At 61.9% G+C, this 56,014-nt stretch carries 62 protein-coding genes, 1 tRNA gene and 1 pseudogene (2 of these 64 cut by a window edge); 17 read left to right on the plus strand and 47 right to left on the minus strand.

The genetic code is table 11. The features are described 5' to 3' along the window. The 20 genes from QDT69_RS21540 to dnaK form a co-directional block, all read right to left on the minus strand. Positions 1–250 carry the beginning of a family 1 encapsulin nanocompartment shell protein gene (locus QDT69_RS21540; RefSeq protein WP_279708472.1) on the minus strand. It extends 569 nt beyond the left edge of the window, so only the first 250 of its 819 coding nucleotides appear in the window; the start codon lies at positions 248–250; the stop codon falls past the left edge of the window. Continuing rightward, positions 243–1,322 carry a Dyp-type peroxidase gene (locus tag QDT69_RS21545; RefSeq protein WP_279708473.1) on the minus strand — a complete coding sequence of 360 codons (1,080 nt, stop codon included), beginning with the start codon at positions 1,320–1,322 and terminating at the stop codon, positions 243–245. Before QDT69_RS21545 ends, QDT69_RS21540 begins: the two co-directional genes overlap by 8 nt. Before the next feature lie 205 nt (positions 1,323–1,527). Next, positions 1,528–1,722: a hypothetical protein gene (locus tag QDT69_RS21550; protein WP_279708474.1), complete on the minus strand. Its 195-nt coding sequence runs from the start codon at positions 1,720–1,722 to the stop codon at positions 1,528–1,530. Positions 1,723–1,960: 238 nt separating this feature from the next. After that, on the minus strand, positions 1,961–2,215 hold the full coding sequence (locus QDT69_RS21555; protein ID WP_279708475.1) for a DUF2171 domain-containing protein: 255 nt from the start codon (positions 2,213–2,215) through the stop codon (positions 1,961–1,963). An 81-nt stretch (positions 2,216–2,296) separates the two neighbouring features. Next, positions 2,297–2,551 carry a DUF2171 domain-containing protein gene (locus QDT69_RS21560; protein ID WP_279708476.1) on the minus strand — a complete coding sequence of 85 codons (255 nt, stop codon included), beginning with the start codon at positions 2,549–2,551 and terminating at the stop codon, positions 2,297–2,299. Positions 2,552–2,592: 41 nt separating this feature from the next. Further along, positions 2,593–5,199: an ATP-dependent chaperone ClpB gene (clpB, locus tag QDT69_RS21565; protein WP_279708477.1), complete on the minus strand. Its 2,607-nt coding sequence runs from the start codon at positions 5,197–5,199 to the stop codon at positions 2,593–2,595. Between the two features lie 225 nt (positions 5,200–5,424). Then, positions 5,425–5,850 carry a hotdog domain-containing protein gene (locus QDT69_RS21570; RefSeq protein WP_279708478.1) on the minus strand — a complete coding sequence of 142 codons (426 nt, stop codon included), beginning with the start codon at positions 5,848–5,850 and terminating at the stop codon, positions 5,425–5,427. 3 nt (positions 5,851–5,853) lie between these two features. Continuing rightward, positions 5,854–6,450, minus strand: a complete 597-nt coding sequence (locus QDT69_RS21575) for a superoxide dismutase (protein ID WP_279708480.1) — start codon at positions 6,448–6,450, stop codon at positions 5,854–5,856. Positions 6,451–6,916: 466 nt separating this feature from the next. Then, on the minus strand, positions 6,917–7,108 hold the full coding sequence (locus tag QDT69_RS21580) for a hypothetical protein (protein WP_279708481.1): 192 nt from the start codon (positions 7,106–7,108) through the stop codon (positions 6,917–6,919). Between the two features lie 59 nt (positions 7,109–7,167). Further along, the gene (locus tag QDT69_RS21585) at positions 7,168–7,560 is read right to left on the minus strand and encodes a hypothetical protein (protein WP_279708482.1); all 393 of its coding nucleotides are present in this window, start codon (positions 7,558–7,560) and stop codon (positions 7,168–7,170) included. A 75-nt stretch (positions 7,561–7,635) separates the two neighbouring features. Further along, the gene (locus QDT69_RS21590) at positions 7,636–7,833 is read right to left on the minus strand and encodes a hypothetical protein (protein WP_279708483.1); all 198 of its coding nucleotides are present in this window, start codon (positions 7,831–7,833) and stop codon (positions 7,636–7,638) included. 194 nt (positions 7,834–8,027) lie between these two features. After that, positions 8,028–10,055, minus strand: coding sequence for a HAMP domain-containing sensor histidine kinase (locus tag QDT69_RS21595; protein WP_279708484.1), 2,028 nt, complete (start codon positions 10,053–10,055; stop codon positions 8,028–8,030). Next, on the minus strand, positions 10,034–11,422 hold the full coding sequence (locus QDT69_RS21600; RefSeq protein ID WP_279708485.1) for a sigma-54 dependent transcriptional regulator: 1,389 nt from the start codon (positions 11,420–11,422) through the stop codon (positions 10,034–10,036). The genes QDT69_RS21595 and QDT69_RS21600 overlap by 22 nt, the downstream gene beginning before the upstream one ends. A gap of 303 nt (positions 11,423–11,725) precedes the next feature. Next, positions 11,726–12,010, minus strand: coding sequence for a hypothetical protein (locus tag QDT69_RS21605; RefSeq protein ID WP_279708486.1), 285 nt, complete (start codon positions 12,008–12,010; stop codon positions 11,726–11,728). A gap of 52 nt (positions 12,011–12,062) precedes the next feature. Next, complete coding sequence (locus QDT69_RS21610) at positions 12,063–12,344, minus strand: chaperone modulator CbpM (protein WP_279708548.1); 282 nt, start codon at positions 12,342–12,344, stop codon at positions 12,063–12,065. A gap of 5 nt (positions 12,345–12,349) precedes the next feature. Continuing rightward, entirely contained in the window at positions 12,350–13,255 is a 906-nt protein-coding gene (locus QDT69_RS21615) for a J domain-containing protein (protein WP_279708487.1), read from the minus strand. A gap of 74 nt (positions 13,256–13,329) precedes the next feature. Next, on the minus strand, positions 13,330–13,512 hold the full coding sequence (locus tag QDT69_RS21620; protein WP_279708488.1) for a hypothetical protein: 183 nt from the start codon (positions 13,510–13,512) through the stop codon (positions 13,330–13,332). An 84-nt stretch (positions 13,513–13,596) separates the two neighbouring features. Then, the gene (locus QDT69_RS21625; RefSeq protein WP_279708489.1) at positions 13,597–14,871 is read right to left on the minus strand and encodes a hypothetical protein; all 1,275 of its coding nucleotides are present in this window, start codon (positions 14,869–14,871) and stop codon (positions 13,597–13,599) included. Between the two features lie 86 nt (positions 14,872–14,957). After that, positions 14,958–15,404 carry a DUF992 domain-containing protein gene (locus tag QDT69_RS21630; RefSeq protein ID WP_279708549.1) on the minus strand — a complete coding sequence of 149 codons (447 nt, stop codon included), beginning with the start codon at positions 15,402–15,404 and terminating at the stop codon, positions 14,958–14,960. Between the two features lie 215 nt (positions 15,405–15,619). Next, positions 15,620–17,518: a molecular chaperone DnaK gene (gene dnaK / locus QDT69_RS21635; RefSeq protein WP_279708490.1), complete on the minus strand. Its 1,899-nt coding sequence runs from the start codon at positions 17,516–17,518 to the stop codon at positions 15,620–15,622. Positions 17,519–17,900: 382 nt separating this feature from the next. Here dnaK and QDT69_RS21640 point away from each other — a divergent pair, with 382 nt between their 5' ends. Further along, on the plus strand, positions 17,901–18,167 hold the full coding sequence (locus QDT69_RS21640) for an Hsp20/alpha crystallin family protein (RefSeq protein ID WP_279708491.1): 267 nt from the start codon (positions 17,901–17,903) through the stop codon (positions 18,165–18,167). 64 nt (positions 18,168–18,231) lie between these two features. Here QDT69_RS21640 and grpE read toward each other — a convergent pair whose 3' ends face one another. From grpE to QDT69_RS21695, 11 genes are all read right to left on the minus strand, one after another. Next, on the minus strand, positions 18,232–18,882 hold the full coding sequence (gene grpE / locus QDT69_RS21645; protein ID WP_279708492.1) for a nucleotide exchange factor GrpE: 651 nt from the start codon (positions 18,880–18,882) through the stop codon (positions 18,232–18,234). Positions 18,883–18,965: 83 nt separating this feature from the next. Next, positions 18,966–19,664, minus strand: a complete 699-nt coding sequence (locus QDT69_RS21650) for an HdeD family acid-resistance protein (protein ID WP_279708493.1) — start codon at positions 19,662–19,664, stop codon at positions 18,966–18,968. Positions 19,665–19,908: 244 nt separating this feature from the next. Next, positions 19,909–21,102, minus strand: a complete 1,194-nt coding sequence (locus tag QDT69_RS21655) for a mechanosensitive ion channel family protein (protein ID WP_279708494.1) — start codon at positions 21,100–21,102, stop codon at positions 19,909–19,911. 94 nt (positions 21,103–21,196) lie between these two features. Then, the gene (locus QDT69_RS21660) at positions 21,197–21,310 is read right to left on the minus strand and encodes a DUF2474 family protein (protein WP_279708495.1); all 114 of its coding nucleotides are present in this window, start codon (positions 21,308–21,310) and stop codon (positions 21,197–21,199) included. Continuing rightward, on the minus strand, positions 21,310–22,314 hold the full coding sequence (gene cydB, locus QDT69_RS21665; protein WP_279708496.1) for a cytochrome d ubiquinol oxidase subunit II: 1,005 nt from the start codon (positions 22,312–22,314) through the stop codon (positions 21,310–21,312). The genes QDT69_RS21660 and cydB overlap by 1 nt, the downstream gene beginning before the upstream one ends. Positions 22,315–22,318: 4 nt before the next feature. After that, entirely contained in the window at positions 22,319–23,731 is a 1,413-nt protein-coding gene (locus QDT69_RS21670; protein ID WP_279708497.1) for a cytochrome ubiquinol oxidase subunit I, read from the minus strand. 58 nt (positions 23,732–23,789) lie between these two features. Next, positions 23,790–26,057 carry an FdhF/YdeP family oxidoreductase gene (locus QDT69_RS21675; RefSeq protein WP_279708498.1) on the minus strand — a complete coding sequence of 756 codons (2,268 nt, stop codon included), beginning with the start codon at positions 26,055–26,057 and terminating at the stop codon, positions 23,790–23,792. 97 nt (positions 26,058–26,154) lie between these two features. Continuing rightward, a complete protein-coding gene (locus tag QDT69_RS21680; RefSeq protein ID WP_279708499.1) occupies positions 26,155–26,364 on the minus strand; it encodes a hypothetical protein in 210 nt (69 codons plus the stop codon). 206 nt (positions 26,365–26,570) lie between these two features. Then, complete coding sequence (locus QDT69_RS21685) at positions 26,571–26,783, minus strand: CsbD family protein (protein ID WP_279708500.1); 213 nt, start codon at positions 26,781–26,783, stop codon at positions 26,571–26,573. A gap of 881 nt (positions 26,784–27,664) precedes the next feature. Then, positions 27,665–28,561 (minus strand): bestrophin family protein, encoded by an 897-nt coding sequence (locus QDT69_RS21690; protein WP_279708501.1) that lies wholly within the window; start codon positions 28,559–28,561, stop codon positions 27,665–27,667. Positions 28,562–28,822: 261 nt separating this feature from the next. Beyond that, positions 28,823–29,095, minus strand: coding sequence for a DUF1488 family protein (locus tag QDT69_RS21695; protein WP_279708502.1), 273 nt, complete (start codon positions 29,093–29,095; stop codon positions 28,823–28,825). A 395-nt stretch (positions 29,096–29,490) separates the two neighbouring features. Between QDT69_RS21695 and QDT69_RS21700 the strand changes: the two genes are divergently transcribed. Beyond that, a complete protein-coding gene (locus tag QDT69_RS21700) occupies positions 29,491–30,420 on the plus strand; it encodes a Dyp-type peroxidase (RefSeq protein ID WP_279708503.1) in 930 nt (309 codons plus the stop codon). Positions 30,421–30,767: 347 nt separating this feature from the next. Here QDT69_RS21700 and QDT69_RS21705 read toward each other — a convergent pair whose 3' ends face one another. The 3 genes from QDT69_RS21705 to QDT69_RS21715 form a co-directional block, all read right to left on the minus strand. Further along, positions 30,768–31,001, minus strand: a complete 234-nt coding sequence (locus QDT69_RS21705) for a hypothetical protein (protein ID WP_279708504.1) — start codon at positions 30,999–31,001, stop codon at positions 30,768–30,770. Between the two features lie 53 nt (positions 31,002–31,054). Beyond that, positions 31,055–31,219 carry a hypothetical protein gene (locus QDT69_RS21710; RefSeq protein WP_279708505.1) on the minus strand — a complete coding sequence of 55 codons (165 nt, stop codon included), beginning with the start codon at positions 31,217–31,219 and terminating at the stop codon, positions 31,055–31,057. An 898-nt stretch (positions 31,220–32,117) separates the two neighbouring features. Next, positions 32,118–33,023, minus strand: a complete 906-nt coding sequence (locus QDT69_RS21715; RefSeq protein WP_279708506.1) for a LysR family transcriptional regulator — start codon at positions 33,021–33,023, stop codon at positions 32,118–32,120. A 110-nt stretch (positions 33,024–33,133) separates the two neighbouring features. On the opposite strand from QDT69_RS21715, the gene QDT69_RS21720 reads away from it, so the two are divergent. The 3 genes from QDT69_RS21720 (at position 33,134) to QDT69_RS21730 (ending at position 35,120) form a co-directional block, all read left to right on the plus strand. Continuing rightward, complete coding sequence (locus tag QDT69_RS21720; protein ID WP_279708507.1) at positions 33,134–33,553, plus strand: DoxX family protein; 420 nt, start codon at positions 33,134–33,136, stop codon at positions 33,551–33,553. A gap of 78 nt (positions 33,554–33,631) precedes the next feature. Beyond that, positions 33,632–34,222 carry an NAD(P)H-dependent oxidoreductase gene (locus QDT69_RS21725; RefSeq protein ID WP_279708508.1) on the plus strand — a complete coding sequence of 197 codons (591 nt, stop codon included), beginning with the start codon at positions 33,632–33,634 and terminating at the stop codon, positions 34,220–34,222. Positions 34,223–34,301: 79 nt separating this feature from the next. Next, positions 34,302–35,120: a pirin family protein gene (locus tag QDT69_RS21730; protein ID WP_279708509.1), complete on the plus strand. Its 819-nt coding sequence runs from the start codon at positions 34,302–34,304 to the stop codon at positions 35,118–35,120. Positions 35,121–35,186: 66 nt separating this feature from the next. Here the strand turns inward: QDT69_RS21730 and QDT69_RS21735 are convergent. The 5 genes and pseudogenes from QDT69_RS21735 to mnmA form a co-directional block, all read right to left on the minus strand. After that, positions 35,187–35,569: pseudogene (locus QDT69_RS21735) on the minus strand (conjugal transfer protein TrbE); the annotation flags it as partial. A 384-nt stretch (positions 35,570–35,953) separates the two neighbouring features. After that, positions 35,954–36,030, minus strand: a tRNA-Met gene (locus QDT69_RS21740). Positions 36,031–36,146: 116 nt separating this feature from the next. Then, entirely contained in the window at positions 36,147–36,512 is a 366-nt protein-coding gene (locus tag QDT69_RS21745) for a hypothetical protein (protein WP_279708510.1), read from the minus strand. Between the two features lie 54 nt (positions 36,513–36,566). Further along, a complete protein-coding gene (locus tag QDT69_RS21750; RefSeq protein WP_279708511.1) occupies positions 36,567–37,205 on the minus strand; it encodes a methyltransferase domain-containing protein in 639 nt (212 codons plus the stop codon). A gap of 102 nt (positions 37,206–37,307) precedes the next feature. Then, positions 37,308–38,504, minus strand: a complete 1,197-nt coding sequence (gene mnmA, locus QDT69_RS21755; protein WP_279708512.1) for a tRNA 2-thiouridine(34) synthase MnmA — start codon at positions 38,502–38,504, stop codon at positions 37,308–37,310. A 361-nt stretch (positions 38,505–38,865) separates the two neighbouring features. Here mnmA and QDT69_RS21760 point away from each other — a divergent pair, with 361 nt between their 5' ends. From QDT69_RS21760 to QDT69_RS21780, 5 genes are all read left to right on the plus strand, one after another. Next, entirely contained in the window at positions 38,866–40,461 is a 1,596-nt protein-coding gene (locus QDT69_RS21760) for a flagellar hook-length control protein FliK (protein WP_279708513.1), read from the plus strand. A 10-nt stretch (positions 40,462–40,471) separates the two neighbouring features. Continuing rightward, positions 40,472–41,194 (plus strand): flagellar hook capping FlgD N-terminal domain-containing protein, encoded by a 723-nt coding sequence (locus tag QDT69_RS21765; protein ID WP_279708514.1) that lies wholly within the window; start codon positions 40,472–40,474, stop codon positions 41,192–41,194. A 357-nt stretch (positions 41,195–41,551) separates the two neighbouring features. Continuing rightward, entirely contained in the window at positions 41,552–41,734 is a 183-nt protein-coding gene (locus QDT69_RS21770; RefSeq protein WP_279708515.1) for a hypothetical protein, read from the plus strand. A gap of 182 nt (positions 41,735–41,916) precedes the next feature. Beyond that, positions 41,917–42,228 carry a hypothetical protein gene (locus QDT69_RS21775; RefSeq protein WP_279708516.1) on the plus strand — a complete coding sequence of 104 codons (312 nt, stop codon included), beginning with the start codon at positions 41,917–41,919 and terminating at the stop codon, positions 42,226–42,228. 725 nt (positions 42,229–42,953) lie between these two features. Next, positions 42,954–43,199 (plus strand): hypothetical protein, encoded by a 246-nt coding sequence (locus QDT69_RS21780; RefSeq protein WP_279708517.1) that lies wholly within the window; start codon positions 42,954–42,956, stop codon positions 43,197–43,199. Positions 43,200–43,278: 79 nt separating this feature from the next. Here the strand turns inward: QDT69_RS21780 and QDT69_RS21785 are convergent, their stop codons facing one another. Beyond that, positions 43,279–44,058, minus strand: coding sequence for an alpha/beta hydrolase (locus QDT69_RS21785; RefSeq protein ID WP_279708518.1), 780 nt, complete (start codon positions 44,056–44,058; stop codon positions 43,279–43,281). 543 nt (positions 44,059–44,601) lie between these two features. On the opposite strand from QDT69_RS21785, the gene QDT69_RS21790 reads away from it, so the two are divergent. The 6 genes from QDT69_RS21790 (at position 44,602) to QDT69_RS21815 (ending at position 50,202) form a co-directional block, all read left to right on the plus strand. Further along, complete coding sequence (locus tag QDT69_RS21790; RefSeq protein ID WP_002714638.1) at positions 44,602–44,877, plus strand: DUF1153 domain-containing protein; 276 nt, start codon at positions 44,602–44,604, stop codon at positions 44,875–44,877. Between the two features lie 174 nt (positions 44,878–45,051). Continuing rightward, positions 45,052–46,680, plus strand: coding sequence for a flagellar basal-body MS-ring/collar protein FliF (gene fliF, locus QDT69_RS21795; RefSeq protein WP_279708519.1), 1,629 nt, complete (start codon positions 45,052–45,054; stop codon positions 46,678–46,680). Position 46,681: 1 nt separating this feature from the next. Further along, on the plus strand, positions 46,682–47,767 hold the full coding sequence (gene fliG, locus QDT69_RS21800) for a flagellar motor switch protein FliG (RefSeq protein ID WP_021077001.1): 1,086 nt from the start codon (positions 46,682–46,684) through the stop codon (positions 47,765–47,767). Then, complete coding sequence (locus tag QDT69_RS21805) at positions 47,767–48,390, plus strand: FliH/SctL family protein (RefSeq protein WP_279708520.1); 624 nt, start codon at positions 47,767–47,769, stop codon at positions 48,388–48,390. The genes fliG and QDT69_RS21805 overlap by 1 nt, the downstream gene beginning before the upstream one ends. Positions 48,391–48,410: 20 nt before the next feature. Next, positions 48,411–48,761 carry a flagellar motor switch protein FliN gene (fliN, locus tag QDT69_RS21810; RefSeq protein ID WP_279708521.1) on the plus strand — a complete coding sequence of 117 codons (351 nt, stop codon included), beginning with the start codon at positions 48,411–48,413 and terminating at the stop codon, positions 48,759–48,761. A gap of 55 nt (positions 48,762–48,816) precedes the next feature. Further along, a complete protein-coding gene (locus tag QDT69_RS21815; RefSeq protein WP_279708522.1) occupies positions 48,817–50,202 on the plus strand; it encodes a sigma-54 dependent transcriptional regulator in 1,386 nt (461 codons plus the stop codon). A 42-nt stretch (positions 50,203–50,244) separates the two neighbouring features. On the opposite strand, the gene QDT69_RS21820 is transcribed toward QDT69_RS21815, so the two are convergent. Then, positions 50,245–50,400, minus strand: a complete 156-nt coding sequence (locus QDT69_RS21820; RefSeq protein ID WP_279708523.1) for a hypothetical protein — start codon at positions 50,398–50,400, stop codon at positions 50,245–50,247. A 169-nt stretch (positions 50,401–50,569) separates the two neighbouring features. Between QDT69_RS21820 and QDT69_RS21825 the strand changes: the two genes are divergently transcribed. Continuing rightward, positions 50,570–50,950 (plus strand): hypothetical protein, encoded by a 381-nt coding sequence (locus QDT69_RS21825; RefSeq protein ID WP_074132080.1) that lies wholly within the window; start codon positions 50,570–50,572, stop codon positions 50,948–50,950. Between the two features lie 109 nt (positions 50,951–51,059). On the opposite strand, the gene QDT69_RS21830 is transcribed toward QDT69_RS21825, so the two are convergent. The 6 genes in view from QDT69_RS21830 to QDT69_RS21855 are tightly spaced (at most 40 nt apart) and all read right to left on the minus strand, a layout consistent with a single transcriptional unit that may run on beyond the window. After that, the gene (locus tag QDT69_RS21830) at positions 51,060–51,659 is read right to left on the minus strand and encodes a flavin reductase family protein (RefSeq protein ID WP_279708524.1); all 600 of its coding nucleotides are present in this window, start codon (positions 51,657–51,659) and stop codon (positions 51,060–51,062) included. Between the two features lie 7 nt (positions 51,660–51,666). Then, complete coding sequence (locus QDT69_RS21835; RefSeq protein ID WP_279708525.1) at positions 51,667–52,506, minus strand: ATP-binding cassette domain-containing protein; 840 nt, start codon at positions 52,504–52,506, stop codon at positions 51,667–51,669. Positions 52,507–52,514: 8 nt separating this feature from the next. Then, positions 52,515–53,321 (minus strand): ABC transporter permease subunit, encoded by an 807-nt coding sequence (locus tag QDT69_RS21840; RefSeq protein ID WP_050402878.1) that lies wholly within the window; start codon positions 53,319–53,321, stop codon positions 52,515–52,517. Continuing rightward, positions 53,318–54,499: an FMNH2-dependent alkanesulfonate monooxygenase gene (gene ssuD / locus QDT69_RS21845; protein WP_279708526.1), complete on the minus strand. Its 1,182-nt coding sequence runs from the start codon at positions 54,497–54,499 to the stop codon at positions 53,318–53,320. The genes QDT69_RS21840 and ssuD overlap by 4 nt, the downstream gene beginning before the upstream one ends. After that, the gene (locus QDT69_RS21850; RefSeq protein WP_279708527.1) at positions 54,481–55,434 is read right to left on the minus strand and encodes a sulfonate ABC transporter substrate-binding protein; all 954 of its coding nucleotides are present in this window, start codon (positions 55,432–55,434) and stop codon (positions 54,481–54,483) included. Before QDT69_RS21850 ends, ssuD begins: the two co-directional genes overlap by 19 nt. 40 nt (positions 55,435–55,474) lie before the next feature. Beyond that, positions 55,475–56,014, minus strand: partial view of a sulfonate ABC transporter substrate-binding protein gene (locus QDT69_RS21855; protein ID WP_279708528.1) — the 3' portion only. The gene runs 411 nt beyond the window's last position; the window shows 540 of its 951 coding nt (coding positions 412–951); its start codon lies off the right edge, out of view; its stop codon occupies positions 55,475–55,477.

The following is a 56,014-nucleotide window of genomic DNA, read 5'->3' on the forward strand; positions in this document are numbered from 1 at the left end:
GCTGGAATGGGACGCGCAATTCGACGAGCGCCTTCATCTCGCGCTGCTGTGCCGTGATGCCCTCGCCTGGAGCCTGGAGTTGTTTGACATGGCCTGTGCATACCCCCGAAAAGCCACTCCCCCTAGCCTCGGGCACGTCGACCACACGCCGGCCGGCAAGGTGTCGCTTCAGGGTACGGGAAGCTTCCTGCTCGATTTGAGCCCATGCCGCATCGGATATTGGAGCGAGTTGCCGGTGGAGATTATTCATGGTTCGCCTTCTTGTTTAAGGAGCCAATTCCAAGCGACCCGTCGCTGACGGACAGATGTGTAGGAGCGGGATCTGACGAATCAGCCCAACGCCGCTCAACGTCGACCTGCGCCTCCGCGTCGGAAGCCGTGGCGCCGATGCCTTCAGGCGAGACCTCGTCGAGAAATGTTGCTGACGGCACGAAGAACAGCGCACCCGTAACGGCACGGCTGAAATCCAGCAACCGATCGTAGTTGCCAGCTGGTCGGCCGACAAACATGCTCTCGAGCATCTGCTCGATCCGGCGGGGCGAACGAGCGTAGCCTATGAAATAGGTGCCAAATTCACCCTTGCCAATTTCGCCGAAAGGCATGTTGTCGCGCACGATCTCGAGCTGCTCACCATCTTCGATGATCGTCGTCAGGACGTTATGTGCGTAGGGTGCCTTGGCCGAATCCTGCTGCTCGATGTCGGACAGCTTGTGGCGACCGATGATACTCTCCTGCTCCGGAATGGATATGGCGTTCCATCGCTTCAGGTCGTGCAAATACTTCTGGGTGATGACGTAGCTTCCGCCAGCGAATGCAGGATCCTCCTGTCCGACGGTCGTCGCGTTGACCGCGCCTTGATCGGACGGGTTCTCAGTTCCGTCGACGAATCCAAGCAAGTCGCGATCGTCAAAGTATTTGAACCCATGGACCTCGTCGATCGTCGTGACGGCCGTGCCTAGTTGGGACATGATCTGCGAGGCGAGCTCGAAGCACAGGTCCATGCGGACGGACCGAATATGAAAGAGGATGTCGCCCGGCGTGGAAACAGCGTGATGCACCCCGTGGATTTCCTTGAAGGGGTGGAGATCCCTGGGCCGCGGACGACCAAATAATCGATCCCAAGCATCGGAGCCCAACCCCATCACGCATGATAGCCGCGCTTCGAGATCCCGAAAGCCGACGGCTCGCAGCAGAGCCGACAGATCGGCACATAGACCGCGCACCGCAACTTCGCTGTCCTTTCCCGGATTGATCCTGACGACGAGAAATATCGCGGCTCGCGTCAGTTTCGCGATGACTGGTTGTGGTACGACGGGTGGCACGATCACTCCATGGCGGCCGGTCCGGAGCCCTCAAAGCGCTGCGTGCCCGTCCGCCTGAACATAGCGCGCGGCGTCGGTGCAGCGGCGGGTCTTCAGAACGAGGCGCGGAGCGGATACAACCGGTAACGCGATCGGGATAACGGAGACACCAGGCCGCGGTATCCCTTGAGGTGCATTCACTCCGATTGGTCAGGCCGAGATCTGGTCAATCCATATCCCGGAAGGCATGGCCATCTGCCTTGACGCCCGCGATCACGCTCGGCGGCAAAAGATCCTGAGCGGAGGTCCCGTCAAAAACCCAATCGCCCTTGTCCGCGAGGTCCGGGAGTTGCGCGCCCTTGCGGACGTAGATCCCAATCGTCGGCTTTTTCACATTGATGTAGAGATCGTATTCTTCCATTGCGTCGATGCTTCCCTATTGCTCTGTCGCGCCATTCATCCGCTACGGAGCAACCGCCATGCCAATCTGAGTGCATCGCGATATCAATGGCTTATGCCGATCTGACAAACCGGTTCTGACAAACTGTCCGAACCAGCAAGGACAAATTGTCCAAACTACGCACGCACGCCTTACGCGGCCCCGAGTCAGATGCCGTCGGCGTGAAATCTGCCGCGGCGATCCCGCTGCAATATCCCGGCTATCCGAGATTGACCGGACGACCCGACGGTTCTTCTTCCAGTGTCAGCGCGATGTCCGCGTTAGCGGATAGGCGTACCTTGTCGCCCTCGACGCCGGCGACGAATCCCAACTCGATATAGTGCTGATGACCTTTGTGATGCCCGAAGCTGTCGCTCTTCTTCAGCCTGATGCGATCGCCTTCGACCCGATCGACTGTGCCGACATGCACGCCGTCAGCGCCGATGACTTCCATTCCGCCGTTGATCTTGTTCATGACCGTACCTCTCCCTTCGAGTCCATTGCGATGGTTGTGTGAGCTATCATCCACGTACCCGCAGACTGTTCGTACCGATTGCTATTTGATGGGGCGTCCGGACTTTTCCTCCTCAAAGAGTTCAACGATGTTGGCATCGGAGCAGAGCCGTACCCTCTGATCCACGACGCTGTCCACGAAATCCATACCGATATAGTGGTGGTGTCGCTTGTGGTGTCCGCTGCTTTCGCTCTTCTTCAGCTTGATGCGATCGCCCTCGATGCCGTCGACGACACCGATCTGCACGCCGTCAAACCCGACGACAGCCATGCCTTCTTTGATCTGATGTTCCTTCATAAACTGCACCTGCTCGTTTCCATGTCATTCCAGGTTGACGCTCAGATCGCTTCGTCATCATCCGGCGGCTTCACGGCCTTCCCGTTGAAGGTCAAACCGTCCTTCCCGGAGGAAACCTGTACCGTGGAGCCGTCGCGGACGTCGCCGGCCAGCAACATCTCAGCCAACGGATCCTGCACATAGCGCTGGATCACTCTCTTTAGCGGCCGGGCGCCATAGGCCGGATCCCAGCCCTTCTCAGCTAGCCAGTTCTGGGCCTTGGCATCAAGCGACAACGCAATCTTGCGTTCGTCGAGGAGTTTCCGCAGTCGCGCAAATTGAATATCGACGATCCGCCCCATATCGTTCTTTTGCAACCGCTGGAACAGGATGATCGCGTCGACGCGGTTGAGGAATTCCGGTCGAAAATGCGCGCGGACCATCTCCATGACCTTGTCGCGAACGGCGCTCGTCTTTTCGCCTTCCCCCTGGCTGACGAGGTATTCCGCGCCCAGATTCGACGTCATGATGATGAGTGTGTTGCGGAAATCGACGGTACGACCCTGGCCGTCGGTCAGGCGACCGTCGTCCAGCACCTGCAACAACACATTGAAGACGTCCGGATGCGCCTTCTCGATCTCGTCGAACAGCACAACCTGATACGGCCGTCGCCGCACAGCTTCTGTGAGGACGCCACCCTCGTCGTAGCCGACATAGCCTGGAGGCGCGCCGATGAGCCGTGCGACCGAATGTTTCTCCATGAACTCCGACATGTCGATGCGAAGGATTGCGTGCTCATCATCGAACAGGAACTCCGCGAGCGCCTTCGCCAACTCTGTTTTGCCGACGCCGGTGGGACCAAGGAACATGAACGAGCCCATCGGCCGATTCGGATCTTGCAATCCCGCGCGAGCCCGTCGTACTGCGGTCGACACGGCGCGAACGGCCTGCGTCTGTCCGACGACGCGCTTGGCGATCATCTCCTCCATCTGAAGAAGTTTTTCCCGCTCGCCCTCCAACATCTTGTCGACCGGAACACCGGTCCAGCGCGAAACCACCTGAGCTATGTTGTCGGCCGTGACCGTCTCGCTGATTGAGCTGGTCTCACTGGCCTCAACGGCGGCCAGCTTCTTTTCGAGTTCGGGAATCGTGCTGTATGACAGCTCGCCCGCGCGCTGATATTCACCTTTGCGTTGCGCATTCGCCAGCTCCGTGCGCAGCTGTTCGAGCTGCGCCTTCATCTTCTGGGCGTCCGAGAGCTTGCTCTTCTCGGCCTGCCATTTCGTCGTCATGTCGGCGGAGCGCTTCTCGAGATCGACCAGCTCTCCGTCGAGTGTCTTCAGACGGCTCTTCGACCCGGCATCGCTTTCCTTCTTGAGCGCCTCCTGCTCGATCTTGCGACGCACGATTTCACGGTCAAGCGAATCCAGTTCCTCCGGCTTGGAGTCGACCTGCATCTTGAGCCGCGCCGCCGCCTCGTCGACAAGGTCAATGGCCTTGTCCGGAAGAAACCGATCGGTGATGTAGCGGTTGGACAGCGTTGCGGCGGCGACCAGCGCGGCGTCCGAGATCCGAACGCCATGATGCTGCTCGTACTTGTCCTTGAGGCCGCGCAGGATCGATATCGTATCCTCCACTGTGGGCTGCGACACGAATACCGGCTGGAAACGGCGGGCAAGCGCAGCATCCTTCTCGACGTGCTTGCGGTATTCGTCGAGCGTGGTCGCGCCTACACAGTGCAACTCGCCGCGAGCTAACGCCGGCTTGAGGAGATTGGAAGCATCCATCGCGCCATCGGTCTTGCCCGCTCCGATAAGCGTATGCATCTCGTCGATGAAGAGGATGATGCCGCCATCCGCCGACGTCACCTCGGAAAGCACCGCCTTCAATCGTTCTTCGAACTCACCGCGGTACTTGGCGCCCGCAATCAGGGCGCCCATATCGAGCGCGAGCAGTTTCTTGTCGTGCAGGCTTTCGGGAACGTCACCGTTGACGATCCGCAAAGCGAGCCCTTCGACGATGGCGGTCTTGCCGACACCTGGTTCGCCGATCAGGACGGGATTGTTCTTGGTCCGGCGTGACAGAACCTGGATTGTGCGGCGGATCTCCTCATCGCGGCCGATCACCGGGTCGAGCTTGCCTTCACGCGCGGCCTGCGTCAGATCGCGGGCGTACTTCTTCAGTGCATCATAGGCATTCTCGGCTGACGCGCTGTCCGCGGTGCGGCCCTTGCGGAGCATATCGATCGCGGCACCGAGCGTCTGGGCGTTGACGCCGCCCTGCGCCAGGATCTTCGCTGCTTCGCTGTTCTTGTCCATGGACAAGGCTTGCAGCAGGCGTTCGACGGTGACGAAGCTGTCGCCGGCCTTTCCCGCCAGCTCCTCGGCGGCGGTAAACAGGCGCGCGGTATCGGGCGCCATGTAGACCTGCCCCGCGCCTGACCCGGACACCTTCGGCAATCCTGCCAAAGCCGCCTCCGTCGCGTGCAGGATCACCCGCGAGTTTCCACCTGCCCGATCGATCAGACTGGCGGCCAGGCCTTCATTGTCGTCGAGCAACACTTTGAGCACATGGAGAGGCGTGAACTGTTGGTTGCCCTCTCTCGTTGCCAGAGACTGCGCCGACTGGATAAAGCCCCTTGCGCGGTCGGTGTACTTTTCAGCGTTCATAGAACTATCCCTCGGACCCGCGGTCTGTCGTCAAATGGCCAGGAATGGAGCTGCGATCCGGTTCGTATCGGTGCGGCAGGCTGTATGCCCAGGAGCTTCTGCCTCATCTCTTCGGCATTTGGCCTCGGCGGGATGGACGATGACGACGCGATCGGACATGGCGGTTACTCCCTGCTTGATGCTCAGTTCCGGCTCCAAGGGACGCGATATGAATCGCCCGCCACTTCAGCGTGGCGTCGCGCGAGGGACTGCTGATCGCGCAATCTTTGCGTCGAGGCGCTGTTGTAGTCTGGCGACCTCGACGAGCATCCGCTCATGGGTCCCCTTGCCGATTTGCTCGATTTCATCGGAGGCGCTGACGACAAACGCGATCCGGCGGCCTTCGACCGCTGTGACCTCGGCTGTGGCAGTCACCGTCTGCCCGACTGTGGTCGCGGTGAGATGCTGCACATTGACCAAGGTGCCGACCACGCTTTCACCCGGCTCGAGATAGCCACGAACGGCGTTCAACGCAGCATTCTCCATCGCCATGATCATGACCGGCGTCGCCAGCACCGGCGGCAGGATGCTATCCTTGACGCGGTTGGCCAGGTGTTCGGGCTTCACGACAAGCGCGAAGCGTCCGGTTGCGCCAATCGGTACGGCCTTCATTGATCACGCCGCCTGCTTGAAGAGATCATCGACATATTCCCAGTTCACGAGGTGGTCGAGAAACGCTCTGATGTAATCCGGCCTGCGATTGCGATAGTCGATGTAGTAGGAGTGTTCCCATACGTCGCAGCCCAATATGGGCTTTGCCCCATGGACGAGCGGGTTCTCACCGTTGGGTGTTTTCATGACGATGATCTTGCCGTTCTCGACGGCCAACCAGCACCAGCCGGAGCCGAACTGTCCGACGCCGGCAGCCACAAACTCTTCCTTCATCTTCTCGATCGAGCCGAAATCCGCGTTGATTTTCCTTTCAAGTATCCCTGGCAGGGCTGCTCGAGCGTGCGGCTTCATCCATTTCCAGAAGTCGGTGTGGTTCAGGTCCTGGCTCGCGTTGTTGAACAGGGGAACGTTGTGCCCGAAAGAGCCGATCACGACGTCCTCCAGGCTCATTCCTTCCCATTCGGTACCTTTGATGAGGGTATTGAGGGCATTCACGTACGCGGCATGATGCTTGTCGTGATGGTACTCCAGCGTTTCCCTCGACATGTAGGGAGCGAGTGCATCATGGGCGTAGGGCAGATCGGGAAGGGTGAAGGACATAGATATCTCCTCTGGAGAGAACCTCGGCGACGGCATGGTGATTGCCACGCGACCGCGCTACTGCCGCGAGATCCTGAGCAACTCATGTGCCACATCTGAAGTTCTACGATATCAATCAGTTGCGTTGCGGGGGGAGGTGCTTTCAGACAACTTGTCGAAAGCAAACCGGACAAAATGTCCTGCGTATCGCGTTGGAGCTCGGCTCACCAAACTGAGGATGAAAGATTGCTTGTCAAAACAGCGGTTCGACATGGATCGAACTCGAATGACGGCAAGTGGCGATCACCGCGGGCGCGTCTACGCCCCCCCCGGCGCACATGGAGCGCGTACGCCCAGATGGGCTGCTCGATAATGCATCAATGCCGGCCGTTTCGTCAGATCAGCCAAACGACGCGAAAGCTCAGCATCGGCTCCTTGATCGAGCTCTGTAGGCGTTTCGGAACCAAGCATCGAGACGACGGCGCGACTAGTCGGCGTCGTCGAGCGGCGGCCGGGCCGCGCGAAACCCGTGCGCGTCCGCAAAACGAAGTGCCTCAACGATCATCGTCTTCACGACCTTGGGCTCATCATCGTGATTGAGCTCGTACTCCAACAGCATTGAGGCAAACGCCTCCTCGTCGACCTTTTCCAGCGCATCGGCCAGTTCAATCAGCGTCATTACGCATCTCCTTGTTCGCGATCTCGCCTGCCGCTGGTGCAGCGGGGCACCCGACTGGCCTAGTCCGCCCGATCATACATGACCGCAAGGGCAGCAAGGGCGAGCAGGATGTACTCGCCGTTGTAGTCGGCGTCCTCGTCGGTGGAGAGATCGAATTGCTGCCACACGCCGTCCAGCTTTCCGGCATCATGCTCGGCAACGACCTTGACGGCGACTTCGCGGATGGCATCGAACTGCGAGAAGTCGAAGTGCAGCCCCTCGCCGTCCATGAACAGCCCATGGCTCTGCAAGAAGGCCGCCATCGGCATCGTCGTCTCGCTGATGTAAAAGAGGAGGTCGTCCGCTTCCAATGGCCGATCCTGTGCCTGCGGCATGAGACCGACCTGATTGATGAGCAGATGCGCTTTGGCCTGCATATCATTCGATAGCTGCTGGTTGGACACAACGGTCATTTCTGAAGCTCCTCGCTCTTCACACCCCGGTCGAGCGCCGTCACTACCGGCAGGGAAGCATCGGCCGGCCTGGCATCATTTGATGCGGCGTCCCTGGAAGCACCCCTCGTTGGTGGTGTTCTCGCGCATGTTTGCTGTGTCACCTTGTTCCGCGTAATTGTCTTCACGCTTCTTCGACGACGTATCCTTCTTGACTTCGGGATCACCGCCGGTGCCCTTCGGGCTGCGGCTGGCCGGCGGAACAGGGGGCATTTTTCCATGATGACGTGGCATGCTGCGTCTCCTTCTCCTTGACCTCAGACTGATTGTTGCACCCGGTTGAGGCTCCGACCGCCCTTGGCGATTCCAGCAACCGCCATGCCAGGCGAGGCTTCATGCGATATCAATCGCTTAATCACTGCAACGAGGAACCGACGGACAATTTGTCTTTCCAGCGGGACGAAATGTCACCGGCTCTTCGGTCATCGTCAATCCTCGGCAGGCAGCCAGACCGTAAAGGTCGTACCCTTGCCGGGTTCGCTCTCGACTGAGATCCTACCACCGTGGCGCGTTACGAGCATCTGGCTGATGGACAGCCCTAACCCGGTTCCCTCCCGCCTCTTGGTGGTGAAGAACGGATCGAAGATCCGCTGCATCACGTCCGGCGTCATGCCGCCACCGGTGTCCGTCACATCGATGACGACGCCACGGCGCCTTCCCTCATTTCGATCGAAGGTCCGAATTGTCAAACGCCCGCCTCCCGACGTCGCGTGAATTGCATTGACAAGGAGATTGACGAGCACCTGCTGCAATTCGGTGCGGTTCATTGAGATGAGGCGTGAGGCGTGATATTCCGTTTCGACGCCGATCGTTGTCTTGTTCAGCAGATGTTGAACGAGTGGCAACGTATCGGTGACGACGACGGCAGGATCGTATTGATCGGTAAAGCCGGCATACTCCTGCGGCTTGGCGAATTGCAGGAGCCTCGTCACAATTTCACTGACACGATGCATCTGCTCGTCGATAAGCCGAAACTCGGTTTTTGCTTCGTCGGCCCTGGCGCCCATCATATCCCTGATGATCTCCAGGTTCCCCTGCATCACCGCGATGGGATTGTTGATCTCATGGGCCACACCGGCGGTGATTTCGCCGATTGCCGCGAGCTTCTCCGACATGATGAGCTGCTTGGTGGTTGCTTCGAGCTGCTGGTTCGCATGCACGAGCTTGTTTGTGCGCTCCTCGACGCGCTGGTTGAGTTCCTGGTTCCATTGCCGCAGCTGAGCGTCGCGCTCGTGGATCTGATCGAGCAGTCGATCCAGATGGACCGCAACCTGCTCGATCTCGTCGCGCCCATCGACGGGTCCGGTTCGTGCGCCCAATTCGCCGCTTTCCACTTTCGAGATCGTCGTCGTCATCCGCTCAAGCGGCCGGAAGATACTTGCCGCCCATGTCAAAAACAGCGGGACAGTCAGTGCAACAGCAACAGCGAATGCCAGCGCGATTTCCAGAACGGTACCGCGCTTTGCTACCGTGAACGGTTGCCGGAGATAACCGGCATAGAGCATTCCGACGCGATGATTATAGCTGTCACGGATCGGCTCATACGCAGAGATGTACCAGTCGTTGACCACGAATGCGCCGTCGAGCCAGGTCTGGCCACGATCGAGAACCGCATCTCGGACCTCCGCAGAGACGCGCGTGCCAATTGCCCGCTGCCCCTCGAACATCCTCACATTGGTGCTGATACGCACATCATCGAGGAAGAGCGTAACGGTCCCGCGACTGCCTTCAGGCAACCCCGCGCCGGAGTAGATTAGATCGTTGATCGTGTCGACAAACGCAAGGTTCTGATTGAGCAGCATCCCACCAACCAACGCCGCCTTTCGTGCATTCGGCAGCGAAACCGGCGTCGCCGACTGCAGCACCAGCCCTCGGCCCTCCTGCGTCCGCGTGGTCGGCGCGCTTCCGGGCGTCGTTACGATGTCGATCTGAGCACGTTTCGGAAGATCGGCGGAGATCGCCGCAAGTTCCATGGATTGAAACACATCAATCGCGGTTCGTGCTCGCCCCTCAAGCGCTGAGCTGATGACAGGCCAATTCCATCGTGGCGCGGCAGCCATCTGATACTCACTCGCGATCACCGCGCCGTCGTCAGTGACAACGTAGAGAAAATCGAATCCGCGTGCCTGTGCGATGTCTTTTAGATAATCGCTCATGGCCCCCCGCTCATAACCTGGGGTTTGTACGATCGACTGAAAGCGCGCGGAGTTCACCGACGACACCAGATAATCCTCCGTGTTCTCGAAAATTCGCCCGAGATACTGCCTGGCGATCGTCAGGTCATCATGGACCTTGGACGTCAATACCGCGTCGAACCTCACGTTCCAGCGATAAATGCTGATTCCAAGCAGCAGCGGAAGGATGACGAGCATCGGCAAGAGCGCCATCGCCAGCAGGCGATACCGCACGGAGGCCCTTGGAGAAAAACTCGCGATCAGAGGTGCCAGCTTGCGCATTTGCGGTCGATCGTTTTGCGCGAGATCCCGAGACGGCGTGCCGCTTCCTCACGGTCGCCCTCCGACTCGCGAAGCACAAAAAGAATATGCCGCCGCTCTACATCGGCGAGTGTGACATCACTTGTCGATCTTTCGCCGCGCGACTTGAGATAATCCTCCCGGAACTCACCGAGGATCACCGTCCGCTCGATCAGATTGCGCAGCTCGCGGATATTGCCTGGCCAATCGTACTGCAAGAAGAACGTCCGCATTCTGGCATCGATCGGAACGCGCGGCATGCCAAGCTGCTCGGCAATCTCGCGCATGAAGATCTCGGCAAGCTCGAGCACATCCTGATCGCGGTCCCGAAGAGACGGAAGCTCGACCTGCATGATGTTGATACGAAAATAGAGATCCGCCCGAAAAGTGCCGGCTGCAACCCGCTTTTGCAGATCGGCGTTGGTGGCGAAGACATACCGGGCGTCGATCGGCACCTCTCGCTCCGAGCCGACGGGACGTACCCGACGATCCTCGAGCACACGCAACAGCTTGCTCTGCAAATGATATGGCAGCTCGCCGATCTCGTCCAGGAAAAGGGTGCCTCCCTGCGCGAACATGAACAGACCCTCTCGGGCCTTCCCTGCGCCTGTGAACGCCCCCCTCACATGGCCGAACAGTTCGCTTTCGATCATTTCCGAAGGGATTGCCCCGCAGTTGACCGGCACGAACAGCTTGTCCGCTCGATTTGACAACGAATGGAGCGATCGAGCGGCGACCTCCTTCCCTGTTCCGGACTCGCCGGTAAACAGAACCGGCGTCGGCAAAGGCGCCACCCGGGCGATAGTCTCCCGCGCCTTTTGAATTGCTGCGGATGCCCCAAGGAGTTTGTTGCGCAGATAAAGCTGCTGCGAGGATGACTTCATCTCATGGCGCAGCACAAAGTTCTCTCGCTGCAGTCGCGCCCGATCGAGGCAACGCGCAACGGCATTCAGCAATTGATTGGATCGAAATGGCTTGATGACAAAGTCAATGACGCCGATGCGCAGTGCGCCAATTGCCGTATCCAGATCGGCATAGGCGGTCATAAGGATGACATCGGTGAAGAACCCGATCGCTCGCTGCTCCGCAAGCCAGTCCAGGCCAGTCTTTCCGGGCATGACGTTGTCGAGGATAACGACGTCGAAATGCTGCCCGTCGAGTTTCCGGGATGCATCCTTGGCGTCCGCGGACTCCTCGATCAGCTTGCAGCGCGGGCGCAGGAGTTTGACGAGGAAATTGCGCATGCCCGGTTCGTCGTCAACGATCAGAATCGAGGCTTGCGCAAGCCAAGGTCCGAATTCCGGGTCGACCACCGGTTCGGCAACGTCACGCGGGGCTTCCTCAGACATCCATATCTCTCCCGACTCCGCTCTCGACGACCACCATCTCAACGCAGGGCGATGACCGTCTCCAGCGCAATGAAAAAGCGAGGGCAAAACGATATCCCTACCACAAGCCGCACTGAGCCATAAGTCATTCCGCTACTCGGCCCGCTCGCGAACATCGCGGGAGGCACAAACCCTCGATTGAAGCGGTCGTCCGCGATCGTCGGTTCGCAATAGCGAAAACGTCCTGACGTTGGCATGTTGCTCCTGTCCATCTCTGGGTTGTTCTCCGGGGCGACGATATGCTCGCGTTGGCGCTCGCGCGGATTACTTTTCTTCGGTCGGTGTCGAGATGAACGATGACTTCCCAGGAGGCGGATCGATCGATACCTTCCGGTCGTCACCGAGGAAGACAGGCGCCAGATCCTCGTCGACCATGATCTTCGCTGCCTGCGGCGTTTGCGGGTCCCCTTCAACGTCAAGGCGCGTCGCCGCCTCAAAGAGCAGCGCCCTCACGTCATCGGATGACAAGACGTTCTTCGCGAGGAGCGTGCGGACCAGAGCCTCAAGCACCAAGCCAACAATCGGTCCGTTGCCGAGCGTGCGTTCCATTGAAAGCTGCTCCTTAATGCCTGTCCCTAATCGACCGTGGTCACCCGTTCTGTCAGATCGTTCGTGAATCATCGTCAAGTGCGGTACGCATCAACGCGAAAGCCTGTCGGACACCATGCAGCTGATCGATGAGATGGAGGATGACGTCGATCCCCTCGTCGTTGACGCCCAGGTCGCTCTTGAGATCGCGGATCAGGTGCGCGCGGGCCACATCCGCGTCAGAGAACTGCGCCCCTGAAGCCGCCTCGGTTGGAAGCAGCCATCGTTGCTCCAGCCAGAATTCGAGTGTCTGCACCCGCAGTCCCGAGGAGATCAGAAATTCCTGTTTGGTCAGGGTCATTACAAGGTGCCTTCGCGCGGATCGAACTTTTTCCCCTTGGTCCAGTTCTCGACGAACGCTTCCAATTCCGGATCCGGAGACTTCGGCAGGACGATTGTCAGCTTCACCAATTCGTCTCCGGCACTCCCGCCTCGGCGCGGGGCGCCCTTTCCCCTGAGGCGCAGTGTCGTGCCGGTGTTCGATCCCTTCGGCACCGCCATGGTAACGTCACCGGTCGGTGTCGGCACCCGGATTTGACCGCCCAGAACCGCCTCGGTCAACGAGATCGGCACTTCGAGCAGAATGTTGTCGCCATCGCGGGTAAAGCGCCGATCCGGCATGACCTCGACTTCGATGAGGGCATCGCCTGGTCCGCCTTTGCCTGCGCCGGGAGCTCCCTTGCCCTTCAGGCGCAAGACCTGCCCGTCGACCAGACCCGGGGGAATCTTCACTTCCAGCGTCCCGCCATCCGGCAGTGTGATTCGCTTGGTTGCACCGCTGATCGATTCGACGAACGCGATGGACAGGCGATAGTGCAGATCTTCACCGCGCCGGTTTGCGCGTGCGCGCTGCCCGCGCCTTAGCAGGTCGGCGAACGCATCGTCCGAATCCATGAAGTCGGCAAAGCCGGCTCCGCTGGTGTAAGCATGCGGATCTCCGGCATCGGCGTAGTCGCGATAGAAGTGATGCTGCGGCCGTTCAGCTCCCGTCGCGTCGATTTCTCCATTGTCGAAGCGGTTGCGCTTGTCAGCATCGCCGAGCAGGTCATAGGCGCCGGCCGCTTCCTTGAACTTCTCTTCCGCGGCCTTGTCGCCGGGATTGAGATCAGGATGCAGCTTCTTCGCAAGCTTACGATACGCCTTTTGTATCTCGGCGGCCGACGCTGAGGAGGACACTCCCAACACATCGTACGGGTTCTTAGCCAATGACCGCTCCCGACTTGAAGATGGCAGAGACTGGATTTGCCCGTAGCGAGGAACGGCCGAGCGCCGGGTCCCGATTATTCAACATGACCGGGATCCACGTATTTGGGGTAGTTCTTCAGTTGCTGAGGCGTCATTCGCGCCGGATCTGGCGCTCCTGGAACACCGCGCGGACCAAGTTTCGCCCGCGTGATGTCGTCTTCCGTCAGTCGCGGCTTGCCGTCGTCGAGTTGCCCATTGCCACCGAGACTCACTGTCATGGTCTTCCAACCTCTGCATGCAGTTCTTCAACGACATTCCAGGCAAGACCCGTTTGCCCGGCACGGACGGTCAGCACCACGCGCCTAGCGCCGTTCCTCGTTTCTCTCGCCGGAACGCTCGCCTTCCGAGGGCGCGCGGCGCGGAGGAGCTCCGGCTTCCTCCATCCGTGGTTCAGGCCTCGCGAACGGCGCGGCGGGTCGGGGCTCGGGTCCGGCCTCGGTTTCTGGCGTTGGCACTGGTCGGACGGTGGGCTCGGCGCGAGGCTCCGGCCTGGGCGCGGACTCAGGCCTAGCCTCCGGCATGCGGATTTCCTCACGCCTTCGCTCTTCCGGCGGAGCTTGATCACGCCGCTTCTGCTCGGTGGCCGATCGATCCTCCTGACCAAGAGGTCTGGGCGCGGCCTCAGGCACGGGCGTTCGTTCACGCCCAAGTTCGCGAGGTGCAACCCTTTCGACTTCATCCGCCGGCGACCTGCGCTCGGTCACAGGGGCCTCCGATGGGCGTCGAGAGCCGTCGAGACGCTGCCGCGAAGGTTCCTCAGGTCGAGCCCCCTTCAGATCTTCGGGTCGGCTTTTATCCGCATTCGACGGCGTGACCTCGGCGGGTGCGCGTGGTCGAATAATGTCGCGCCCATTCAGGATTGTTGGACGTGGCGTAGCGCCCACGGGCGGAGCCCCGCCGTTCGTTCTGTTGAACAGACGAGTATCGTGGCTTGCAATCTCGACGTGCTTACGCTGCAACGGCGTGGGTGCGAAATGTTGTTCCCTGGCGACCGCTCTGTCGGCGGCTGATGGCCGAGCCTCGACGCCGCCGCGTCCGCCATTGTAGCTGACGTTGTTCACCGTCTCATTGACGACGACGGTTTTCTGATAGACGTTTCTAATCGTCACGTTCCGAATGTTGTTGACGGTGCTGTTGTAGTAGAATTGACCACGATCCCAGCGGCCACCTTCGTAGCCATTGCCCGAATAGCCGAAGCCATAGTTGACGCCGCCGTAGAAGCCGACGCGCACACCCCAATAACCCGGGTGGAAAATGTAGGCGCCCGCGAGCCAGCCCCAGTAGCCCGGGGTCCACAACAAGCCCGGTCGCGGTGGCTGCACCCACGTTCCGGGCACCCAATAGTAGTCACCGGCATCCTCGTCCCACGACCAATATCCCGGAGACCAGAGATAGCCTGGCGCAGGTACGGGGGGCTGTTCGTAACGAGGCAGCGGCGGCGGTGGCGTTTCCACAGCCGTGACTTGCGAGCAAGCTGCTTCCTGGGACGACGCGGCCGTCGGCATTACGCATGCGCTTCCAAGCAACAAGGCAGCGAGAACTACAGGAGATGTCGTCGTCAACAGTCGCTTCAACATATGAGAACCCTGGCGAGAAAGCGTTGCTATTCGCGTGATGCACGACACCGCTCGCACCGGCGAACGGTGTCAGTTTCGGCACGTCCCTATCGACCCGGCTGCAGCGTCATGCTCTCCAATCCCGCTGCGACGATCAGGCCGGTTTCCGCTTGCACGCTCAGGGGTTGCAGCGCGATGCTGTTGTTCGAACCACCCAGAAGTACATTGCCGCCTACGCCGACGATTGCCGCAGCCATCGCGTCGACGCCGACATAAGTACCGGCGATATCGCCGCGACCGGGCTGTGCGACAGGCGCGAACACCGTCCAAGCAAGCGCGGTGCTCTCGGTAATGCCGATATCGAGACCGACCTTCTGAATCGTCGCGATATAGTAGTCTTCGGGCAGTCCGTTGATGCGCAAGACACACGCCAGATTAGTTACCGCGCCTACGATAAAGCCGATGCTCGGCCCACCCTTGCACTCAAGTACGCCGACTTGCACCTTTTGAACGGGCTGCTGAGCTTGCGCGGTTGATACCAGGGCGGTCAGCATTGCTCCGGCAAAGGCAGTGAGGACCGTAGAACGTCGTCGCATAAGAAAGCTCCTACAAAATGAAGGCGGAATGCCTTCAAGACGTCTGCTGAAGTTTGAGTAGAACGAAGCAATCGGGATTGCATTCCAGCACCTGAGAGCTGGCGTTTCCTCCCGACAGCGGTGCAACGTGCGATTGGTAACCACGGGCTCGCGCCCGCGCTTGCGGAACCGTGCTATTTCGAATTCTTCTTGTCGTCGTCGATCTCGGTGAATTCGGCGTCGACGACATTGTCTCCGCCTGAACCCGGGGCAGCACCAGGAGCTGCCCGCGCGGCGCTCTGCATCGCCTCCGCAAGCTTCATCGAGTGCTGTTGCAAGGCATTCACCTTGGTATTGATCGTCGTGGCATCGTCGCCCTTCAACGCTTCACGCAAGTCAGACATCGCGCTTTCGATCGCGCTACGGTCCGACGCCGCGAGCTTCGAACCATGCTCGGTGACGGTCTTCTCCGTTGCGTGCAGCAGTGCTTCAGCGGTGTTCTTCGCCTCGACCGCTTCCTTCCGCTTCTTGTCCTCCGCAGCGTGGGCCTCGGCGTCCTTGACCATCTTTTCGATGTCGCTCTCCGACAGACCGCCCGATGCCTGAATCTGGATATTCTGTTCCTTGCCGGTGCCCTTGTCCTTGGCCGAGACGTTGACGATTCCGTTGGCATCGATGTCGAACGTCACCTCGATTTGCGGCACGCCTCGCGGCGCCGGAGCGATCCCGACCAGATCGAACTGGCCGAGGAACTTGTTGTCAGAGGCCATCTCGCGCTCACCTTGGAAGACGCGGATCGTCACCGCGCTCTGGTTGTCCTCGGCGGTGGAGAAGACCTGGCTCTTCTTAGCCGGAACCGTCGTGTTGCGCTCGATCAGCCGGGTGAACACGCCCCCCAGCGTCTCGAGGCCAAGTGACAGCGGCGTCACGTCGAGCAGCAGCACATCCTTGACGTCGCCTTGCAGGACGCCCGCCTGGATTGCCGCGCCGACGGCGACGACCTCGTCGGGATTGACGCCCTTGTGCGGCTCCTTGCCGAAGATCTTCTGCACGACTTCCTGGATCTTCGGCATGCGGGTCTGGCCGCCGACCAGCACGACTTCGTCAATATCCTTCGCCGTGAGTCCGGCATCCTTGAGGGCATTGAGGCACGGCTCGATCGTCCGCTGAACGAGGTCCTCGACCAGGGACTCGAATTTGGCGCGCGTGATCTTGACCTGAAGATGCTTTGGGCCGGAGGCATCCGCTGTGATGAACGGCAGGTTGACTTCCGTCTGGGTGACGGTGGAAAGCTCGATCTTCGCCTTTTCAGCCGCTTCCTTGAGGCGCTGAAGCGCGAGCTTGTCGTTGCGCAGATCAATGCCTTGCTGCTTCTGGAACTCGTCGGCAAGGTAGTTGACCAACCGCATGTCGAAGTCTTCGCCGCCCAGGAAGGTGTCGCCGTTGGTCGCCTTCACCTCAAACACCCCATCGCCGATATCGAGAACGGAGATGTCGAAGGTGCCGCCACCGAGATCGTAGACGGCGATCTTTGCCTGTTTCTTCTTGTCGAGTCCGTAGGCGAGCGCCGCCGCGGTGGGTTCGTTGATAATGCGCAGAACCTCGAGGCCGGCGATCTTGCCGGCGTCCTTGGTGGCCTGACGCTGCGCGTCGTTGAAATAGGCGGGAACGGTGATGACGGCCTGCGTGATCTTCTCGCCGAGATTGGCCTCGGCCGTTTCCTTCATCTTCTGCAGGATGAAGGCCGAAATCTGCGAAGGCGAATACGGCTTGCCCTCAGCCTCGACCCAGGCGTCGCCATTGGACGCCTTGATGATCTTGTAGGGGACGAGCGTCTTGTCCTTCTCGACAGTCGGATCATCGTAACGTCGGCCGATCAGGCGCTTCACCGCGAAGATAGTGTTGGTCGGATTGGTCACCGCCTGCCGCCGGGCCGGTTGCCCGACGAGACGCTCGCCGTCGGACGTGAACGCCACCACGGAAGGTGTCGTACGCGCGCCCTCGGCGTTCTCGATGATGCGCGTGTTCTTGCCATCCATCACCGCGACGCATGAATTGGTCGTCCCGAGGTCAATTCCGATCACTTTTGCCACGTCGCGCTCCTCTGACTTTTTCGTTGATCGACAATGTGCGGCTTGCGCCTTGCGCCACTACCGTTGAGCAACAGATGTGCCACATCGCGACTTGCGTGATTTCAACGACTTGCGCCGCGAGATCGCGACGCGTCGGACATTTTGTCCGGAGCACGCCGGACAAACTGTCTATCGGTTTAAGCGCACAAAAAGCCGTACTAACGGCGCCCGCACCGCGACCCGCGTCAGACAACTTGTCCAATCGACTTTGACAAAGTGTCCGCGGACCACCCCACCAACACCTTCAGCTGCTGATATGACTTGCCATGCGGATGGCACGTGTATTGCTGCGATTCGATCCCGTCGACGACCTATACCGTCGCCTCGACCAGGATGGTTCACGATGCTCTATGTTGACGTGAACGAGACAGATGACGAATTGCAAATCGTTGCAGAGTTGCATGGTCTAACGGCAAACGATGTAGACGTGACCGTCGAGCATGGTGTACTCACCATTATCGCAGAACGGCGGGTAAGCGATGGCCGCAATGCCGGGCGGACAATCAGAGTCTTGAGCTCGATGCTGCTGCCTCGCTCGGTCGATGCTCATAGGCTAAATGCGTACTTCGACGACGGCGTGATGACTGTGACGTTTCCCAAGCACCGGTAACCAAGCCAGCGGCGCTAAAATCATCGGAGCCGCCGAGTAGCTACCTGAGAAGCGAGCAGGCATTTCAGCTCGCCACGCCGACTTTCGCAGGCCGCAACGAACGTGATCCAATCGCGTAACCAGGCTGCACGACAGTCGTGACCGTGCCGCTTGGCACTGACGGATCCTGCACCTGGAACATGGCCTCGTGAAAGTGAGGATCAAACCGGCTTCCGGTCGGATCAAGCTTCTTGACGCCGTGCGCTTCCAATGATCGCAGCAGCTCCTTCTCCGTAAGCTCCACACCCTCGACAAACGTTTTGAACGGGCCGGCATTGCGTCGCAGCTCTGCAGGAAGACTGGACATAGCACGTTCAAGATTGTCCGCGACGTTGACCATATCGCCCGCGAACCTGGTCACGGCATATTGCCGCATGTCGTTCAACTCGCGCTCGGCGCGCCGGCGTACATTCTCGGCGTCCGCGAGCGTCCGAAGCAGGCGGTCCTTAAGATCAACATTTTCCGCCACAAGCCGCGCAATGGCATCATGTGCGTCTTCTGCTGTGCCCGACGGGACGCTCGCGGCATCCGGCCATTCGGAGGCCGCTTCCCTTGCAGAATCCACAGACGTCAGCTTCTCTGCGTCTTCCCCGGCCTGACGAGGCCCTCCTTGAAGATGGTGCGGGTGACTCTGTCTGTTGTAATGAGGATTCTTGGGCGGGCCGTTGTTGGTCATGGCAGCTCTCTTATCTCGCCGTTGATATGTCGTTTGGGGGTCGGTCGGAAGAGCTCCGTCCTTCGCGCGTCCGAGCCGGCCATCTACCGCCTATCGCGAAGCTGCAGGCCCAGGCCAATCAACGTGCAGCCCTGGAAGACCAGGTCGACCGACAACAACAGACCAAGCAACCAGAGACTGTTGAGTGGCCACCCCAGGAGAAACGCCAATCCTGCGATCGCGGTGAGCAATCCGGAGGCAAACAGCCAGCCCCAGCCGCGATCGCCTCTTGCTCTAAAGCTTAGCAGCAGGCGCATGAGGCCAGACGCGATCGTGAAAACGGCCAATATGAGCGTCAGGACAAGCGAAGCGATTACTGGATCCAGAACGATTGTCGTACCGGCCCCGGCATAGAAAACGCCGCCCAGACCCCAAAGAAAGAATCCGCGCCAGTTCTTGACCCTAAACGCATGGACGACCTGGAAAGCGCCCGCGACGATCATCAAAACGCCGATGTAGAAGATCGTTGCGATGGTCGCCAACAGCAGATTGCTGAGAGCTCCGAAGCCCAGCACGACAAAAAGAATGCCTAGGGCGACGAACCAGCCCCACTTCTCTTGCGCTTCGGTCATCAATCCCGTGAACGCTCGCCTCGGTTCCGACATTCGAGTTGTCTGCGTCATGATGAATTGCCCAGCGATTGAGTTGTTGGCGGCTCGCTGCACACGGGCCGGCCCCGCGATGCAGACGACGACATTCTTGCCAGTGACGACAACGCAATCGACGTGCCAGACCGTGAACACCGTGATTTCAATCAGTTATGACAATCGATGTCGCTGAAGGGTCATTTTGGCCGGAATCTCTGGGACAAAATGACCAAAGCGCGGAAGGCTAACTCGCCGGCGGGAGCGTCTGCGATTGGCGGAATTCGGTCTATCGGCAGGGCCTCGAGTACCCGTCAACAGGGTCAGCGAGCTGCAGCTCAACGCTCAATCCGGTGCTCCTGAGCAGGATCTCCGCGGCCGGGCTCCGATGCTGGGATTCATGTCACGCCCCCTTCGGAACAGCCGCCGGCATCGCGTTCGTCGGATCATTGCTCGGCACCGTATCGTGAGGAAACAGCTCGATCCCCGTTGGGATCGTCTCCACGTAGAGCGACTGGCTCGGGAAGGCGAAATCGGATCCGGCCTTCTTCACGATCGCCTTGATGGCATACGCCAGTTCCTCCTTGATCCTCAACCAATCCCCCCAAACCGTGGTGCGGGTAAAGCAGTAGACCATGAGATCAATCGACGAGTCATTGAACTTGTCGATTCGCACGAACGCTACGGCTTCGGGTGGGTGAACGAAATCCGAACTACCGAGGATGTGCGCCTCGATCGCGTCACGGATGTCACGGAGTTGACTGGTGGTCGTACTGTAGTCGAGCCCGATGATCCAGGAAATGCGGCGGAACGTCATCTGCGAGAAGTTCGTGACGGCATTGTCCGCCAGATACGAGTTCGGAACGAATACAGGCGCTTGATCGAACCGACGGACTTTTGTCGTTCGCAGACCAATGGTCTCGACCGTGCCCTCGACAATTCCCTCGGCCAGGATCCAATCGCCGTTTCTGAAGCGCTGCTCTCCAATGATGAAGATTCCAGAGATCAAGTTCTTGAAAAGATTCTGGGCGCCCAGCGCCACCGCAACACCGACGAGCCCGAAGCTCGCCAGCACCGGTCCGACGTGAATGCCCCAGACCTCCAGGATAGCGGTAGCGCCCAGCGCAACGATGATGGCGCGTCCGACCCTGACCGTCCAGCCAATCATGGCCTTGCTGAAGATCGGCGTTTGGCCATCCAGAACAGCGCATAGCGGCCCGATCACCTCGAACAACGCCCAGAAGATCGTGAATGCGATCAACGATTGATCGACCTGGAGAAGCCCGTCTTTGAGCCTCTGATTGGTGAGAATGAACTCGCCGATAATAAGGATGGCCAAGACGATTGGAATGGACTGGAGGTGAGGAGCAAGGGCCTCAACGATCGTTCGGTTGAGGTCTCCCTCTTTGCCCGAAGACCATGCGTGGATACGAGAGATGACAGTGCGGCTAAAGAAGCGCCGGATCAGCACCGCGATTGCAAGTATGACGATCGAAATGACGAGGTGTCCGACAGTGAGGTCCAGGATGCTTCGCTGCCAGAAGGAAAGAAAGATCGTCCAGAGTGCCGACAGATCGTAATTCGCGGTATGTGTCATTTGGGAACGTGCCGAAGCCGACGATGCTTTCCCGCTATGTTCGCTGCTTCGCAACAAGCGGTACGGTTTGGAAATCAGGATGAATGGAGGGGGACTAACGTAGCCACAATCTGATCACGCCAGAGACGAAGCCGACCGCCACAACGCTTGCGGTCCAGATCACGGCCATCCACATGAGCCGTTGCCATAGCGGAAGCCGCGCCTGCATCAGTGATATCCTGCGGTGCCGACCTTGCCGCGAAACACCCAGTAGGCCCAACCCGTGTAGGCAAGGATGAGCGGAATAATCACGCAGGCACCCACCAGCATGAACAACTGGCTCTCGACCGGTGCCGCGGCATCCCAGATCGTAACCGCGCGTGGAACAGCGTAAGGATAGATGCTGATTCCGAGCCCGATGAAGCTCAGCAGGAAGAGGGCCAGCGCCATGAGGAACGGCAGCCGCTCGAACTCACGCTTCAGGCTCCAGAAGAAGGTTACCGCGCAGATCAGAACCAACAGCGGCACCTGGGCCGTCAACAAGACGCCGGGCATCGCGAACCATCGCCGCCAGTAATCATAGTCGAGAAACGGTGTCATCGCGCTGACGGCCCCCAGCGCCAGAAGCGTACCGGCGCCGAGCCAGAAGGCGGCACGGCGCGCGTGACGTTGGCTCGTCCCCTCCGTCTTCCAGATCAGCCACGTTGCGCCGAGCAGCGCATAACCGATCACGACCGCGACGCCGGTCAGGATGCTGAACGGGCTGAGCCAGTCGAGCCAACCACCGGCATAGGCATCATTGACGACGTGGATACCCTGCAGAATTGCCCCGAGAGTCACGCCTTGCGCAAAGGCGGCCACCAGGGAGCCCAACCAGAACGAGATGTCCCACAATGGCCGATGCCCTGGATCGCGCCAGCGGAATTCAAAGGCGACGCCACGGAAGACAAGCCCGAGCAGCATGGCAATCATCAACGGATATGTGGCCGGAAGGATGATCGCATAGGCGAGCGGAAACGCCGCCAACAGACCGCCGCCGCCCATCACCAGCCACGTCTCGTTGCCATCCCAGACCGGCGCGATCGAATTCATGGCCTGGTCGCGCTCGTCGCCGACCGCGAAGCTCGGGAACAGAATTCCGATGCCGAGGTCGAACCCGTCCATGACGACGTAGGCCATCACCGCAAAGCCGATAATGGCTGCCCAGAAGGTGGTAAGGTCGATGCTGTACATGGCCTCACTCCGCCGCGGTCAGAGGTACGCCGACGCTGCGCGCCGGGGTAATACCTGCAGCGCGCTGCGGTACCTTGGGCGGCTCCTTCTCGCCCGGAGCGGGCGGCTTCGCCATCAGGCGCAGGAGATAGTAGGTGCCGGCGCCGAAGGCTGCGAAGTACACCAGCACGAAAGCGACAAGCGAGGCCGCCACCGCCGGCGCAGCCAACGGCGAATGCGATTCCGCCGTTCGCAACAGCCCATAGACCGTGAACGGCTGCCGACCGACCTCCGTCGTCACCCATCCAGCGATCACCGCGACAAAGCCGGCCGGTCCGAGCGCGACACAGGCACGATGCAACCAGGCCCAGTCGTAAAGCCTTCCCCGGAAGCGCGCGAGCAGGCTCCAGAAACCGACAGCGAGCATCGCAAATCCAAGGCCGACCATGATCCGGAACGACCAGAACACGATCGGCACCGGCGGCCATTGATCCCTGGGGAAGTCGCTGAGCCCCGGCAGGGGTGCGTCCGGATCATGTTTGAGGATCAGCGATCCCAGGCGCGGCACTTCGAGCTTGTAATGGACCTGCGCTGCCGCGTTGCTCGGGAAGCCGAAGAGGATAAGCGACGCGCCATCGGGACTGGGTTCGTAATGACCTTCCATGGCCAGAACCTTGGCGGGTTGATGTTCCAACGTGTTGAGTCCGTGAGCGTCACCCGCGAGGATCTGGATCGGGGTCACGATCACGGCCATCCACATCGCCATCGAAAACATCTTGCGCGCGCCGAAATTGGTGCGGTCCCGCAGCAAATGCCAGGCGCCCACTCCGCCGACCACGAACGCCGTCGTCAGATAGGCCGCGATCACGGTGTGGACGAGGCGATACGGAAAACTCGCAGTGAAGATGATCGGGATCCAGGATCCGGCGGGCACGAACTGGTCCTTCGCATTGATCGCAAATCCCGCGGGCGTCTGCATCCAGCTGTTCACGGCAATGATCCAGGTTGCCGAGATCAGCGTCCCGAGCGCGACCATGCACGTTGCGAAGAAATGAAGACCTTTGCCGACCTTGCTCATGCCGAACAGCATGACGCCGAGGAACCCGGCCTCCAGAAAGAAGGCCGTCATCACCTCATAGGCCATGAGCGGCCCGATGATCGGTCCAGCCCGCGTAGAGAATACCGACCAATTCGTACCGAACTGATATGAGAGCACCACCCCCGAGACGACACCCATTCCGAACACAACGGCGAAGATCTTCAGCCAGTAGCGGAACAGGTTGGCATAGACGCCCTGCCCGGTCTTCAGCCACAACGCCTCGAGCACCATCAGATAGCTCGCAAGCCCGATCGAGAACGACGGAAATATGAAATGGAACGAGACGGTGAACGCAAACTGGGCACGTGCCAGAATCACCGCATCGAGATTGTCCAGCAATGTCCCCTCCTTGCCTCAGGATAAAAGTCCCGGTACTTCGTCACCGGCATCCGGCCGACTAAGCGGCAACAACCCGTACTGGAATGGACTTGGCTGCGGGCGTCCCGCTGATCTTGTCGTAGTAGTCGAGAGGCAGTAGCGGATTGAGCTCCGGGTAATATCCCGCAACCGATCCGCGCGGCATCGGATAGTCCAGTACCTTCAATCCGCTTACGCGCCTCTGTATGCCGTCATCACTGATCGTCTCGAGCGCAATGCTCGAGCCGTCTTCGAGCCCTCGTGCGGCTCGATCCTCGGCGTTCATGAACAGGACCATGCGGTCATTATAGACACCGCGGTAACGGTCGTTGTTGCTGTAGATCGTCGTATTGAATTGATCGTGCGAGCGAATGGTTGCCAGTCGCAGCATCTCGGGATCCGAAACGGATGCATTCACCTCCAGACCCGGCAGAAGCAGAAAGTTTGCCTTGCCGTTCGGCGTCGGCCACACCAGTTCGCGTGGCGGCACGTCGAGGTGAAACCCTCTCGGGCTTTCTATACGCTCGGAGAAATCGCTGTAGATCTCCGGATAGACCTCCGCGATCTTGTCGCGGATCAGTCCGTAATCCTCGCTGTAGCTCTTCCAGTCGACCTTACTGTCCGGCAACGTCGCTTGCGCGATCCGGCAGACGATTTCCACTTCGGGCAGAAGATGCGGGCTGGCCGGCGACAACACCCCGCGAGACGCGGTGACGTTCGACATCGAGTCCTCGATCGTCACAAATTGCTCGCCGGCTGCCGTCCGGATGATTTCCGAGCGCGCGATGACGGGCAGCATCAAGGCGTCACGACCGTGAACCAGATGGCCACGATTCAGCTTGGTCGTGATTGCGACCGTCAGCGCAAGCTTTCGCATCGCTGCGTATGATCGTTCGGTATCGGGTACCGCGCGCACGAAATTGCCGCCGAGGCCGATGAAAACCTTCGCTGTCCCCGCCTGCATTGCGGCGACCGACTCAATGGTATGATGACCATGTTCGCGCGGAGGTTCGAACCCAAAAACATCGCGAACGCGATCGAGATAGTCCTGGCTCGGCTGTTCATCGATACCGACGGTGCGATCTCCCTGTACATTGGAATGACCGCGAATGGGCGAAATTCCGGCGCCTGGCTTGCCGAAATTGCCTTTGAGCAGGAGCAGATTGACCAACTGCTGCACCAGCCGCGATCCCTCCTGATGCTGGGTAATGCCCATCCCGTAGCAAATGATCGTCGCGCGCGAGCGAATATAGATTTCGGCGCACCTGCGGATTTGCGATTCCTCAAGCCCGGAGACCCGCTCCAAGTCCGACCATGTCTGCGCCATCGCGTCGTTCCGGATGGCATCGAGGCCGACGGTATGCTCACGGATGAACTCCCAATCGACGATCTTTTCGCCACGTTGCTCTCGTTCGAACATGACTTTCATGATGCCCTTCAGGAGGGCGAGATCGCCTCCAATGCGGACATGAACGAACTCGCTCGCTATCTTGGTCGAACCGAAAGTTGCCATCTGGATGACATCCTGCGGATCAGCGAAGCGCACCAATGCACGTTCGGGCATCGGATTGACGGCGACGATCGGAACCCCGCGTTTGCTCGCTTCGACCAGATTGCTCATCATCCGCGGCGAGTTCGTTCCGGTGTTCTGCCCGATGACGAATATCGCTTCGGCGTGCTCGAAATCATCCAGGATAACGGTGCCCTTCCCGACACCGATGGAGGGCGGCAAGCCCCGGCTGGTCGGCTCATGGCACATGTTCGAGCAGTCGGGAAAATTGTTCGTCCCGAACTCCCGGACGAATATCGAATAGAGAAACGCCGCCTCGTTGGGCGTACGGCCGGACGTGTAGAATTCCGCTTCGTGGGGACTGTCGAGGGACCGCAGATGCCGACCGATCAACGCGAACGCGTCGTCCCAGCTGCACGGCACGTAGCGATCCGACGATGAGTGATAGCGCATCGGCTCCGTCAAACGTCCTTGCATCTCGAGCCAGTAGTCCGACCGCTCCATGAGCTCGGACACGGTGTGCCGCTCGAAGAACTCTCGCGTGACTCGAAACTTCGTTGCCTCAAATGCCAACGCCTTGGCGCCGTTCTCGCAGAAATCGAGCGTCTTCTTGCATTCCGCGTCGGGGAATGCGCAGCTCGAGCACTTGAATCCACCGGGCTGGTTCATTGACAGAAGCGCGCGCGATCCCTTCGTCACCACACTCTGCTCGAGAAGAATCTTTGCAGTCGCTGCGGCGGCACCCCAACCACCTGCGGGATGATGATACGTCTTGAAGCGCGGCTTACCGTCCAACATGAGTCAACTCCGCAATTGTCAGATCTTCAGTACAGTCTTCAACGGGGTGACCTGAACGAGGTCACCCGCAACACGCTGGATCTTGCCACCGGCCGCTTTATCGATCCTGGTCGAGGCTAGCGACGATCACCTTGTCGATCAGGCCTTCGTTGTGCCGGATGAAGTCATCGCGCGTCATGCCGGATGCGCGCCACGCATCCTGGAGGCCGGCGTCTCTGTGAAGCCACTCGTCGCGCGTTTGATGATCGATCTTGTGACGTCGCGCGTCCTGTGATCCGTGTGACGCCTTGTCGTGATCTTTGGACATCGTATCTCCTCGTGTATCCCGTCCTGCCTTGGTGCTCTCGCCGGGGGCGCAAATCGCGGCAGTCCAGGAGAATCTTGAGGCCGGACTTCGCCGACCCACGCTCTGCGCGCGTTGCGGTTCGCTGTGATCGTCCGGCGCGAACGGTGAATGTAAATCGGGTGTCGATGCTGCCTCGCAGCAGCCGTCGATCCGCCGGGATCACTCAATCAGGATCGATCCCAATTTGCTTCCCTGGCCCACTTGTCGACCTCTTTGCGGATCTGGTTCTTGTCAATGCCGTAGAGATCTTGCAGCTTGCCTTCCAGCCGCTCCCTGTCGCCATTGATGATGTCAATGTCGTTGTCAGTGAGCTTGCCCCATGTTGCCTTGAGCGCGCCCTTTGCAGCCTTCCAGTTTCCCTCGATGCGATCCCAGTTCATTTTCATCTCCTTCTTCTGCCTAACCGTGAAACGTGCATCGAGGAGAGGTTAGCAACAGGCGTGCCAGTCTGAGCGCATCGTCATATCAATGAGTTAGGCGACGCGGGCCGTCGGCAATGGACAATTTGTCACGACGGATTCGGCCAAGTTGTCCGCCGTGGCAGGTTGCAGCACGTGCGTTTCCGGCCGCGACTTCATCCTTTTTGGCGCAACGCTTAACGCCGTCGTCGTGGACACGGGTCCCGCATCAACAGGCCATCGACGTCCGAATGCATCTTCTCGGCAGATAGATGGCGTTGCGGAACGCGATGACAAATGACTTCACCACCGCTTTCGCTTACATTCGCGAATGTTGAGGCACCGCGTTCATGCGCAAGGACGCTTCGCTGATTATTCGTGCAAGTGAGGAGATCGAATGAAGGGCGATCCGGGAAGCCGACGACCAATCCATCATTCGCCCATCTTCTGGGTTGGCATCGCCTTATGCCTGGCAGCTATATCCATCTACGTCTGGTCCGGCGATCTTTCCTGGCGACCCGCAGCACCCCCACACTGATCGTCGGCGCGCGAAGAGCCCGCTCCATCCTCTCCAGGTCAGCTGCGACCATCATGCCGTGAGCAGACGTCCTGCCTCCTGCGGCTCGCACCACTCATCGTGAGCTGACAACAAGAAAGACAATACCGGCCGTCAACAGCGCCCATGACACGAGCACAATGATCGTCTCGAGTGGCTTTCGCGGCCTCTTCTTTTCGAGACGATCATTTGGACTGCGCTCCTACCGTAGGGTTCCGACTGATCGAGACCATTCCAGGCCGCGCCCGTTCCAACGAACATCGTGCGCCGAGACTTGCACACTCCGACACCCGGCGGGTTACAAGGGTTACATCAGCACATTCTGGCGAGGCTCTATCGGAGCCGGCAAATCGTGCTCTCCGAGCAGGGCGAGCATCTCGCGCTCGATGGCTCGTCTCATTGCGTCAAGCGGAAGGGCATTTGGCTCCAACCCAAACGGAGACTCAAGCTGATGGCCAAGCGCGTCGAGGCCGAAAAAGGTGTAGGCGACGAGCAGAACGGGCAGCAGTGTCCACCAATCGAGCGATCCGGCGAGCGCGAACGGCAGCGTCACACAGAAGATCAGCGCGGTCCGATGCAGCAACAGCGAATAGGCGAATGGCACCGGAGTGGACGTAATACGCTCGCATCCGCCTTGCACTTCGGAGAGAGCGGTAAGCTGCCCCTCCAGAACCGCGTAGTGGATTGGCTCGATCCGCTCCCGCTTCATCAGCATCAAGCAGTGCAGCCCGATCTGGCTGAGCAAGGCATTGGTCGGGTTGGGGCCGCCTGAAGCGGCTTCGATCTCGCTCCATGGCTTGATCGCCGCCACTTCATCCTCACCCCGCAGGCGCGCTGTCAGTCCGGAGCAAAAGCCACATAGGCCGCGGAGCAGGACGCGACGGTCGTCGTCTTCCAGGGTGGAGACCTGACGTGCGAACGAGCGGCAGGCGATGATCAGCTTGCCCCAGAGCTCGCGTCCCTCCCACCAGCGGGCGTAACATGTGCTGTTTCGGAAGCTCATGAAGACCGATAGCGCGATGCCGATCAGCGTGAACGGAATCGCACTGATGCGCGCGAAAATGCCCGGATGCTCCATGGCAGCAAAAATCGCCAACACACTGATCAGCGCAATCGCCACGAGATGCGGCGCGATCCGCGGCAAGATCGATCCATTGACGGCAAACGCGACGTCCCAGAAGCCGGGCTTGGAGCGTACGATCATTGCAGCGCTCCCGACATCCAAGGCTGACTCTCCTGCGGGGATTGCAAAGCCGCGCCGGTCCGAGCTTCGTTACCGCGGACAGGCCCGAGCAGAGATTTTTCCGATCGGGGAATGGGATTGGCTCGGAACACGGTCGAAAGCACTCCGGACCGGGTCGTTGCCGGCATCGGTGCTTCGGATCCGGGAGGATTTTCCTGCGACGGAGCAGAGAATGCAGCCGCAGTGTCGGGTTGTAGCATCATTTGTAAGACTGAGCTGGGCTTAGAAATCCACGTCGGACCGATCGAGCGAAACCACGCGGGTGACGCTGGGTTGACGGCTTTCAAACTTGTCGCTGGCGGCGCGTTCGATGCGCGCTCGTCGCATCAGGAAGAGTTCCTCGACGCTTGGAACAGGATGATATCGCACGCGCATCACGTTGAGAGCTCTGCGCGCGATCATGCATGTGACCTCGGCACTATCACTGTACATCACGAAATAGATTCCATGACGGTGAACCTCATACTGGCCATCGGGATCTCGGGCGAGCGCCATCTGACAATCTTCATGAATCGATCTGAGCCTCTCGGAGCAATAGATGTGCCATCGTCCAGCGCGCAGTAACGTCAACGACTTGCGGCCTGCAATGAAGCAACTCCGGACAATTTGTCTGAGTAGCTACGGACAAATTGTCTATCAGGTGACGCTAACCACTCCGCCCAACCATTCGCGAGATAGCGCAGCCTCCCAATTGCGCGATTGCAGGACATGAGATCTTCGGCCAGATTTGAGCAGGCGACCAATCGATCGCCGAAGCCCAGACGAAACTGGACGAACGACGCGCAACGGACCCGGCGGGACGATCCTGATTCAACGAGTACGACACCATGAATGTGACAGCGTCCAACGCAACGCAAACTGGGCAGACTCAAAAGTCACGGCAGCGCACTATGGACTCCGAGCCCCAATACATCGATGCGCCGACGACCGCCTCGGCGGCCTTCCTGGTGCTGGTGATCAATCCTGGCGATCAAGCTCTCGAGACGATTCGTGCTGTCGTCGGCTCGACCGCCGATCTCATCAAGGATATCCGGGGACGGGCCAATGGTGAGACGTTCACCGCGAACGTGGGAATTGGTCATCGCGTCTGGCAGACTCTCACCGGCAAACCCGAGCCCAAGGAGCTCACTGCGTTCAGGGAGATCAAGGGAGCCAAGCATACCGCGATTTCAACGCCGGGAGATCTGCTTTACCATATCCGCGCCGCCTCCGCCGATCTGATCGTCGAGTTCGAGAAGATCCTGCTTGAGGCCTTCGGCGACGCGGTCACCGCCGTGGATGATGTCGCAGGCTTCAGGTACTTCGACGGCCGGGACTTGCTGGAGTTCGTGGATGGCACGGCGAACCCCGATGGACTCGATCTTCCCGCCGCGGCCCTCGTCGGGGATGAAGATCCGGACCATGCCGGCGGCAGCTATGTGGTCGTCCAGAAGTACCTTCACAATCTGGCTGCCTGGCGGGCTCAGACCGCCGAAACGCAAGAGGCCATCATTGGCCGGACCAAGTTCGACAATGTCGAGCTAGCGGACGCGAGTGAGGGGCAGAAATCCCATAAGACACTGTGCACCATCATCGATGAACAGGGCGAGCACGACATTCTGCGTGACAATATGCCGTTCGCGGTGCCCGGCCGGGGAGAATACGGGACCTACTTCATCGGCTACTCGCGGCACCTGTGGGTCATCGAGAAAATGCTTGAGCGGATGTTTATCGGAGATCCGCCTCCGCTTCACGATCGTATCCTCGACTACTCAACCGCCGTCTCCGGAGCAACGTTCTTCGTGCCGCCGCGGCAATTTCTTGCGAACCTGGCCGACTGAACCGGACGACGTGCATCTAGCAGAATCACGGCACCGATCGATCATCAGACTGCTCGGTCCTCGCCTTCGGGTCCTGTGCTCAAGAAGCGGACGGGTGATAGGGAACGCGATCAAAGCTGGCCCAATGCAGGCGTTCCTCGTAGGCCAACACGGTGGCGCGGAGCGCTTCAGCATCGCGCAAGGCATTATGTCGCCTGGCTGAAGGGACATATGGACTGATAATCGCAGCGTCGATCAACTCGAAGCGAATTCGGCGGATGGGCTGCATCGTTCCGGGGCCAAGAATGAGTAGCCGGGCCGCATTCGCGATGTCTTCCGGCCAGTCGGCGACGATGATGGGACACTCGTCATTGTGAAGGTACTCGAAAAAAACGGTCAGAGACTTGCTCGCGACTTAGCGGATGTTTGTCGAGCACCGGCTGAACATGCTCGCGTACCCAAGCAGTTGGACGTTCGCAGATGACGGCCTCGTAAAATGCCGGCGCGGCATCATCTTGCGGGACAAGCGCGATAGAAATCAACTCGCCGCCAAATCCGTTGAACTCAGCATCCAGAAAATAGCGCATGATCACCAGATGCACAGCGGTCGCGATCCGCGTCGCAGCACATGTTGCGGAAGGCGTCGCAAGAATGATCAATACCTTGAGGGTTTAGGTTGCGTCTCGCTCACAGGATCGGAGGCCGGAAACGTCTCTTCGAGACCTTCCTCGAGCTTGGTTTGCTTCATGTCCGCCTCGATCGCCTTCTTGGGATCTACCGCGAGCTTGTCGATGGGAGCAGGATCGAATTTTTTCTTCATAGGTGTACTCAATGATGGACTTGTCCGCGCCGAGTAGTGAACCTCGCGAACGACCGCTAGCCAAGGCCGTTCAGAGAAATTCAGTGAGGGTGCGCTCCGCCTTCGGGCGGATATACGATCAAGCGTCGAACTTGCGCTGAAGCGCCTGATGCTAAGCCTTTTTGCACCGTTTCTGCCAGCTTTACGGTACGGCCGCGTCCGCTGAAATAGACGATCGCAATCTTGGCCATAAGAACTGCATCCTAATGAACTTCCGCGGCGGCGACTCGATCGACGTTCTCTCCTGCCGACACCAACGCGATTGTCCGCTTCGCTCGCTCAAATGTCCTATTCTACGACCAATCCGTAATCGACCTGTTCCGAAGGATCCGCGGGCTGTATTGAAGGGGGCGTATGTAGGAGGAAAAGGAAAACGCACGCGGCAATCCGACCGCGGGAAACGTCGCACGAGACCCATTTTGTTCTCGTCGGCATCTCCACGAAGGTATTGGAAAAAAAGACTTTCCAATGGTGGGCGCACCAGGGCTCGAACCTGGGACCCGCTGATTAAGAGACAGCCCCGGGTTGAGAACAATCAATAACTTACTGGTCGCATCACTGGACTTATCCGATCGAAAGTGGGTATTCGTCGCACGATCAGAGTCATTGCACCGCCTGACATCTGAACACGCGCTGCTCTGACTTTGCAGGGTCAACCGCGATGACAAGGCGATCGATCGATGGGTTCAAATCGGGGAGGCGCAACCACCGATACCGATATTCAGTTCAAGTTGCGATTTGATCCCAGCATCCTGGCGACGTCTTGCGGCCACACGGGATGCGCGTTTCAGGATCGCGGCCCTGGCGTAGCTGCGCCCAAGACTGGGCAACTCAGTGCCGAGAAGCGGCTGCAAGATCATCAGTCGAGCAAGACCATCTCCTCCTCAAACCGCTTGATGACCGAGGTCACGAATGCCTTCACGGCGGGCGAGACTTGGCGATGGCTGGGATAGACGACCCACATGCTTTGATCGCGGCGCTTGTACTGCGGCAGGATCGGGACCAGCCGGCCGGCCGCGACGTCGGCGGCAGCAATCGCACCGGGCAGCAATGCGATGCCAAGGCCGGCAACAGCCGCCAGAAGGAGGGCGCGTGTGCTGTTGGCCGCGAAGGTCCCGGTGACTTCGACGTGCTCTTCGGAAGTCTCCGGTGCCCGCAACCGCCAGACGACATGATCTGATTGGCGTGGGGTCGTCAGGCATTGGTGGCTCGCGAGCTCAGCGAGCGCCTGGGGTGAGCCATGGCGCTCCAGATAGTCGGGGCTGGCGAAGAGCCCAGTCGGCGAGACCGGCACGCGATGGGCGAGATAGCCGGACCCGCCGCCACTGCCACCGCGAAATGCGACATCGATGCGGTCCGTGATCAGGTCGACGATTGCGTCGTCGAGCAGGAATTCAAGGCGGACCTGCGGATACGTTCCCAGGAAAGCCGCCGCCAGTTGCGGCGTGTAGAAATCGAGAAAGTTCGCGGGCGCGGCCACGCGCACCAGACCACTGGGGACCCGGCTTCCAGCCGTGAGATCCTGGCTCGCCTGCTGAAGACCATCGATCGCTGCGGCACAGCGGTCGTGGAATTCGCGACCTGCATCCGAAAGAGTGAGCTTGCGGGTGGAGCGCTGCATCAGGCGCGCGCCGAGCTGGTCTTCCAGCTCCTGAATGCGCCTGCTCACCGTGTTGGGCGGGATACCGAGCCTCCGGCCGGCCTCCGAGAAGCTGCCGCAGCGAACGACCTGCACGAACAGGCCGATGTCGTTGAGATCCACCATGCATGGTCTATTACGTCAAATTTCGGATAAGTACAATCCAACCTCTCCATCTAATCAATCAATCGCGACGCCGCTATCTCATGAGGGCAACCAACCGATGAGGTTATCTCATGAACAACAATCTCCTCCTTCTCGCCGGGCGCATCCTGCTCTCGGTCCTGTTCCTCGTCTCGGGCGCCGGGAAAATCGGCACGGGACCAACCTTCGCCGGGATGCTCGGCCACATGGGCCTGCCGGCCCCGCTGCTGCTGGCCTATCTGATGGGTCTCTTCGAAATCGTCGGCGGCACCGCGCTGGTCATCGGCGTTCAGACCCGCATTGTCGGGGTTCTGCTTGCCGCCTGGTGCGTGCTCACCGGTGTCGTTGTCCATATCGGCGCTCCGATCGACCTGATGAAGAACGTTGCGCTGGCGGGTGGCCTCCTCGTCCTCGCGGCCACAACGCCGGGCTCGCTGGCCCTGCCCACAACCTGGTCGCGGCGGGATCGCTTGGCTGCGATGGCGCCTTCAAACGCAACGTTCAACGACTGACGCGCGCCCGGAGTGGCGGCCCGTGCGGCGGGCCGCCCGCCCTTCCTCCCTTCCCTCCCCTTATCGACTGGACATCACATGACCACGCAATCCACGCCGCGCATCGGCATCGTCCTCGGCTCGACCCGCAAGGGACGCTTTGGCGAGAAACCCGCAAAATGGCTCAGCGACTTGGTCGGCAATCGTTCAGATCTAGCTTTCGAGCTGATCGACCTGCGCGACTACCCGCTGCCGTTCTTCGATGAGCGGATGTCGCCGATCTATGCGCCGCCGGAGAACCCGGTTGCACAGCGCTGGGCCGCGAAGCTCGCTACGTTCGACGGCTTCGTCGTCGTGACGCCGGAGTACAATCACGGTGCCAGCGCCGTACTCAAGAATGCCCTCGACCATGCCTACAAGGAGTTCAATCGCAAGCCGATCGGATTCGTCGGCTATGGCGGTGTCGGTGCGGCCCGCGCGATCGAGCATCTGCGCATGGTTGCGGTCGAACTGCAGATGGCGCCCGTGCGCTCCGCGGTTCATCTCGGCATGGTCGAGTTTCTCGGGATCTGGCAGCAGGGCAAGAGTTTCGACGATTTCCCCCATCTCGAACAATCCGCCACAGCCATGCTGGACGACATCGCGTGGTGGGCCCGCGCGCTGAAGTCGGCACGGCAAGCACAAGGCTGAAACCGCCCAAGAGCCCATGCACGCCACTGCCTTTCAAGGAGACCAAACAATGTCACGCAATCTTTCAACCGCGCGCGCGATGCCCAAGCTCGTCGAGCGGAAAATCTTCAGCCGGACCCGCGGCTCCGGACAGGGGCCGATCACCCGCCTGATGAGCCCCTCGGACCTTGGCCAATATCTCAAGCCCTTCGTCTTCCTCGACCTGGTGGATGCACCGTCGTCCATCACGAGCAGCGACAACCTCCACCCGCATTCGGGCATCGCCACCGTCACCGTCCTCACCGAGGGCAATCTCCGTTTCGATATGGGCGATTGGGGCACCGGACTGCTCGACTATGGCGGGGTCGAATGGATGCGTGCCGGCAGCGGAATCTGGCATGGCGGTGAATATCGACCGGCTGGCGCGTCACGATTCAAGGGTTTTCAGCTCTGGGTGGCTCTGCCTGCCGCGCTGGAAGCGAGTGCGCCGGAGTGGCAATTCATCGAGGCAAGCGGCATTCCGACCGTCGGCCCGGCGCGCCTGATCGTCGGCGCCTATCAAGGCAAGACCAGCCCCGTGCGCGCCTTCGATGGCTTCAACTATCTGCTCGTCACGCTCGCTCCTGGCGAGGCGTGGGTCTACGAGACCCCTGTTGGCCACGAGGTCGGCTGGCTCAGCCTGTCTCACGGCAGCCTTGTGGGTGAGGGTCCCTACAAGGCCGGCGACATGATCGCGTTCGACCGCAGTGATGCTGCGATCCCGCTTCAGGCCGGTTCCGAAGGCGCAACCTTCGTTCTCGGTTCGGCGGTGCCTCATCCTCATGAACTGGTGCTCGGCTATTACTCGGTCCACACCTCAGACGAGGCGTTGAAAGCTGGAGAAGCGCGCATCGCTGAAGTTCGGCACCTCTACGTGTAGGGCAACAGCGCTAGACGAGCGACGCGCGGCCGCATCTGTGCCTGTTTCTGCGGGCAGCGGTCCGCGATCGGTCTCAAACGCCTGGACCGAGGCCTCGCCAAGGCGTTCGAATTCGGCATCAAGCAGGCGCCCAGAGGGATCGCCCAGGCAATAGGGTTGCAGGGCGCGTTTGAGGGAGTTCGACTGCAGCAGGACGGACAGGCCCGTTAGGGTGCGTTCCGGCATCGGTGCCGAGGCGAGAGACGTCCGCGCCGACCACAGGTGATCCTTGACCTCCGGGGTAATCTCGATCTTTTCCCGCGCCAGGATCGCGCAGATCCATTCGTCGCCCATCCTCGCTCGGAGGGATCGTCGATCCAAGCCAGCGGCTGCAACGCGACAGGCTGGTCGCCTCCGTCAGACGATGCGCCGCCGAGATCATGCCAATCTCCGCCCATCGCAAGCGCAGATCGATGGACTGACGAATGAAATGGAGATGAGCGACATCGACAATGTTTTGCCGCGCGTCCATGAGTTCATCAGAAATACCCCGGAGTAAGGGGCCAATAGAAATTCGCCTCACTCAACGCGTGGACTGCGGCGAATGCGACAAGAAGGATCGCTTTTGCCGCCAGGTCGCGTTTCCGACCCCTGGGCTGGGATCCACCCATCGCAATCAAGCGGCTGTTTGACTGAGGGCTGCGAATCCGAACGAGCAAGCGGCGAAGGATTCGAATGCCGCACGAAATTCGAGGATTCAATGACCGTCGTTTGACGATGAAAGCGCCACCGATCCGCTACGGTTACGGGCGCGCGCAGTGATATCGGGAACTGACTGATTTATATATATTTTCTGGTAGCGGGGGAGGGACTCGAACCCCCGACCCCAGGATTATGATTCCCGTGCTCTAACCAGCTGAGCTACCCCGCCATGGGCTCGCGATCGGCGGCATAGAAGCCGCTGCTGCGAACGCGCGGGATATAAAGAGTGCCACACGCACCTGTCAAGCAAAGGCGGATGGAGCCGCAAACTATTGCAGCCAGAGGCTATTTTGGCCTGATTGATTGGTCGCCGCCAGGGCTGCCGGGCGGCGGAATCACCGGTGTGTTGCCGCCTTGCGGGGTCGGCGCACGCATTTCGGGGTCAACGCCGGCTGGCGGACAGAGCACGCCGTCGGATTTGGCGAGCTTGTCGCCTAGCGACGAGGTCCCCTGCCCGGTCGTGGTTCCCTCCGGCGCCGCAACACCCGGATGCGAAGGCTGCTGCGGCGCGCAATTTGCGGCGGCGCGCTGTGGCGCCGGCGGCGCGGTCTGTGCCGGCGGCGTGGCGGGCGTCGGCGGCGCCTGTGCCGCGGCAGCCACGGGCGCCGCGATCAGGGCACAGGTCAAAGCGAGCGTTCGATTAATCCTCATGACCAGAAAACCAGGACGACGCGCCGATGTTCCCGGTCAAAATCACAGCAAGCCTCACGATTTGCGGAAGCGGATCAGCGAGAAATGCCCCATCGGCGGCATCGGCCGGCGTTCCGCAAGGCTGACACCGCCATGCTTCGCCGCCCAATTGGTCAGCCGCTCCCATGGAAATTCCGGGCGCCAGCCGAGCCGCCGCGCCAGCGGCGCGAAGGCGAGCTCGAAGGCGCGGCGCGGGCCGCTCTCGGCGCCGATGTGATTGACCAGGATCAGCTCGCCACCCGGCTTCAGCACGCGAATGAAATCGTCGAGCGTCGCCTCGGGATCGGGCACCGCGGTGATGACGTATTGCGCGACCACCGCGTCGAAGAACGAATCCGGGAAGGCAAGGTTCTTGGCGTCCATCACCGCCAGCGTCTCGACATTGCTGAGACCCAGCGCGTGCACGCGCTTCAGTGCCCGCCGCAGCATCGGCTCGGAAATGTCGACGCCACAGAGTTTTGTGGTGCGCGCATAGTCCGACAGCGATAGTCCGGTGCCGACGCCGACATCGAGCACGCGTCCGCCGATCCGATCGGCTTCCGCAATCGTCGACTGACGGCCCTGATCGAACACCTTGCCGAACACCAGATCGTAGATCGGCGCCCAGCGGCCATACGCCTTTTCGACCCCGTCGCGGTCGATGTCCCCAGCCATTCCCTGCCCCCGAAATTAGCTCTGTTTGCGCATGATCTCCGCGCAAACGCGTTCCGCGTTTGTCGCGAGGGAGAACCGGTTCCCACTTTTCCGAATCATGCGCTATCCGCGAACCGCTTCCGCGAGCGGCGCCATCGCATCCTGCGTCGCGGCCCGCGCCACGCGGCTCGCGCTCGCACTTCTGATGAAGCCGCCGCCGAGCACACGCGCCTGCCCGGACGCCGCGTCGTAGAACACGCAGGCTTGGCCGGGCGATACGCCCTCCTCGCCGGCAACCAGCTCGACCTCATAGCCGCCATCAGTGGCGCGCAACCACGCCGGCTGCGGCGCGCGCGTCGAACGCACACGCACATAGATCTCGATGCCCTCGCCGATCACGCGATCCAGCGCGCCATCGCCGATCCAGTTGACGTCGCGCAGCGCGATGCGATCCATCCGCAGCGCCTCGCGCGGCCCCACCACGACGCGGCGCGTCGCCGCATCGAGCTTGACCACGTAGAGCGGGTGGCCAGATGCAATGCCGAGGCCCTTGCGCTGGCCGACGGTGAAATGAACGATGCCCTGGTGCTGGCCGATGACACTGCCGGCGAGATCGACGATATCGCCCGGCGCGATCGCATTCGGCTTCAGGCGTCCGATGATGTCGGTGTAGCGGCCGGTCGGCACGAAGCAGATGTCCTGGCTGTCCTGCTTGTCGGCAACCTCGAGATCGAAGCGCCGCGCCAGCTCACGGGTCTGCGGCTTGGTCATGTCGCCGAGCGGGAAGCGCAGGAAGTCGAGCTGCTCGCGCGTGGTCGCGAACAGGAAATAGCTCTGGTCGCGATCGGCATCCGCGGCGCAGACCAGCGAGCGCGATCCGTCGGCAAGCCGGCGCGAGGCGACATAATGTCCGGTGGCCAGCGCCTGCGCGCCGAGTTCGCGCGCGGTTGCGAGGAGATCGCGGAACTTGACCGAACGATTGCACTCGATGCACGGCACCGGCGTCTCGCCGAGCGCGTAGCTGTCGGCGAAATTGTCGATCACCGATTGCTTGAAGCGGCTTTCGTAATCGAGCACGTAATGCGGGATGCCGATCCGCTCGGCGACATTGCGCGCGTCGTGGATGTCGCGGCCGGCGCAGCAGGCGCCCTTGCGATGGGTCGCGGCGCCATGGTCGTAGAGCTGCAACGTGATCCCGACCACGTCATAGCCCTGCGACTTCAACAGCGCAGCCGTCACCGACGAGTCGACGCCGCCGGACATGGCAACGACGATCCGTGTGTCTTCAGGGCGCCCTTCAAGATCCAGACTGTTGAGCATCTCTCTAAGCGGTCATTGGTCACTGTCGCGGCGAGCCTATGCGCTCCGCGACGAAATTGGAAAAAGCCTTTGTCCAGAAAGCCTTAGAACGCGTCCAGGGCCAGGTCGGTCGGTTCGGGACGCGTCAGAGGCCACCTTTAATATAGGCCGTATTCCGGCGAGGCAATCCGGCGAAAACCGTGCCTTGCCGTGCGCGGACGGCAAATCTTGCCGCCGGGCAAAAACGGGGCCTGCCGGGAACCGGTTCCAAGCCGCCTGCACCAGCCATAACGAACTGATATAACTCGATATATTCTGTGCCCGCCCGTTGGCCCGCTCCTTGCTGACAAAACGCCGGAAGTCTCATTTGCGAGGGTTGGCAGTGGTCAGCGTCACGTCGGAAGCATTGGCAGGCCGGTCTTTTCAGGGCGCGACCCAGCGGTCGGCACGACCCGATCCCGCCTCGCAGGCGGGGAATGACGGCTTTGCCGCGCTGGTCGATAGCAACACTGCGTCCGCCAGCGACAACAGCCGGCACAACTCCCAGCCGGCACCCGCGCGCCGGTCCGACGATTCGTCTTCGACGACCGACGCACGCTCCCGCGACAACAGCACGGCGCCCGATCGGACGTCGCGAGACGCCGGCAGTTCGCGCGACGACACCAAGGTCGATAACGACAACGATGGCGACGCGCCGCGCAAGACCAAGTCGAAATCGAAATCGGACGATTCGAAGTCGAGCACCGATACGCAATCCACCGGCGACAAGGCCACGACGCAAGCAGTGCCGCAGGCGGATCCATCCACCGCGGCGACAGCCAACGCCGTGGTTGCCGTTCCCGTTGCCGCAGCAACGGCGACCGACCCGGCCGCGGCGGCGACCGCGCCTTCCGGCCAGCCCGCCGCGCCTCTCGCGATCGCGGCTGCGGCCATTGCTGCAAGCTCGGCGATCGCCGGTACCGGTGCCGCCGCCGGCACCGGAGCGCCGGCTGGCGCCGACACCGCAACCGCGGCGACCACCGCAGCAAATGCTGACAAGGTCGCCAAGGCGGCCGGCGTCAAGAGCGAGGCACAGGTCACCGCCACCGATACGGCAACGGCCGCGGGCGAAGCGACTGCGACTGGCGATGCGACACTCGCCGCCACCGTCGCTGCCGGAACGCCCGCCACCAAGACGACGCCGCAAGCCAAGACACAGCTGACCACCAAGGACGCGGTTGCGACTGCGCCTGCCGGCCAGGACGGCGCAGCCCAGGGCAGCAACGCCACCGCGCAGGCCGCTCCCACCAACATCGTTCCCGCCGTTGCGCAGCCGACTGCGGTTGCCGGCAAGGCGAAGGCCGACGCAGACGGCGCAGCCGATGCCATCAAGGCCGATGCGAGCAGCGACGGCAAGGCCGCGCCAGCGGCCGGCGGCCAGGCAGCTGCGCAGACCCAGGTTACGGCGCCCGATCCCAGCGCGCAGGCGGCGAATGCACTCCAGCCACAACTCGCCACCCAGACGACGCCGTCGGCGACCGCGCAATTGACCGTGACCAACGCCGCGCAAAGCGCCGCCGTGCCGCTCAGCGGGCTTGCGATGCAGATCGCCGCCTCCGCCAAGAGCGGCAAGAGCCGCTTCGAGATCCGGCTCGACCCTGCCGAGCTCGGCCGCATCGATGTCCGCATCGATGTCGATCGCAACGGCCAGGTGACCTCGCATCTCACCGTCGAGCGCCCGGAAACGCTATCGATGCTGCGCCAGGACGCCAACCAGCTGCAGCGCGCGCTCGACAATGCCGGCCTCTCGACCGGCAATGGTGGATTGCAGTTCAGCCTGCGCGATCAATCGCAGTCGGGTCAGAACAACAACAGCCAACCCAATCCGCACGCCCATCGTTTGATTGTCGCCGAGGAGGACAGCGTTCCCGCCGCCGCGGCAGGCCGCTCCTACGGCCGCGCAAGCAGCGCCCTCGGCGGCGTCGATATCAGAGTGTAAGGAGTTCACCATGGCAGTCGATGCAACCATGCCAACGCCGGTCGTCTCGGCACCGGGCACCAGCAACGGAACGAGCTCCGGCAGCAGCAGCACCGGCACCGGCATGACGACTTCGTCGCAGGGCATCGCCGACAATTTCCAGACCTTCCTGACGCTGCTGACGACGCAGTTGCAGCACCAGAACCCGCTCGATCCGCTCGACACCAACCAGTTCACCCAGCAGCTCGTGCAGTTCGCCGGTGTCGAGCAGCAGTTGAAATCCAACGATCAGCTCAAGCAGCTGATTGCGATCGAGAAGAGCGCACAGTCGACCCAGGCGCTGGTCTATGTCGGCAACACCGTCGCGGTCGACGGCAGCAAGACCCAGTTCAACAAATCGGCGACCTGGAATCTGGTGTCCCCGCAAGCCACCAGCGCCACCATCACGATCACGAGCGCGACCGGCCAGACCGCCTATTCCGGCAATTTCAACCTGAAGCAGGGCAATGCCAGCTTCGTCTGGGACGGCAAGGGCAATGACGGCACCCAGTGGCCGGCCGGCACCTACACGCTGACCGCCACCGGCAAGGATTCCAAGGGCAACGACCTCGCGATCTCGACCGAAATTCAAGGCGTCGTCGACTCCGTCGACCTGACCGCCTCCCCGCCGCTGCTCTCGATCGGCGGCCAGACCTACACCACCGACAAGATCAAGCGCGTGGTGCGCGGCGCGACTGGCGGCAGCAGCAGTTAAGCTAAAGGTCTCCGCTGCACACAGACCTGTCGTCCCTGCGAAAGCAGGGACCCATACTCTGCGGCGGATGTTGCGAGCGGGACTCGCCGTTCGTCGTCCTGGCGAAAGCCAGGACGACACTGAATGCGTTGCACGGCTGGTGGGGCAAACTTCCGCGTTCTCGCGACATGATCTGTCCGAGCTTTGCTCTCCCCGGCATTGCCAGGAGCGGCGCCACAGACACAATCAGCAATAAATTGTTCCGTGTAAGCTGCCTGTAAGCTAGCGGGCGCTATCTTCATTTGCGCGCTTGAGCGCCGATTCAGCCCTGAACCTTCGCAGCAGCACAGGCTGGTCGCCACCGGCAAGAGTTAGCTCGTGAACACGACACGCCCCACACCGCCAGAACTCGCCCAGACCACCCGCCAGCATGCGGCAGCGATACCTCCGCAGCTCGCCGAGACGATGGCCGAGAATGCTCGCCTCAAGACGATCGCCATTAACGTCATGCTCGAGATCGCAGCGCTCCGGGAACGGTTGCCGCCGCCGGCCGGCGAGTAGGCGCACAGGCGGGATATCAGACCAGAGCGCAGCCGGCCGTTGGCTCTCGCGCCTCGCCGTCGGGTTATGCGCATCCCGACAATTTGTCGCAATCCGTAATCTGTTTGCACATTCATCTCGTTTAGGTTGAGCGCGTGCCCTGATCGCTACCCAACAAGAATTTGCATTCGAGGGAGCCTCACTTGAAAGAATTGAAGATGCTCGGCGCCTTGATTGGCGGCGCCGTGCTCGGCGTCGGCGTGTCGTTTCCGCTCATCATGGCGTATGTCTTTATCTATGGGGGCGTCTATAGCGTCTTGCCCTGGTTGGCGCCCGATCCGTCCGCAAAGGGGATACTGCCGTTCCTGCTCGTCCTTTATGCGATCTGGTTCGCCGCCCTTATGCTGTTCGTGAGGAAGGCCGGCGAGTTTCGGGCGATCCATTTGTTCTGGGTCATCCTGCCATGGCCCTCCATTGTGATCCTGCACATGTGGTCGTCGTCGAGCGTCATCTGACGCTGCCGGATTCGCCCGACGCCGGCCGCGCGACGGGCGCGGCCCGCTTCATGCCCTCGCCGCATCAATAGATGCAGACGTGATTGGCATCGAACGTGACCGGAAAATTGTGCGATCGATACGTCGAAAAACTCGTTGGGCGCCTTCGAATCCTTTCCCCACCAGAATGTGAAAGGTTGGCTCGAATTGGCGGCGATCGTTGAGGTGCCTTGCTTGTGGTCGATGTTGGCCATGATGTCGGGGTCCTTCGTTTTCCATTCGTCGCTCCGATGCGACGCCCCAACCATGATGCGCCGCGCGCACACGCCGTGAGCTGCATCACGCTGCTTTGCAGCCCGTGCAATTCAGTCAACGCACCGCCCTTGATGAAAATTTGAATCGTGCGCGACATCGACCATTTGCCATGCTCAGGCGCGCACGCGTTCGCGACGCAACCATTCCGCTCAAGCTTCGGTTTTTGCCCCGGTTAGACGCAACACGGAGGCAAACCACATGAGCGACCCGAATGCTTATGCTGATCAGTATCAGGCCATGGGACAGGGCACTGCTCCTGGCGGCGCTTCTGGATCAAGCAGCTCCGGATCATCAGGACGATCGGCGGGTGGCGGCGGCGCGGATGCCGGAAGCGGCGGCTCTTCGTCGGGCGGCATGACGGGATCATCGGGTCCGAGGCCGTAACGCATCTCGGCGCCGACCTCACCGACACCGTGCATGCGCTCGATGCCGTGGCGGCCGCTCTGCTCACCGGTGTGGTCAATGGAAAGGACGACCCGACCAATCCGGTCGACAATCTGATCCACGATCTCGGTCACGACCTGCAAAGCCTGCCGATCGCGACCGTGAATGGCGGCAACATTGCCTTAGGCAATACGGCGAGCGCGCCTGTCGATGTCGATACTGTGGTCCATGATCTGATCCCGATCACTGGCGATCACGGCATCCTCAACAGTCACGGTGCGCATATCCTCTAAGAGTACGCGCAATGCGGCCCCGGAAACGTCTCCGCGTTCCCGGGGCCGTTTCGTTGTCGATGCATGGAAAAGCCGGTGATCACTCCGGCCGTCCCGCGGCGTTGATGATCAGCCGCGCGATAGGATCGGGCTGCGAGATCAGCGCCAGATGGCTGGCCTTCACCTCGATCGTGGTGGCGCCCATCCGCTTCGCCATGAAGCGTTCGAGATCCGGATTGATGGTGCGGTCCTCGGTCGAGACCGCGTAATAGCTCGGCTTGCTGCGCCAGGCCGCATGGCTGGTCCTGCCGGCGAGCAGTTGCTTGTGGAACGGCTGCTGCACGGCATAGAGCACCTTCGCCTTGGCCTCCGGCAGGTCGCCGGCGAAATCGCGCAGGAACGCGGCTTCACTCAGCCGGCCCTCGTCTCCGTCGAACACGATGCCGGCGCTTGCCGGCGGCGTCGGATAGGTTTTTGCCAATGCGGTGTAGTCCTCGTCCGCATCGGGTGCGCGCGCGGCGACATACACCAGCGCCGAAACATTCGGATGCACGCCGGCCTCGGTGACGATCATTCCGGAGAAGGAATGGCCGACCAGAACGGTCGGACCATCCTGGCGATCGAGCACGCGCTGCGCCGATGCGACCGCTTCCGGCAGCGTGGTCAACGGATTTTGCACCGATGTCACATTGAGCCCGGCCGTCTGCAATCGCGGAATGACCTCGGACCAGCAGGAGCCGTCGGCGAACAGGCCATGCACCAGCACGACGTTGCGCGCCTGCACTGGCGGCGTGGTTGCGGCCATGCCGCGCGAGGACACCAGTGAAGCTGCCGCGCCGGCAAGCAGGGCGGTCGAGAAAGTGCGTCTGTTCATCATCATGACAAGGGCTCGGATGGAGGAAGTGGCGAAGCGCGCTCACCTGCGGCGAGCGGACAACCTCTCCTACGTACGCAACCGCGCCTGGTTACGCGCCGCGCCGCTCTGAGCGCGGAGATCAAGGATAGTTGAACAGGCGGGAAGATCGACGATCGTTCACGTTCCGTGGGGCGCAGTCGAGATTGTGGAAGCGTGTGCTTCAGATCGAACATCTCGCTTGGGGCTCTCCCCTCTCCCCGCCCTCCCCCGCAAGGGGGGAGGGAGCCTGACTAGAGTGCTCACCTCACTTGGCGCGAGTCATTACACATCCGATTTGTGAGAGACGTACCGGCGAGCGGGTTCCCTCCCCCCTTGCGGGGGAGGGTTAGGGAGGGGGGTACCGCTTGCTCCGCTGCGAGATATGTGCGCCGGAGGGCACCAGCCAGCCCCGTGTTCCCGGCCGTTCCAACGAGATTCGTATTGAACGCTTGGGCTTAGGCAAATTTTAAACCGGGAGGCGTAGGTTACCAATCGCGAGTTCAGTGGTTGAGAGTTTGTGAGTACGCCATGACAGAACCCCATCGCCCGAGGGTGAAATACGTCATCGGGCCTGACGGCAGCCCGTTAACGATTGCGGATTTGCCGGCCCCCGGTACCAAACGGTGGGTCATCCGCCGCAAGGCCGAAGTCGTCGCTGCGGTCCGCGGCGGCCTGCTCTCCCTCGAGGAGGCCTGCAGCCGCTACACGTTGACCGTCGATGAATTCCTTTCCTGGCAGTTCTCGATCGACCAGCATGGTCTGGCCGGACTGCGCACCACCCGGATCCAGCAGTACCGGCAGTAAATCCCGTCAATACAAGTGGCATTTGACGAAAACCGGCTTCGCCCCGCGAAGCCGGTTTTTTTCATGTCCGCGATTTTGCCGCGGTCCTTAACCTTCGTTAACCATATGGAAACCATACCCTAGGCAATATTTGCCCAGTCGGACCCGCGTGGGCCGAATCCCTGGGGGCCGTTGGTGCAAAGTCTGGTTGCTTTCCTGAGAGGTCTTGGTGCGGCCCGCCTCGCGGCCATGGTTGCGGTCACCGCGGCCCTGATCGGCTTCTTCGCCTTCGTCATCATGCGCGTCACCACGCCGCAGATGACCACCCTCTTCACCGACCTGTCGACCGAGGATTCCTCGGCCATTATCAAGGAGCTGGAGCGCCAGGCGATCCCGTTCGAGCTGCGCAATGACGGTGCCGCGATCATGGTGCCGAAGGACAAGGTGACGCGGCTCAGAATGAAGCTCGCCGAGGGCGGCATCCCCAAAGGCGGCGGCGTAGGCTACGAGATCTTCGACAAGTCGGACGCCTTGGGCACCACGAGCTTCGTCCAGAACATCAATCATTTGCGCGCGCTGGAGGGCGAGCTCGCCCGCACCATCCGCGCCATCGACCGCGTCCAGGCCGCGCGCGTCCACCTCGTGCTGCCGGAAAAGCCGTTGTTCTCGCGCGAGACGCCGGAGCCGTCGGCCTCGATCGTGCTCAGGGTGCGCGGTTCGCTGGAGCCGCAGCAGATCCGCGCGATCCGCCACGTCGTCGCCTCCGCCGTCAACGGGCTGAAGCCGCAGCGGGTCTCGATCGTCGACGAGGCCGGCCAGTTGCTCGCCGACGGCGCCCAATCCGACGCCGATGCCGCGGTCGGCGACGAGCGCCGCGCCGCCTTCGAGAAGCGGATGCGCAAGCAGGTCGAGGACATCGTCTCCTCGGTGGTCGGCGCCGGGCGCGCCCGCGTCCAGCTCTCCGCTGACTTCGACTACAACAAGATCACCCAGACCTCGGACAAGTTCGACCCCGAGGGCCGCGTGCTGCGCTCGACCCAGACCCGCGAGGAATCGAGCCTCACCGCCGACAATTCCGGTCAGGTCACCGTCGCCAACGAGCTGCCGGGCAACCAGAACCAGGACAACGCCGCCCGCGCCCGCGACCAGAGCAAGAAGAGCGAGGAAACCAACAATTACGAGATTTCCCGCACCACCAAGACCGAGGTGACCGAGGCCGGCCGCGTCAACCGCATCTCGGTCGCGGTGCTGGTCGACGGTGCCTACTCCAAGAACGAAAAAGGCGAGATGGTCTACCAGGACCGCACCAAGGAGCAGCTCGACCGCATCGCCGCCCTGGTTCGCTCCGCGATCGGCTTCGACCAGAAGCGCGGCGACCAGGTCGAGGTCGTGAACCTGCGCTTCGCCGAGCCGCCCGCCTCGCAGCCGATCACCGAGCCGACCGGCCTGCTCGGCATGCTGCAATTCACCAAGGATGACGTGATGTACGTCATCGAGCTCGGCGTCATGATGATGCTCGGCCTGGTCGTGCTGTTCATGGTGGTCCGCCCGCTGGTCAAGCGCATCGTCGCCGCCGACGTCATTCCGGCGCTGGCAGGTGGCGGCGTGCCGGCGCTGGCCGAAGCCAATGCCGAGAGCGCTGGTGCGACCGGCCAGGCGCTGATTCCGGCCGGCAGCGGCGCGGCGCAATTGATCGACGTCGCCCAGATCCAGGGCCAGGTCCACGCCCAGGCCGTGCACCGGGTCGGCGAACTCGCCGAGCGCAATCCGAACGAGACCGTCTCCATCGTCCGTCAATGGCTGAGCGAGCCGGTAGAGAACTGACATGGCCGCCGTACCCCAGACCACCAACGCCAACGACATCGCCACCGTCCTCTCGACGCTGGCGAACCGGCAGAGCGCACGGCCCAAGGGCAAGCCGTTGCCCGGCCCGAAGCGCGCCGCGATCCTGATGCTCGCGCTCGGCGAGCAATACGGCGGCAAGATCTGGTCGATGCTCGACGACGAGGAGGTCCGCGAGCTGTCGGTGCACATGTCGACGCTCGGCACCGTCGAGGCCGACGTGGTCGAGGATTTGATGCTGGAATTCGTCTCGCGGATGTCGGCCTCCGGCGCGCTGATGGGCAATTTCGACGCCACCGAACGGCTGCTGCAGCAATACCTGCCGGCCGAGCGCGTCACCGGCATCATGGACGAGATCCGCGGTCCCGCCGGCCGCAACATGTGGGAGAAGCTCTCCAACGTGCAGGAAGAGGTGCTCGCCAACTACCTCAAGAACGAGTACCCGCAGACCATCGCAGTGGTGCTGTCGAAGCTGAAGCCGGAGCATGCCGCGCGCGTGCTGGCGATCCTGCCCGAGGACATCGCCCTCGACGTGGTCGGCCGCATGCTGCGCATGGAGGCGGTGCAGAAGGAAGTGATCGAGCGCGTCGAGCAGACGCTGCGCACCGAGTTCATGTCGAACCTGTCGCAGACCCGGCGCCGCGACGCCCATGAGGTGATGGCCGAGATCTTCAACAATTTCGACCGCCAGACCGAGACCCGCTTCATCACCTCGCTGGAAGAAGAGAACCGCGAATCCGCCGAGCGCATCAAGGCGCTGATGTTCACCTTCGACGACCTGATCAAGCTGGATTCCGCCTCGGCCCAGACGCTGATGCGCAACATCGACAAGGACAAGCTCGGCGTCGCGCTGAAGAGCGCCAACGAGGAGGTGCGCAGCTTCTTCCTCGGCAATATGTCCTCGCGCGCCGGCAAGATGCTGATGGACGACATGGCCGCGATGGGCCCGGTGCGCCTGCGCGACGTCGACGAGGCGCAGGCGCTGCTCGTCAACCTCGCCAAGGACCTCGCCGCCCGCGGCGAGATCACCCTGACCAAGAACCGCGCCGACGACGAGCTGGTGTACTGATGGCCGCACCCGCAAAATTCCTGTTCGACACCGACTTCTCGGCCCCCGACCGCGCCCGCGAGCGCGCGCCGACGCCCGCCGAGGTTGCCCAGAAGGTCGCCGACGCCGAAGCGCGGGCCTATCGCGCCGGCTATGAAGCCGCGCTGCGCGAGGCCAAGGTCGAGAGCGACCGCCGCATGGCGCAGGCGCTGGAAGAGATCGGCGCCGCGATCAAGGGCATCGCTGCGCGCTTTGCCGGCATCGAGACGCGGATGGAGACCGAGGCCGTCGATGTCGCGGTCGCGGTCGCCCGCAAGCTCTGCGCCGAACTGATCGCGCGCGAGCCGCTCGGCGAGATCACCGCGCTGGTCTCCGACTGCTTCTCGCATCTGGTGGCAACCCCGCATCTCGTGGTCCGCATCAACGACGCGCTCTATGAGGCGGCGCACCACAACATCGAGCAGATGGCGGCGCATTCCGGTTTCCAGGGCCGGCTGGTGATCCTGGCCGAGCCGACCATTGCGACCGGCGACTGCCGGATCGAATGGGCCGATGGTGGCGTGGTGCTGGAGCGCGCCGCGATCGAAGGCAAGATCAACGAACTCGTCGGGCGCTATCTGGCGTCCCGCGGCGAGGCTGGCTGAACGCGATTGAGGGCTGAACCATGAGCGACACCGACACCCAAGTCCCGCTTCCCGATCTCAACACCGCCGACGCGCCCGGGATCGACGACATCGGCTACAACGAGGACGAAAATGCCGCGCGCATCGCGGCCGACCTCGAGGCCGTGTTCGACGTGCCGGTGCAGGTCTCGGCCGTGCTCGGCCGCTCCAAGATGGACGTCGGCGACCTCCTGAAGCTCGGACCGGGCACCGTGCTCGAACTCGACCGCCGCGTCGGCGAAGCGATCGACATCTACGTCAACAACCGCCTGGTGGCGCGTGGCGAAGTAGTGCTGGTGGAAGACAAGCTCGGCGTGACCATGACCGAAATCATCAAGGCAGAACGCTCTTAAACGAATGCAACAGTAGCGCGCGGAATCTGCGCGACCAGACGAACAGGAGATCATCATGCGGCTTCTCATCGTTGGCACCCTGAAGGGCCAGCTCACGACCGCGACCAAGATCGCGATGGACAACGGCGCCTCGGTGACCCACGCCGAGGCCGCCGAGCAGGCGATGAACGTGCTGCGCGGCGGCAAGGGCGCCGACCTCCTGCTGGTCGATGTCGGCCTCGACATCCGCGACCTCGTGATGCGGCTCGAAGCCGAACACATCCACGTTCCGATCGTCGCCTGCGGCATCTCAAACGACGCCCGCGCCGCGGTCGCCGCGATCCACGCCGGCGCCAAGGAATACATCCCGCTGCCGCCCGACCCCGAGCTGATCGCAGCAGTGCTGGCCGCGGTCGCCAACGACGCCCGCGACCTGATCTATCGCGACGAGGCGATGGGCCGGGTGATCAAGCTGGCGCAGCAGATCGCCGGCTCCGACGCGTCCGTCATGATCACGGGCGAGTCCGGCACCGGCAAGGAAGTGCTGGCGCGCTATGTCCATTCCCGCTCGGCCCGCGCCAAGCGGCCGTTCATCTCGATCAACTGCGCGGCGATCCCCGAGCACCTGCTGGAATCCGAACTGTTCGGCCATGAGAAGGGCGCCTTCACGGGCGCGGTGGCACGCCGCATCGGCAAGTTCGAGGAAGCGACCGGCGGCACGCTGCTGCTCGACGAAATCTCCGAGATGGACGTCCGCCTTCAGTCGAAGCTCTTGCGCGCGATCCAGGAGCGCGTGATCGACCGCGTCGGCGGCACCAAGCCGGTCCCGGTCGACATCCGCATCATCGCGACCTCGAACCGCAATCTGTCGGAGGCCGTGCGAGAAGGCAGCTTCCGCGAGGACCTGTTGTTCCGCCTCAACGTCGTCAACCTGAAGATCCCGCCGCTGCGCGACCGTCCGGCCGACATCCTCGAGCTGGCGCAGCACTTCGCCAAGAAGTACGCCGAGGCCAACGGCCTTCCGGTCCGCCCGATCTCGACCGAGGCCCGCCGCGTCCTGACCGCGAACCGCTGGCAGGGCAACGTCCGCGAGCTCGAGAACACCATCCATCGCTCGGTCCTGATGGCGCAGGGCGACGAGATCGGTCTCGACGCGATCCTGACCCCCGATGGCGATCGCCTCGACCTCGCCAAGACCGCGCCCGCGGTGGCGCACGCCACGCTGGCCGCCGAGCAGGTCACCCGCGCGCTGGTCGGCCGCACCGTCGCCGACGTCGAACGCGACCTGATCCTGGAAACGCTGAAGCACTGCCTCGGCAACCGCACCCATGCGGCCAACATCCTCGGCATCTCGATCCGCACGCTGCGCAACAAGCTGAACGAATATGCCGACGGCGGCATCCCGATCACCCCGGCCGGCAACGGCGCTCCCGACTATCAGCGCATGGCGAACGCCGGGTAGGAAAAGGAGCGGCGGCGGAGCAATCCCGTCGCCTGCCCTGCCTCACGAATAGCTGGGCACGTCGGGCTTACGAAAGATCCGGATCGGATCGCCCGGCGTGATGTCGCGGCCGGTGAACGCCGCATACGCATAGAGCGCCAGATAGGCGACGGCGATTGCGCCGACGAGATAGAACAGCCAGGCTCCCAGGCGCTTCATCGAACCGTCACGTCTCCGAAACATCCGCGGCTTTTAGTGTGCTTGCCGGGAAAGCGCCACGGCCAACATGCCGCGCCGGCCGCCTTGCCGTTGATCCCTTGAATCTTGCGGCCAGTTGCCGTATTCAATCTCCTATTGTGCTTTTATATTTCGACAACTGGAGAGTGATATGGCCCTTTACGTGCAGACCGCCGGCACCCTGTCCACCAACTCCGCAACTCTTACGCCGATGCAAGGCTTGAGCCTGACAATCCCGGAGGGCGTCGGCACCACCGCGATCATCACCCTGAACGTTCCGAATCCCTACGCCATGGGCAACGATATTCCAGGCGGCGTGTTCGGCGTCACCGTCAATGGCACGGCCTCGCCGGTCGTCGCGAGCTTTACCTACAATGAAGGGACCCCGTCGAGCTTCGGCCGCGTCCCGACCACGCTTGTCGTCGGCATTCCGCTGAGCAATACGGCTCAGACCATCCAGGCCGTATGGGCTGGCGTTCGCGGCAGCAACGTGATCATCGACAGCCCGGCGTCGCTGAGCGCAGTCTACTGAAGGCCGATCCGGACCGGCAACGCTGCGCTGAAGCATGACCCGGAAAAGTGCGAAGCGGTTTTCCGGATCCTGCTGGAACGAGAATCTCAAGCGCGATGGTGATTCAATCTCATCGCGCTTTAAGCACGCCCGGGGCGTGGACGTGACGCGACGGCAGGCTGACCTCGGCCAGCCGCGCGGCGTCTTCGTCATGGTCGATCGCGACATATTCGCCGTGCCAGTAGGCCAGCGCGGCGGTGCGTTGCGATGCGATCACGTCGAGCACGCGCCCGATGACGATCGCGTGCGAGTGCCGCTCGATGATCTCCTCGACCTCGCAGTCGACGGCTGCGAGCGCGCCGACCAGCAGCGGGACGCCTGAGGCGCGCGTCGTCCATTCGGCGCCTTCGAACCGGTCGGCGCCTTTCAGGCCGCCCTTGCCGGTGAAGCGCTCGGCGATGTCTAGCTGATCCGCGGTCAGGATGTTGACGCCGAACACGCCATGGCGCGCGATCAGCTGATACGACGAGGCTGCGCGGTTGATGCTGACGATCAGCGACGGCGGCTCGACCGACAGCGACGACACCGAAGTCACCGTCATCCCCGAGATCTCTTTGCCGCGCCCGGCCGTGATGACGCTGACGCCGCCGGTGAGATGGCGCATCGCGCCACGAAACTCGGCAGCAGCAACCGCAGGCTCGATCGAAACATTGCGCACGAGGGAATTCATGGCGACCTCACAAAGTGTCTTCGCTGCCTTCAAGCAGATGCTTCAGGATCTCGCCTTCCAGCGCGGCGAGCTCGGCCGAGCCGCGCCGGCGCGGTCGCGGCAGATCGATCGTGACGTCCTCGGCGATCCGGCCGTCCTCGATGACGAGCACGCGGTCGGCGAGCGCGACCGCCTCGGCGACGTCATGCGTCACCAGGATCGCGGTGAAGCCCTGGTCGCGCCAAACACGCTCCAGCAATTGCTGCATCGAGATCCGCGTGAGCGCATCGAGCGCACCGAGCGGCTCGTCGAACGCCAGCACCCGCGGCTGGCTGACCAGCGCCCGCGCCAGCGCCACGCGCTGCTTCTGGCCGCCCGAGAGCACCGATGGCCACTGGGCGCGCTTGTCGCCGAGGCCGACCTCGACCAGCGCGCGCTCGGCACGCGCCTGCGCATCGGCCGAGGAGCGCTCACGCCCCAGACCCACCTCGACATTGGACAGCACCCGCGCCCAGGGCAGCAGGCGCGGTTCCTGGAACATGACGCGGACGTCCTGCGCCCGCGGCTCCTCGCCAAACGCGATGCTGCCCGCCGTAGGCGCATCAAGGCCCGCGATCAAACGCAGCAGCGTGCTCTTGCCGCAGCCGCTGCGGCCGACGATCGCGACGAACTGGCCCGAGGGGATGTGCAGATCGATGCCGCGCAGCACCTCATTGTCGCCGAACGCCTTGCGCAAGCCGCGGATGGTCAGCGACAGGCCGCGGGCCGCATTATCGGTCACCCGCCGCAGGTGCCGCGACTTCACGACGATGTCGGCGTGGTCGACCGGCTCGGCGTCTACGGGCTGGAAACGAAGCGCTTCTTGCATTCTCACTCTCACTTCTTCTGGAAGGCGGGGTGCCACGACAGGGTGAGCCGCTCCAGCGCCCGCGAGGCGCTGTCGGCGAGCTTGCCGAGCAAGGCGTAGATCAGGATCGAGAGCACGACGACGTCGATCAGCATGAACTCGCGCGCCTGCATCGCCATGTAACCGAGGCCCGACGAGGCCGCGATGGTCTCGGCGACGATTAGCGTCAGCCACATGATGCCGAGCGCAAAGCGCAGGCCGACGAAGATCGACGGCAGCGCGCCGGGGAAGATCACCCGGCGGAACAGTTCGCCGTCGGTCATGCCGTAGATGCGGCCCATCTCGATCAGCTGCGGGTCGACGGTGCGGATGCCGTGCAGCGTGTTGAGATAGATCGGGAAGAACACGCCGAGCGCGACCAGGAACAGCTTTGCCGACTCGTCGATGCCGAACCACAGGATGACCAGCGGGATCAGCGCCAGATGCGGGATATTGCGCACCATCTGCAGCGTCGTGTCGGTAAGTTTCGCGGACAGCTGCGACAGCCCGTTGGCGAGCCCGAACGCAAAGCCGATGCCGCCACCGATGACAAAGCCGATCGAGGCGCGCCAGAAGCTGACCCAGATGTTGCGGACCAATTCACCTGATAGCAGCAGCTTCCATCCCGCCAGCGCCACATCGGTCGGCGCCGGCAGCACGCGCGAGGGAACAAAACCGGTGACGCAGGCGAGCTGCCAGATCAGTACGATCGCGAGCGGCACGATCCAGGGGATCAGGCCGTCGACCTTCGGAAGCTTCGGTGCGCCGACGCGCGGTAGTGAATCGATCAAGCTCATGATTGCGATGCCTGCTTTTGCGGACGGTAGTCGTTGCCGATGGTTTCACCGAACGGGCCGGTGTTGACGCGGATCGGCGTCACGTTGCCGGGTTGCGCCAGCGACAGCAGCGGGAACACCAGCTCGGCGAAGCGATAGGCCTCCTCGAGATGCGGGTAACCCGACATGATGAAGGTATCGACGCCAATGTCCTGATACTCCTTGATCCGCGCCGCAACGGTTTGGGGATCGCCGACCAGCGCGGTACCCGCGCCACCGCGCACCAGGCCGACGCCGGCCCAGAGGTTCGGACTGATCTCGAGCTGGTCACGCCGGCCGCCATGCAGCTGCGCCATGCGCTGCTGGCCGACCGAGTCCATCCGCGAAAAGATCTTCTGCGCGGCAGCGACGGTGTCGTCGGTGACGTACTGGATCAGCTCGTCGGCCGCCTTCCACGCCTCCGCGTTGGTCTCGCGCACGATCACGTGCAGGCGGATGCCGAACGACAGCTTGCGGCCGCGCTGCGCGGCGATGGCCTTCACCTTGGCGATCTTCTCGGCGACCTGCGCCGGCGGCTCGCCCCAGGTCAGGTACTTGTCGACGGTGTCGACCGCGACGTCGATGCCGGCGTCGGACGAGCCGCCGAAATACAGCGGCGGCCGTGGCGACTGCACCGGATTGAACAGCAGGCGGCCGTCCTCGATCCTGATGTGCTTGCCTTCGACGTTGACGGTCTTGCCGGCGAGCAGATCGCTGTAGACGTTCAGGAACTCGCGGGTCACCGCGTAGCGCTCGTCATGATCGAGGAAGATGCCGTCGCCCTTGTTCTCGATCGGATCGCCGCCAGTGACGACGTTGATCAGCAGACGGCCGTTCGACAGCCGGTCCAAGGTCGCGGTCATGCGGGCGGCGACGCTCGGCGATTGCAGGCCGGGCCTGACCGCCACGAGATAGCGCAGGCGCTCGGTCCAGGGCGCGACGGCCGAGGCCACCACCCAGGAATCCTCGCAACTCCGGCCTGTCGGCAGCAGTACGCCGTAATAGCCGAGCTGGTCGGCGGCCTGCGCGATCTGGCGCAGATAGTTGAAGTTCACCTCGCGGCCGCCGATCGACGTGCCGAGATAGCGGCTGTCGCCATGGGTCGGCAGGAACCAGAGGATGTTGGCGTTGGTTGGGGTGCTCACGTGCCCGGCCTCCATGCGACGTCGGAAATCTTGATTGGTTTGGGGATCAGGCCGAGCGCGAAGAACGTGTCGGCGACCTGCTGCTGGCCCGCGATCACGGCGTCGGTGACCGGCTTGATGCCATAGGCCTGCCGCTTCAGCGCGACCTCGACCACCGGCACCGACAACCCGATGCTCGGCGCCAGCTGCTCGGCGACGGCATGGATATCGCCCTTGGCCCAGTCATCGACCTCGCTGAGCTGCGACAGCACGAGCTGAACGATCTTCGGATCGGCCTGCAGGAATTTCTTCGAGGCGAAGTAGAACTGGTAGTTGGCGACGATGCCGGTGCCATCGGCGACGGTGCGTGCGCCGGTCGCCGCCTCCGCCGCAGCCTGGAACGGATCCCAGATCACCCAGGCATCGACCGCGCCGCGCTCGAACGCCGCGCGTGCATCGGCCGGCGCCAGGAACACCGGCTCGATCTCGGAATATTTGACACCGGCTTTCTCCAGCGCTTTCACCAGGAGATAGTGGACGTTGGAGCCCTTGTTGAGCGCGACCTTCTTGCCCCTGAGATCGGTGACCGATTTGATCGGGCTGTCCTTCGGCACCAGGATCGCCTCGCCCTTCGGCGCAGGCGGCTCATAGGCGACATACTGCAGCGGTGCACCGGCCGCCTGCGCGAAGATCGGCGGCGCTTCGCCGGTGTTGCCGAAATCGATCGCGCCGACATTGAGCGCTTCGAGCAGCGGCGGCCCCGACGGAAACTCGGTCCACACGACCGAGTAACCGACCGACTTCAGCTTCTGCTCGAGCGAGCCCTTGCTCTTGAGCAAAACCAGCTTGCCGTATTTCTGGAAGCCGATGCGGACCACCTTGTCCTGACCGTAGGACGCGCTGACGGTCGCCGCAACGATGCTGACCGACAGCACCGCGCGGGCAATCCAGCGCCGGAATAAACGCGTCATGGGAATATCCTCTGCATTGAAATGACCAAACGCGCGCCGCTCAGGTCTGGGTATTGCGCCAGACGATGTCGCGGATCGCGATCTGCTTCGGAATCAGGCCGAGCTTGAAGAAGCGGTCGGCGACGCCCTGCTGGGTCGCGATGATGTCGTCGGTCACGGGGCCGACCGAGAAGCCGGCCCGCCGCGCCGCGATGGTCTGGATATCGAGCGGCACGCCGGTGACGGCGGCCAGCGATTTCGCGACCTCGTCGGGATGCGCCTCCGCCCACTTCGCGCTCGACGTCGTGACATCGACAATCTGCTGCAGCAGGGCGCCGTGCCGGTTCGCGAAGTCGCGATTGGCGATGTAGAACGCGTTGGTCTTGGTGACGTCGCGGGTGTTGATCAGGATGCGGCCGTTCTGCTTGGTCTCGGCGATCGCGAAATACGGATCCCAGATCGCCCAGGCATCGATGCCGCCATTGGCGAAGGCAGGGCCGGCGTCCGGCGGCGTCAGATAGACCGGCGTGATGTCATCATAGGTCAGCCCGGCCTTCTCCAGCGTCTGGATCACGACGTTGTGCGCGCTGGATCCCTTGGT

The organism is Bradyrhizobium sp. CER78, from assembly GCF_029846235.1.
In the GTDB taxonomy this organism is placed as follows: domain Bacteria; phylum Pseudomonadota; class Alphaproteobacteria; order Rhizobiales; family Xanthobacteraceae; genus Bradyrhizobium.

Excerpts from the sequence above, each read along its gene's own strand:
- QDT69_RS21550 (WP_279708474.1), bottom strand. The coding sequence starts at position 1,722 with ATGGAAGAATACGATCTCTACATCAATGTGAAAAAGCCGACGATTGGG.
- QDT69_RS21555 (WP_279708475.1), bottom strand. The coding sequence starts at position 2,215 with ATGAACAAGATCAACGGCGGAATGGAAGTCATCGGCGCTGACGGCGTG.
- QDT69_RS21560 (WP_279708476.1), bottom strand. The coding sequence starts at position 2,551 with ATGAAGGAACATCAGATCAAAGAAGGCATGGCTGTCGTCGGGTTTGAC.
- clpB (WP_279708477.1), bottom strand. The coding sequence starts at position 5,199 with ATGAACGCTGAAAAGTACACCGACCGCGCAAGGGGCTTTATCCAGTCG.
- QDT69_RS21570 (WP_279708478.1), bottom strand. The coding sequence starts at position 5,850 with ATGAAGGCCGTACCGATTGGCGCAACCGGACGCTTCGCGCTTGTCGTG.
- QDT69_RS21575 (WP_279708480.1), bottom strand. The coding sequence starts at position 6,450 with ATGTCCTTCACCCTTCCCGATCTGCCCTACGCCCATGATGCACTCGCT.
- QDT69_RS21580 (WP_279708481.1), bottom strand. The coding sequence starts at position 7,108 with ATGACGCTGATTGAACTGGCCGATGCGCTGGAAAAGGTCGACGAGGAG.
- QDT69_RS21585 (WP_279708482.1), bottom strand. The coding sequence starts at position 7,560 with ATGACCGTTGTGTCCAACCAGCAGCTATCGAATGATATGCAGGCCAAA.
- QDT69_RS21590 (WP_279708483.1), bottom strand. The coding sequence starts at position 7,833 with ATGCCACGTCATCATGGAAAAATGCCCCCTGTTCCGCCGGCCAGCCGC.
- QDT69_RS21595 (WP_279708484.1), bottom strand. The coding sequence starts at position 10,055 with ATGCGCAAGCTGGCACCTCTGATCGCGAGTTTTTCTCCAAGGGCCTCC.
- QDT69_RS21600 (WP_279708485.1), bottom strand. The coding sequence starts at position 11,422 with ATGTCTGAGGAAGCCCCGCGTGACGTTGCCGAACCGGTGGTCGACCCG.
- QDT69_RS21605 (WP_279708486.1), bottom strand. The coding sequence starts at position 12,010 with ATGGAACGCACGCTCGGCAACGGACCGATTGTTGGCTTGGTGCTTGAG.
- QDT69_RS21620 (WP_279708488.1), bottom strand. The coding sequence starts at position 13,512 with ATGACAGTGAGTCTCGGTGGCAATGGGCAACTCGACGACGGCAAGCCG.
- QDT69_RS21625 (WP_279708489.1), bottom strand. The coding sequence starts at position 14,871 with ATGTTGAAGCGACTGTTGACGACGACATCTCCTGTAGTTCTCGCTGCC.
- QDT69_RS21630 (WP_279708549.1), bottom strand. The coding sequence starts at position 15,404 with ATGCTGACCGCCCTGGTATCAACCGCGCAAGCTCAGCAGCCCGTTCAA.
- QDT69_RS21640 (WP_279708491.1), top strand. The coding sequence starts at position 17,901 with ATGCTCTATGTTGACGTGAACGAGACAGATGACGAATTGCAAATCGTT.
- grpE (WP_279708492.1), bottom strand. The coding sequence starts at position 18,882 with ATGACCAACAACGGCCCGCCCAAGAATCCTCATTACAACAGACAGAGT.
- QDT69_RS21655 (WP_279708494.1), bottom strand. The coding sequence starts at position 21,102 with ATGACACATACCGCGAATTACGATCTGTCGGCACTCTGGACGATCTTT.
- QDT69_RS21660 (WP_279708495.1), bottom strand. The coding sequence starts at position 21,310 with ATGCAGGCGCGGCTTCCGCTATGGCAACGGCTCATGTGGATGGCCGTG.
- cydB (WP_279708496.1), bottom strand. The coding sequence starts at position 22,314 with ATGTACAGCATCGACCTTACCACCTTCTGGGCAGCCATTATCGGCTTT.
- QDT69_RS21675 (WP_279708498.1), bottom strand. The coding sequence starts at position 26,057 with ATGTTGGACGGTAAGCCGCGCTTCAAGACGTATCATCATCCCGCAGGT.
- QDT69_RS21680 (WP_279708499.1), bottom strand. The coding sequence starts at position 26,364 with ATGTCCAAAGATCACGACAAGGCGTCACACGGATCACAGGACGCGCGA.
- QDT69_RS21685 (WP_279708500.1), bottom strand. The coding sequence starts at position 26,783 with ATGAACTGGGATCGCATCGAGGGAAACTGGAAGGCTGCAAAGGGCGCG.
- QDT69_RS21690 (WP_279708501.1), bottom strand. The coding sequence starts at position 28,561 with ATGATCGTACGCTCCAAGCCCGGCTTCTGGGACGTCGCGTTTGCCGTC.
- QDT69_RS21695 (WP_279708502.1), bottom strand. The coding sequence starts at position 29,095 with ATGGCGCTCGCCCGAGATCCCGATGGCCAGTATGAGGTTCACCGTCAT.
- QDT69_RS21700 (WP_279708503.1), top strand. The coding sequence starts at position 29,491 with ATGGACTCCGAGCCCCAATACATCGATGCGCCGACGACCGCCTCGGCG.
- QDT69_RS21710 (WP_279708505.1), bottom strand. The coding sequence starts at position 31,219 with ATGAAGAAAAAATTCGATCCTGCTCCCATCGACAAGCTCGCGGTAGAT.
- QDT69_RS21715 (WP_279708506.1), bottom strand. The coding sequence starts at position 33,023 with ATGGTGGATCTCAACGACATCGGCCTGTTCGTGCAGGTCGTTCGCTGC.
- QDT69_RS21720 (WP_279708507.1), top strand. The coding sequence starts at position 33,134 with ATGAACAACAATCTCCTCCTTCTCGCCGGGCGCATCCTGCTCTCGGTC.
- QDT69_RS21725 (WP_279708508.1), top strand. The coding sequence starts at position 33,632 with ATGACCACGCAATCCACGCCGCGCATCGGCATCGTCCTCGGCTCGACC.
- QDT69_RS21730 (WP_279708509.1), top strand. The coding sequence starts at position 34,302 with ATGCCCAAGCTCGTCGAGCGGAAAATCTTCAGCCGGACCCGCGGCTCC.
- QDT69_RS21745 (WP_279708510.1), bottom strand. The coding sequence starts at position 36,512 with ATGAGGATTAATCGAACGCTCGCTTTGACCTGTGCCCTGATCGCGGCG.
- QDT69_RS21750 (WP_279708511.1), bottom strand. The coding sequence starts at position 37,205 with ATGGCTGGGGACATCGACCGCGACGGGGTCGAAAAGGCGTATGGCCGC.
- mnmA (WP_279708512.1), bottom strand. The coding sequence starts at position 38,504 with ATGCTCAACAGTCTGGATCTTGAAGGGCGCCCTGAAGACACACGGATC.
- QDT69_RS21765 (WP_279708514.1), top strand. The coding sequence starts at position 40,472 with ATGGCAGTCGATGCAACCATGCCAACGCCGGTCGTCTCGGCACCGGGC.
- QDT69_RS21785 (WP_279708518.1), bottom strand. The coding sequence starts at position 44,058 with ATGATGATGAACAGACGCACTTTCTCGACCGCCCTGCTTGCCGGCGCG.
- QDT69_RS21790 (WP_002714638.1), top strand. The coding sequence starts at position 44,602 with ATGACAGAACCCCATCGCCCGAGGGTGAAATACGTCATCGGGCCTGAC.
- fliG (WP_021077001.1), top strand. The coding sequence starts at position 46,682 with ATGGCCGCCGTACCCCAGACCACCAACGCCAACGACATCGCCACCGTC.
- QDT69_RS21805 (WP_279708520.1), top strand. The coding sequence starts at position 47,767 with ATGGCCGCACCCGCAAAATTCCTGTTCGACACCGACTTCTCGGCCCCC.
- fliN (WP_279708521.1), top strand. The coding sequence starts at position 48,411 with ATGAGCGACACCGACACCCAAGTCCCGCTTCCCGATCTCAACACCGCC.
- QDT69_RS21815 (WP_279708522.1), top strand. The coding sequence starts at position 48,817 with ATGCGGCTTCTCATCGTTGGCACCCTGAAGGGCCAGCTCACGACCGCG.
- QDT69_RS21820 (WP_279708523.1), bottom strand. The coding sequence starts at position 50,400 with ATGAAGCGCCTGGGAGCCTGGCTGTTCTATCTCGTCGGCGCAATCGCC.
- QDT69_RS21825 (WP_074132080.1), top strand. The coding sequence starts at position 50,570 with ATGGCCCTTTACGTGCAGACCGCCGGCACCCTGTCCACCAACTCCGCA.
- QDT69_RS21830 (WP_279708524.1), bottom strand. The coding sequence starts at position 51,659 with ATGAATTCCCTCGTGCGCAATGTTTCGATCGAGCCTGCGGTTGCTGCT.
- QDT69_RS21835 (WP_279708525.1), bottom strand. The coding sequence starts at position 52,506 with ATGCAAGAAGCGCTTCGTTTCCAGCCCGTAGACGCCGAGCCGGTCGAC.
- QDT69_RS21840 (WP_050402878.1), bottom strand. The coding sequence starts at position 53,321 with ATGAGCTTGATCGATTCACTACCGCGCGTCGGCGCACCGAAGCTTCCG.
- ssuD (WP_279708526.1), bottom strand. The coding sequence starts at position 54,499 with ATGGAGGCCGGGCACGTGAGCACCCCAACCAACGCCAACATCCTCTGG.
- QDT69_RS21850 (WP_279708527.1), bottom strand. The coding sequence starts at position 55,434 with ATGACGCGTTTATTCCGGCGCTGGATTGCCCGCGCGGTGCTGTCGGTC.